Raw genomic sequence first — 55,763 nt, forward strand, 5'->3', positions numbered from 1 at the left:
GGGGATGACCTGCGCCTCCTGCGTGGGCCGGGTGGAAAAAGCCCTGCGCAAGGTCGAGGGCGTGCGCGAGGCCAGCGTGAACCTGGCCACCGAGACCGCTGCGGTCATCGCCCCCGGGGTGCCCGCCGCGCGGCTGCTGCAGGCGGTGGAGCAGGCCGGCTACCACGCCCGCGTGCACGCCGAAGCTGCGCCACCGCCGACGATGACGCCCGCCATCTCCCGCGAAACCCGTCATCTTTGGCTGGCGGCACTGCTGTCGCTGCCGCTGGCCGCGCCGATGCTGCTGATGCCGTTCGGCGTGCACTGGGCGCTGCCCGGCTGGGCGCAGTGGTTGCTGGCGACGCCGGTGCAGTTCTGGCTGGGCGGCCGCTTCTACCGCGCCGGGTTCGCCGCACTGCGCGCGCGCAGCGGCAACATGGACCAGCTGGTCGCGCTCGGCACCAGCGCGGCCTATGGCCTGAGCGTGTACCACCTGCTGGCCGCGATGCCGGGCCATCACCCGCCGCCGCTGTATTTCGAATCCTCGGCCGTCGTGGTGACCCTGATCCTGCTGGGCAAATGGCTGGAGGCGCGCGCCAAGCGCCAGGCCACCGACGCCATCCGTGCGCTGCAGGCGTTGCGGCCGGCCACCGCGCGGGTGCTGCGCGGCGGGATCGAAACGCAGGTGGCGGTGGACGCGGTGGCGGTGGGCGACGCGGTCGTGGTGCTGCCGGGCGAACGCATCCCGGTGGACGGCGTGGTGGTGGATGGCCGCAGCCACAGCGATGAGTCGCTGCTCAGTGGCGAGTCGCGGCCGGTGCCGAAGGCACCGGGTGACACCGTGACCGGCGGTGCGGTCAACGGCGAAGGGCGGCTGCAGCTGCGCACCACCGCGGTCGGCGCCGAAACCGCGCTGGCCCGCATCGTGCGCCTGGTGGAGGACGCGCAGGCGAAGAAGGCGCCGATCCAGCGCATCGTGGACAAGGTCAGCGCGGTGTTCGTGCCCGTGGTGATGGCGATTGCGCTGGCCACGCTGCTCGGCTGGGGCCTGGCCCGCGGCGACTGGACGCAGGCGCTGCTCAACGCGGTCGCGGTGCTGGTGATCGCCTGTCCCTGCGCGCTGGGGCTGGCCACGCCTGCGGCGGTGATGGCCGGCACCGGCGTGGCCGCGCGCGCCGGCATCCTGGTGCAGGACGTGGAGGCGCTGGAAACCACCCGCCGCCTGCGCACGGTGGCGTTCGACAAGACCGGCACGCTGACCGTCGGCAAGCCCACGCTGGTGCGGCTGCATGCGCCAAACGGTGATGAGTCGGAACTGCTGGCGCTGGCCGCCGGGCTGCAGCAGGGCAGCGAGCATCCGCTGGCGAAGGCGGTGTTGGAGGCGGCGCGCGCGCGCGGCATCGCGCCGGCCGCCGTCACGGGTATTTCTGCGGTGGCCGGGCGCGGCGTGCGCGGCACCCTGGCCGACGGCGGCGGCACGGCCGTCGGGCTGGCCCTCGGGCACGCGCGCTGGATGGCGGAGCTGGGCATCGACTTATCCGCGCTGCAGCCGCTGGCGGATGCTGCTGCGCAGGCCGGGCTGAGCGCATCCTGGCTGGCCGTGGCCACGCCCGACGGCTGGCAACCGCGCGGGCTGCTGGCGTTCGGGGATGCGCCGCGTCCGCAGTCGGCGGCGGCGATCGCCGCGCTGCGCGCGCTCGGCATCCGCCCGCTGCTGCTGACCGGCGACAGCCAGGGCGCCGCGCGCGCGCTGGCCGCGCAGGTCGGCCTGCAGGAAGACGAAGTGCGCGCGGAACTGCTGCCGCAGGACAAGCTGGAGGCGATCCGCGCGCTGGCGGCGCAGGGCCCGGTGGGGATGGTCGGCGATGGCCTCAACGATGCACCGGCGCTGGCCGCGGCGACGGTCGGCTTCGCGCTGGGCAGCGGCACGGATGTGGCCATGCACGCCGCCGGCATCACCCTGATGCGGCCGGATCCGCGGCTGGTGGCGGATGCCATCGACATCTCCCGGCGCAGCGTGCGCAAGATCCATCAGAACCTGTTCTGGGCCTTCGTCTACAACGTGGTGGGGCTTCCGTTGGCGGCGCTGGGCCTGCTCGACCCGATGCTGGCCGGGGCGGCGATGGCGGCCTCCAGCGTCAGCGTCGTCACCAACGCCCTGTTGCTGCGGCGCTGGACGCCGCGCGCCCGCGACTGACCGCACCCTCCAGGAGGACACCGCATGGCAACGCGCATTCCCCGCCCCGAACTGGCCGACGCGCTGGCGCAGGGGCTGCACAACATCGGCCAGGCCGCGGCGCTGACCGGCGTGTCGGCCAAGATGATCCGCCACTACGAGGCGATCGGCCTGCTCACGCCGGCCAGCCGCACGTTCGCGGGCTATCGTCTGTACGGCGAGGCCGAGCTGCACCGGCTGCGCTTCATCAAGCGCGCGCGTTCGCTGGGGTTTTCGATCCGGCAGATCCAGGCGCTGCTGGCGCTGTGGGACGACCCGCACCGCGCCAGCGCCGAGGTCAAGCAGCTGGCGCTGGCGCATGTCGCCGAACTGGAGGAGAAGATTCGCGAGCTGCAGGCGATGCAGCGCACGCTGGAGACGCTGGCGCGGCGCTGCCACGGCGATGAGCGCCCGACCTGTCCGATCCTCGAAGACCTCGCCGCTACCCAGTGACTCGGCATTTCCTGACGCGCCTGCGCGCCATGCACCGACGGCACTCACAGGCGCGGGGTGCGAGGCTGCAGGCCCGCTCCTAGGAACCCTGCCATGCGCCGTCCATATTTCCTGCTGCCGTATGCCTGCCTGCTGCTGGCCTGCGCGTCCCCGGCAGCCGCGGAGAGCCTGAACCGCTGCATCGCCCGCGACGGGGCGGTGAGCTACCAGGCGCTGCCCTGCGCGACGACGGCGCGGCTGGACCGGGTGGTGGAATACCGGCCGGATCCGGTGACGTCGATCTCCACAGCCCGGCAGGGGCCGCCGCGCGTCGCAGCGACTGCACCGATCCCCCGGTCCCGCCACCTGCGTATCCCGTGCGCGCAGCGTGCTGCTGCGACCGCGGCGCAGCGCTGCCGGGCCGCGCGCGAGCGGCGCGAGGCGGCGCTGCAGCGGCTGGGGCTCAAGCGCCGCTATGCCCAGCTCCAGCCCAGCTCGATGCCGACCTGCGCGCCGCCTGCCCGCGCTATTGAGCGGCGTGCGCCGCCACGTGCGGGATGCGCCGCCATTTGCCGAGGTCGTAGCCCCAGCCCTGCAGGCGACGGCGCGCGGTTTCCAGCTCGGCCTCGGGGACCGCCGGCGCGCGCGCGAACACCCAGGCGTAGTCGCGGGCGTCGCGCGCCACCAGCATCAGCCCGTAGTCCTCGCGCAGCCAGGCCACGATGTACTGCGCCTTGACCGGGCCGAACACGCGTACGTCCCAGACCGCGTTGCCGGTACCGGGGCGTACCCGCGCCGGCGCCTCGATGTGCTTGCGCGGGCCGTCGGCGGCGCCCTGATTGAAGGTGAGGGTGGTGAGAATGCTGCCGTCACGGCGCAGGGTGTAGGTCTCCACCGCGTTCCACGCCTCGCGCTCGAACGGGGTCGGGATGCCGCCCACCAGGTACCAGGTGCCCATGAAGCGCGGCAGGTCCACCTGCGGCACCGGCGGGATCGGCGGCCGGCTGGCGCCCGCGCCGGCGGCAAGCACCAGCAGCACGACCAGCGCCCGGTGCACGGCCCGGCGCGCCCGCATCAGGCGCGCTCGAACAGGTAGTGCGACACCAGCCATTCCTGCCCATCCGCATGGCCGAACAGCTCGGCGCAGGCCATCCAGAACATCCGCCAGCGCTGGAACCACAGCCCGGCGGCCTCGCCGTAGGCCTCGCGCAGCACCGCCATCACCTCCGCGCGGTGGGCGTCCTGCGCCTGCAGCCAGTGGTTGGCGGTCTTCGCGTAGTGGGTGCCGTCGATGAGCCACTGCCGGCGGATCTTCAGCGCCTGCTGGAAATGCAGCAGGGTGTCGGCGGATGGCATCAGCCCGCCGGTGAAGAAATGCCGGCCCATCCAGTTGTCGCTGCCTGCGGTCTCGAACGGGTAGAGCAGGGTGCGGTGGGCGAAGATGTGCACGAACAGCCGCCCGCCCGGGCGCAGCCAGTGGCCGATGCGCCCCAGCAGGCGTTCGTAGTTGCGCATGTGCTCGAACATCTCGATCGACACGCAGCGGTCGAACGCGGCCGCGGGCAGTTCCAGCGTGTTCACGTCGCGGGTGAGCACCCGCACGTTGCCGATCCCGCGCTCGCGGCAGCGTGCCTCGATGAAGCCGCGCTGGCCGTTGGAATTGGACACCGCGGTGATGCGCGCGTTCGGGAACCGCTCGGCCATCCACAGCGTGAGCGAGCCCCAGCCGCAGCCCAGTTCCAGGATGTCCTGGCCGTCGGCCAGCCCGGCGCGCTCGCCGTACAGCGCCAGCATCGCCTCCTCGGCCTGGCCCAGGGTCTCGTCGCCCCGCGGGTAGTAGCAGCAGGAATATTTCAGGCGCGGGCCCAGGCAGCGGGCGAAGAACGCCGGCGGCAGTTCGTAGTGCTGGGCGTTGGCGGCCTCGGTCTCGATCGCCAACGGGCTTTCGCGCAGTTCCTCCAGGCGCGCGCGCTGGCGTGCGGACTGCGCCTCCACCCCGCCGGCGAGCTCATCGCGCAGGCGCTGCGCGCACAGGCGGCGGATACCGAGGCGGATCAGCGCATCCGGCAGCCAGCCGCGTTCGGCCAACCCCAGCAGGCCCGGGGCGGGGCGGTCCTTCGACAGCACGGCGTGGTCGAGCGTGGCGGTGGTCATGACGGGCTCCGAATGGGATTTCAGTCTTTGGGAAACCAGGGGAACAGCATCGAGGTGCGCCGCTGGTAGTCGCGGTAGTCCTCGCCCCGCGTGCGCAGGGCCTGCTGCTCGGTGAAGGGAATGCCGCTGATGTAGCGCAGGAACAGGTACATCACCACCGGCCCGAGCCATCCCAGCCAGGCCAGCGGTGCACCGATCGCGGCGATCGCATAGCTGCACCAGTGCAGCCATTCGAAGAAATAGTTGGGATGGCGCGAATAGCGCCACAGCCCGCGGCGGCAGGTCTTGCCGCGGTTGGCGGGATCATTGCGGAAGCGTGCCAGCTGCGCATCCGCCAGCGCTTCGCCAGCCACCGCCACGATCCAGAGGGCGAGCGCCAGCCCCAGCTGCCATGCCGCCGGGGCCGGGTGCGCCACCACCGCCGCCAGCGGCAGCGAGAACAGCACGACCAGCAGCGTCTGGAACTGGAAGAAGGCGAAGAACTTGAGCTGGCTGCCCTGCCAGTGCGCGCGCAGCGCGCGGTAGCGGCCATCCTCGGGCTCGCTGCGCACGCGCCCCCACAGGTGCAGCGCCAGTCGCAGCGCCCAGGCGGTGGCCAGCACGCCCACCAGCAGGCGGGCGCCGACTGCCCCGCTGCCGGTGAACGCCAACAGCAAGGCCGCCATGGCCAGCCCGGTGGACCAGAGCACATCGACGATGCCGGCATTGTCACGGCGCCGCTGCCACTGCCAGCCCAGCACCATCAGCAGTGCGGCCAGCCCCCAGATCCAGACCAGCTGTTGCAGCAGACTCATGCGACACCTCCGTGCAGCGTGGATTCGGCCCGCAGCCCGCGGCGCGCCAGCCAGGCCAGCAGCGGCATCGCCAGCGCCCAGCCAGCCCCGAGCGCGAGCAGGCCGTGCCAGGCTGGGTCCGAGAAGTGCGCCGCGCCCCAGCCGCGCGCGGCGCCCCAGTACGCCAGCGGGCCGCCGATGGCGCCAAGCAGCGCGGCCAGCGGAAGATGCCGCCGCAGATAGCCCAGCAGCGGCAGCACCGTCAGCGCGAACGCCAGCTCATAGCGCCAGGATCCAGCCCGGCGCCGCCAGCCACGGCCAGGTGGCGCGGTATTCCAGCAGCCCACCGCTCACCCACAGGGTTTCCAGCCCCAGCCCCACCGCCAGCGCCACCAGCATCAAATGCAGTTCGAGCCGGCGATGGGCAGACACCGCCAGCCGCCACGCCGCGAACAGCGCGGCCGCGGCCACGCCCGGCCACCACAGGCCGCGGCCGGCGCCGATCACGGCCGCGAACCAGGTGGCCTGGTAGGCCAGCAGGGTCAGCCAGAAGCGCATGCGCCGTCCTCGCCCAGGCACGCCGCGCCCGGCGGACGCCAGCCCGGCCTGGCCAGCAGCAGGTGGGCAACGCCCAGGGCGCGCTCGCGGAAGCCGCCTTCGCAATAGGCGAGATAGAACTCCCACATGCGGATGAAGCGCGCGTCGAAGCCCTGCGCCCGAACCTCCGCCAGGCGCGCCAGGAAGCGCTCGCGCCAAGCCTCGAGGGTGCGCGCGTACGACAGGCCGAAATCCTCCAGCCCCACCAGCGCCAGGTCGCTGCTGCGGGTCTTGGCCTGAAGCATCGCGCTGATGGACGGGATGAAACAGCCGGGGAAGATGAAGCGCTTGATGAAATCCACCGATTTGAGCGCCTGCTCATAGCGGTGGTCCTCGATGGTGATCGCCTGGATCAGCGCCAGTCCCTCGCGTTTGAGCAGGCGCCCGATCTGGCCGAAGTAGGCCGGCTGGTACTCGGCGCCGATCGCCTCGATCATCTCGATCGATACCAGCTTGTCGTACTGGCCGGCAAGGTCGCGGTAATCCGACTGCAGCAGGGTGATGCGCTCCTGCAGCCCGGCCTCGCGCACGCGCGCAGCGGCCAGCTGGTACTGCTCGCGCGAGATGGTGGTGGTGGTGACCCGGCAGCCGTAGTGGCGGGCGGCGTGCAGGGCAAAGCCCCCAGCCGGTGCCGATTTCCAGCACGTGGTCGTCCGGGCCGAGGGCCAGCTTGCGGCAGATCAGGTCCAGCTTGCGGGTGGAGGCCGCCTCCAGGGTGTCATCCGCGCCGGCCCAGTAGGCCGAGGAATACATCAGGTCGGAGGACAAAAACAGGCGGAAGAAGTCGTTGCCGAGGTCGTAGTGGGCGGCGATGTTGCGCCGGCTGCCGCCGCGAGTGTTGCGGCGGAGCAGGTGCAGCGCCTTCATCGCCAGCCCGCCCAGGCGCGCGCTGCCGCCTTCCATGCCGTCCAGCAGCGCGCGGTTGCGCACCAGCAGGCGCACCAGGGCGACCAGGTCGCTGCAGCGCCACAGGCCGTCCATATAGGCCTCGCCCGCACCCACGCTGCCGTGGGTGGCGAGCAGGCGGTAGAACGCCGGGTCCAGCACCTCCAGCGTCACCTCGGGGCCCTCGCCGGCGCGTCCGAACGTGAGCGTGCCGAGCGCGTCGCGCACTTCCAGCCGGCCGTAGCCGAAGCCGGCCAGGCGCTGCAGCAGGCGGTCGCGCAGGAAGCGGTCGATGCTGCCGAAGCGAGGTGCGGTTTCGGAATGAGCGATGGCGTTCAAGATCGGCCTCCGGAGGTGCGGGGATGGTCGTGGAAGGGCGTGCGCTTCAGGTGCAGCCGCAGCGCCTGCCAGTAGATCGCGGCGACCACCTGCGCGGTCATCAGCGGATAGCGCCACAGCACCCGCGCCAGCGAGGCGGCGCCCAGCGGCAGGCGTTGCAGCGAAAGGTGGGCGTCGAACTCGCGGCCGTCGGCATCCAGCACGTCCATGTGCACCTGCAGATCGTCGCCGGGCACGCTGAGGCGCCAGTCGTAGCGGCGCGCCATGCCCACGAAGGGCGAGACGTGGAAGGTTTTGTCGAAACTCCAGCGCAGCATGCGGCCGTGACGCGCCGCGTTCGCCACCGGCAGCACGTAGGCATGGCGCTCCAGCCAGGGCGTGTTGGTGATCTCGGCGACGATGCTGTGCAGCGTCGCACCGTCGGCCTCGAAGCAGTAGTAGAAGCTCACCGGATTGAACACGATCCCGGCATAGCGCAGGTGCGTGAGCAGCCGCACCGGGCCTTGCGGGCGCTCGCCGGTGGCGGCCTGCACCCGGTCTTTCACCGCCTCTTTCAGCGGGCGGTCGGTGGGTCCGAGGAAATCGGCGCGGCGGAACTCGGCGAGGTTGCGGCGATCCACCGACCACAGCCAGCGGCCGCGGAACGCGGCTTCGACCTCGTCCAGATCGAGGTAGAGCTGCGCCATCCGGTAGGCGAAGGCATGCGCATGCGGCTTGTGCCGGCGATGCCGCACCCGGCCCTCGTACACCGCGCTGTTGGGTGCGGCTGTCATGCCGCGCCCCCGCCGTCCGGCCAGGCCACGCCGAGCGCGCGCGCCACTTCCACCGCGCTGCGCATGCCGTCCTCGTGGAAGCCCCAGCCCCAGTAGGCGCCGGCGAACCAGGTGCGGTTGACGCCCTGGATCTGCGCCCGCCGGCGCTGCGCCGCCACCGCCAGCGGGGTGTACACCGGATGGTGGTAGGTGAGCCGGCGCAGCACCTTGGCCGGGTCGATCGCCTCGCTGCGGTTGAGCGTCACCACGAACGGCTCGGGCGAGCGGAGGCCCTGCAGCAGGTTCATGCAGTAGCTGACCGTGCACGCCACCTCGGGCTCGGCCGGCACGTGCGCGTTCCACGCCGCCCAGGCCTTGCGCCGGGTCGGCAGCAGGCGCGCATCGGTGTGCAGCACCACCTCGTTGCGCTGGTAGGGGATGGCACCGAGGATGTCGCGCTCGCCCGCGCTGGCGTCCGCCAGCAGCGCCAGGGCCTGGTCGCTGTGGCAGGCCAGCACCACCTGGTCGAAACGCTCGCCGTTGGCGATCCGGCTGTCCATCTGCACGCCGCGGTCATCGCGGCGGATCGCCCGCACCGGGCAGCGCAGGCGTTCGTGCACCTGCCAGCGCGCGCGCAGCGCGGAGACGTAGGTGGACGAGCCGCCGCGTACCACCCGCCACTCGGGGCGGCCGCTGACCTGCAGCATCTGGTGGTTGGCCATGAACTGCACCAGATAGCGCACGGGGAACTGCAGGATCTGCTGCGGTGGCGAGGACCACAGCGCCGAGGCCATCGGCACCAGGTGCAGATCGCGGAAGGCCGCGCCGTAGCCGTTGTCCTCGAGCCAGTCGCCCAGGGTCGGCCCCGGGCCGTCGCCCTGCAGCAGCTGCGGCGCCTGCCGATAGAAGCGCAGGATGTCGCGCGCCATGCCCCAAAAGCGCGGCGAGACCAGGTTGCGGCGCTGGCAGAACAGGCCATCGAGGGAGGTGGCGTTGTATTCCAGCCCAGTGCGCGCATCGTGCACCGAGAAGCTCATGGTGGTGGGCTGGGTGGCCACCCCGAGGTCGTCGAACAGCCGCGTCAGCAGCGGGTAGTGCGCCGGGTTGTGGACGATGAAGCCGGTATCCACGCGGTAGCGCTGCCCGGCCTGCTCGACTTCGTGGGTGTGGGTGTGACCACCGAGATAATCCTCCGCCTCGAACAGCACCACCTCGTGCGCCTGCGACAGCATCCAGGCGCTGGCCAGCCCGGAGATGCCAGACCCGACGACGGCGATCCGCATGTCAGCGCTCCGCCTTGTCCAGCACCCAGGCGGGCACCGGCTTGAGGTCGCGCACCAGGCCCAGCGCGGCCAGCAGGCGCAGCCCGTACCAGGTCAGGTCGATCTCCCACCAACGAAAGCCCTGGCGGGCGCTGCTGGCATAGAAATGGTGGTTGTTGTGCCAGCCCTCGCCGAAGGTGAGCAGCGCCAGCCACAGGTTGTTGCGGCTGTCGTCGCGGGTGGGGAAGCGGCGACTGCCGAAGCGGTGCGCCAGCGAGTTGATGGTGACGGTGGCATGGAACAGCACCACGGTCGAGATGAAAAAGCCCCACACCAGCAGCTGCGGCCCGCTGGTACGAAGGTCCGGCCACACGGCCTGCAGCAGCGCGCCCAGCCCGAACAGGCCGCCTGCCAGCGCCAGCGGCACCGCCACGTCGAAGCGGTCCAGCCAGCGCAGCTCCGGGTAGCGGGCGAGGTCGGGGACCCGGCTGAGATCGGTGGCGAACGCGCCGCGGGTCAGGAACCAGCCCATGTGGCTGCGCCAGAAGCCGTGCCGCGGCGAATGCGGGTCCTGCGCGGTATCCGCGTGGCGGTGGTGGTGGCGGTGATGGGCGGCCCACCACAGCGGGCCGCGCTGTACGCAGGAAGCGCCCATGAGTGCGAACACGAACTGCACGGCGCGCGAGGTGCGAAAAGCACGGTGCGAGAAATAGCGGTGGTAAAAACCGGTGATCGCAAACATCCGGACCACGTACAGCAGGGCGGCGACCGCCACGGCGATGGGGGATACGCCCACCCAGATCACGCCCAGGCAGCCCAGATGCAGCAGGATGAAGGGCAGCACCCGCAGCCAGTCGATGCGGTCGGGATCGGCCCCTTGCGCCACCGCGCCGCTGTCGAACCATTGGCGCAGGCGGTGCCCCAGCCGGGGCGGCGGAGAGGGTGGAGCGGCGGTCGCCGGGTCCTGGAGCATTGCGCGCATCCTTGGGGAATGCCCGCTGTACGCCGCCCGCCGCCGATTGGATGCAGGCGCGCCGGCCCGCCGGCGATTCCGGGCGCGCTGCATCCGTTTGCCGCACGGGTGCGTAATGCAGGCCAGATTCCCCAACCGCGCGGCCTCCCGTACCATGCGACCCAACGTCCACCATGGAGACCTGTCGCCCTTCGAGGCGGCCAGAGCCATGTCGATTGCCGGCGCAAGCCCCGGTGAGCCGGGTTATTGGATCGGTCAGATGCAGGCGGTGGCGCTGCGCCGCGACCAGGCCTGCTTCATGCGCATCTACGACCACTTCGCCCCGCGCGTGCGGCTGTACCTGCGCGGACTGGGGGGCGCCGGAGGCGGTGGCCGAGGAACTGGCGCAGGAGGCCCTGCTGCGGCTGTGGCAGCGCGCCGACACCTACGATGCCGGGCGCAGCACGCTGTCCACCTGGCTGTTCCGGATCGCCCGCAACCTCCACATCGACCGCCTGCGCCGCGAAAACCACTGGATCGCGGTGGACATCGAGCCGGCGCTGGACTGCGAGGAGGAAACCGAAGCCCCCGGGTTCTCCTCGGCCGAGCGCTTTGCCGCGCACGCCGACCTCAACGAACGGATCGACCGCCTGTCGGCGATCCAGGCCCGCCTGATCCGCATGTCGTACTTCGAAGCCAAATCCCACCAGCAGATTGCCGACGAGCTCGGGATGCCGCTGGGCACCGTGAAATCCTCGATCCGGCGGGCGTTCCAGCGCCTGCAGGCCGGCGTGCAGGGGGACGCATGATCCCGCGCCACCACCTCGACCCGGCTACCCTGGTCAGCCATGCCGCCGGCGCGCTGTCGCCGGAGATGGCGGCGGTCGCCGACACCCACCTGGAAGGCTGCGCCTACTGCCGCCGCCAGCTGGCGGATGCCGAGCGCATCGGCGGCAGCCTGCTGGCGCAGCAGCAGCCGGGCGCGGAAGACCCCGCCCGCGACGAGCGTCTGCGCGCGGACATGCTGGCGCGCCTGCGTGAGCCGCTGCCGATCGTCGAACGCAAGGCTGAAGCCGCTCCTGCGCGCCTGCCGGCGGACGCCCTGCCGCGCCCGCTGCAACCTTACTTCGGCAAGACCTGGAAAGACCTGCGCTGGCGCTGGGTGGCGCCCGGGGTGCAGATGATCCGCGCGCCGAAGATGAGTGGCGATACCCTGATCCTGCTCAAGATCGCGCCGGGCAAGAGCATGCCGGTGCACAGCCACCGCGGCAGCGAGCTGACCCAGATCCTCAAAGGCGCCTATGACGACGAGCTGGGCCATTTCGGCCCCGGCGACATGGCCGACCTGGACAGCGACGTGGAGCACCAGCCGGTGACCTCGCCGGGCGTGCCCTGCATCTGCGTGGCCGCACTCGACGGCCCGCTGGAGTTCCGCGGCTGGCTGGCGCGCAAGCTGCAGCCGCTGGTGGGGCTGTAAGCCGCCGCGCGCCGCGCCCTCCTTGGCGCGGCCCTGGTTGCCCCGGGAACGCGAAAGGCCCGCGCACAGGCGGGCCTTCTCGTGTGCCGAATGGGCGGCCGCGGGTCAGTCGCCGCCGCGGCGCAGCGACAGAAATTCCTTGCGCAGCGACGGGTCGCTCAGGAAGCGGCCGCGCATCACGCTGTTGATCATCCTGGACCCATCGTCCTTCACCCCGCGCCAGTGCATGCAGTAGTGGTCAGCCTCCATCACCACCGCGATGCCGTCCGGCTTCAGGCGCTGCTCCAGCAGGTCGGCGATCTGGCTGACCGCTTCTTCCTGGATCTGCGGGCGCCGCATGATCCACTCGACCAGACGTGAATATTTGGACAGCCCGATCAGGTTGGAGTCGGCATTCGGCAGCACGCCCACCCAGACCCGCCCCATGATCGGGCACAGGTGGTGCGAGCAGGCGCTGCGCACGCGCAAGGGGCCGACGATCATCAGCTCGTTCAGGCGCTCGGCGTTGGGGAACTCGGTCACCGCCGGGGCGTGCTGGTAGCGGCCGGCGAATACTTCGCGCACATACATCTTCGCCAGTCGGCGCGCGGTGTCGCGGGTGTTGTGGTCGTGCTCCAAATCGATCACCAGCGCGCGCAGCAACTCCTGTGCGCGCGCGGCGACCTCGCGCTCGATCTCCTCCAGCTCGCCCGGCTGCAGGTAGCCGGCGATGTTGTCGTTGGCGTGGAAGCGCACGCCGGCCGCGCGCAGGCGCTCGCGCACGCGCTGCGATGCCGGCTGGGTGGACAGGCATTGGAGGGGAACGGGTTCGCGCAGGGGATGCGACATGGCCGGGCTCGCTGGAAAAAGGGGGAGGGAGACGGACGTGCAACGAAGGTGCTTACGCCGCAAACGGCGCCTTGGATGCGCGCCGGGTTCACACCTCGTCAAGTCGGCCCAGCAGCTGGTCGGCCCGCGCGGCGAGCGCCCGGCGGCGCTCGAGTGGCATCCGCGCCAGCTGGCGGTAGGGCATGGCCAGCCGCGGGTTGCCCGCCAGGTGCGCGTGGTGGCGGTCGAGGAAATCCCAGTACAGCGCATTGAACGGGCAGCCGTGCGGGCCGGTGGCCAGATCGCGGCGGTAATGGCAGTGCCGGCAGTGGTCGCCCATCCGGTGCAGGTAGGCCGCGGCCGACACGTAGGGCTTGGTCGCCAGCAGGCCGCCGTCGGCATACTGGCTCATGCCCAGCGTGTTCGGCAGTTCCACCCATTCGAACGCGTCGATGTAGATGCCGAGATACCAGCGGTGCAGTGCCTGCGGGTCGAGCCCGGCCAGCAGCGCGAAATTGCCGATCACCATCAGGCGCTGGATGTGGTGGGCGTGCGCGTGCGCCAGCGATTGCCCGATCGCGCTGCGCACGCAGGCCATGCGGGTGTCGCCGTCCCAGAACCAGCGCGGCAGCGGACGCGCGTGCCCGAACGCGTTGCTGGCGTCGTAGCCGGGCATGCGCGCCCAGTACACGCCGCGCACGTATTCGCGCCAGCCCAGGATCTGGCGGATGTAGCCCTCCACCGCCGCCAGCGGTGCGCGCCCGGCGCGGCCCTCGGCCTCGACCCGCGCGATCACCTCCGCCGGCGAGAGCATCTTCACGTTCAGCGCGAACGACAGCAGCGAGTGGAACAACCGCTGGGCGCGGCTGCTCAGGGCGTCCTGGTAGTCGCCGAAATGCGGCAGCGCGTGCTCGACGAAAGCGTCGAGCTGGGCCAGCGCCTCCTCGCGATCGACCGGCCAGCGGAAGCTGTCCGCCGAGGGAGCGCCGAAGCTGGCGACGCCGGCGGCTTCGATGCTGGCCCACAGCGCGCGGTGGTCGTGCACCGGCCGCAGGTCCGGCGGTTCCGGCGGGCGGCCGTGCCAGGGCTTGCGGTTCTCGGCATCGAAGTTCCAGCGCCCGCCCAGCGGGCTGCCATCGGGCTCCAGCAGCACGCCGTGGCGCTGCCGCATGTGGCGGTGGAACGGCTCCATCGTCCAGCGCTTGCGGCTGCCGAAGAAGCGCGCCACGGCAGAGCGCTCCGCGAGGAAGTGCTGGCTGTCCACGCCGTGCGCCGGGATCGGCAGGCGCGCGGCATACTCGCGCAGCTGCGCGTCCAGCCGCCATTCGTCCGGATCCTGGTATTCGAACGCGGTGGCGCCGTGCAGGGCGATCAGTCGGTCCAGGTTGGCGGTCAGCGAGGGCAGGTTGGCGGGATCGTCGATCCGCAGGTAGTCAACCCGGTGGCCGGCCGCGCGCAAGCGCTCGGCGAAGCGGCGCATCGCGGCGAAGATGGCGAGGATTTTCTGCGCGTGGTGCAGGACGTAATCGGTCTCCTGCCGCACTTCCATCAGCACGTACAGGACATCCTCGCGCACCGCGTCGAACCAGGGATGATGCGGGTTCAGCTGGTCGCCGAGTATCAGCCGCAGGCAGGTCATGCAGCGCCGCTCATGCTGTGGATCGTGGCCGCAGCGGCATGGCCGGCGGCAGGCGCGGGCTTACTCGCATTCACCGTGGAAGACGTCGCTGCCTTCGCCGCGTTCCGGCCAGCGCTGCGGCACGCGCTGGATGCGCGCCGGGTCGTAGCCCATCGCGCGGGCGCGCCCCAGCATCGCCTGCCAGTCGGCCTCGCTGACCTGCGGCGTGCGCGCCATGTACCACAGGTAATCGCGGGCATCGCGCACGACCAGCACCTGGCTGTAATCCGGCGCCAGCCAGCCCACCTTGTACTGCGCCTTGAACAGGCCGAAGAAGCGCACCTTCCACTCGGCATTGCCGGTACCGGGCACCACCAGCCCGGTGGATTGCAGCAGCTTCACCGGGGCGTCGAAGCGGTCCGGGCGGTAGCGGTACCAGGTGCAGACGTTGCCGTCGCGGTCGAGGCGGTAGGTTTCCACCGGGTTGTGGTTGCCGCGCTCGAGCCGGGTCGGGATGATGCCGACCACGTACCAGCGGCCCATGTAGCGCGGCAGGTCGACGTGGTCCACCGGCGTGATCGGGGCGGCGGCGCGGGCGCAGCCGGTGGCCGCGACGGCCAGCAGGAATGGAAGCAGCGAAGCGGCGAGCAGGCGCATGGGCGTGGCGAGGTGCGGAGGATGCCTTCGATTACGCAGCCGGCGCGGGGGTGGATGCAGCCGCGCCGCATCCGCCGCGCCGCGCCGCGCGTACTGCAGTCATCTCCAGATGACGGGGCGGCGAGGACGCGATGGACGCAGCGGGCACGAACGGGAAGATCCTGGTGTATGGCGCCACCGGCGGCGTCGGCGAATGCCTGACGCGGCAGCTGGCCGCGGCGGGGCATCCGCTGCATCTGGTGGCGCGCGACGCGCAGAGGCTGCAGGCGCTGGCCACGGCGCTGGGAGCCGGCTTCAGCGCGGTGGATGTCACCGTCGAGGGCGCCTTCGCGCAGGTGGCGGCCGAGGCCGGTACGCCGCTGTCCGGGCTTGCGTATGCAGTGGGCAGCATCAACCTCAAGCCCTTCACGCGCCTGACCGCGACGGATTTCCTGTGTGATTTCCAGCTCAACGCGGCGGCGGCCGCGCTGGCGGTGCAGGCGGCCTTGCCGGCCCTGCGCGCGGCGCCCGGCGGGCGCGCCTCGGTGGTGCTGTTCTCCTCGGTGGCCGCCGGCCGCGGGTTCGCACTGCACGCCTCCATCGCGATGGCCAAGGCGGCGGTGGAAGGCCTGACCCGGGCGCTGGCCGCCGAGCTGGCGCCAGCAATCCGGGTGAATGCGATTGCGCCTTCGCTGCTGGACACCCCGCTGGCGCAGGGCATCGCCGGCAACGTGCACCTGCGCGAGGCGGTGGCGGCCAGCCACCCGCTGGGGCGGATCGGGCAGGCGGACGATGCGGCGGCGCTGGCGGCGTTCCTGCTGTCCGCGCAGGCCGACTGGATCACCGGCCAGGTGCTGGGCGTGGACGGCGGCCGCGGCGCGGTCGCGGGCAAGTAAAGGGTGCGCCGATGCCGCGGATGCGCCGCAAGCACGAACTGCCGCAGAAGCCCTGCGCGGCCTGCGGGCGCCCATTTGCATGGCGGCGCAAATGGGCGCGCGACTGGGAATCCGTGCGCTACTGTTCCCGGCGCTGCCGGAGACGCGACCGGAGGAAATGAACGATGGGCAAGCAGGTGCTGCTGGTAGGCGCGACCGGGCTGGTGGGGCGGGGCGTCCTGAATGTGTTGCTGGAGGCGCCCGACATCGCGCGGGTGACGGCGCTGGTGCGGCGACCGCTGGCGATCACGCATCCCAAACTGCGCGTGCAGCAGATCGCGGAGTTCTCCGCCGCCGTGCTGGCCGGGCTCGACCTGCACGGCCTGGAGGCCTGCCTGTACTGCGCCGGCCCGCTGCCGCTGGGCATGGGCGAAGCGGCCTACCGCGAGGCCACGGTCGCCACCCTCGCGCGGGTGGTGCAGGCCTACGCCCGGGCGAACCCGGAGGGCTATGTGGCCTACGTCTCCGGCATGGGCGCCGACCCCGGCAGCCGGCTGGTGCCGCTGCGGGTGAAGGGCGAGGCCGAGGCCGTGCTGGCGCGCTGCGGGCTGCAACACACCAGCCTGCGCCCGGGCGTGGTGCGTCCGGTGGACGGCGTGCGCTCGCCGCACCGGCTGCGCGGCCTGGCCTACCGCCTCGGCGATCCGCTGCTGGCGCTGGCCGCGCACCTGGCGCCGGCCATCTTCACCACCACGGCCGCGATCGGTGCCTGCATGTTGCGCTTGGTACTGGCCGCCGGCCCGCGCCCCACCGTGATCGAGAACGCGGATATCACGCGGCTGGGCGGCGAGTGAGCGTCGGGCCTTCCGCCGCTCAGGCAGAGGGCAGGGATTCCCAGGCCGCCAGCGCAGCCTGGCGTGAGGCGGCCAGGTCCACCATCGGCGCGGGATAGCCGCAGGCGGCCAACGCGGACGGGTTCTTCCAGGCCTCGTGCAGGGTCCTGGCCGGCAGCGCCGCCAGCTCCGGCAGCCAGCGCTTGAGGTAGGCGGCGTCGGGGTCGAACTTGGCCGATTGCAGATAAGGGTTGAATACCCGGAAATAGGGCGCGGCATCCGCTCCGCAGCCGGCCACCCACTGCCAGCCCAAGGTGTTATTGGCCAGGTCGGCGTCCACCAGCGTGTCCCAGAACCAGCGCGCGCCGTGGTGCCAGTGCTGGCGCAGGTTCTTGGTCAGGAAGCTGGCCACCACCATGCGCACGCGGTTGTGCATCCAGCCGGTGTGCCAGAGTTCGCGCATGCCAGCATCCACCAGCGGGATGCCGGTGCGGCCGCGCTGCCAGCGGCTCGAGCAGGGCGGGGGCGTCCTGCGCCCAAGGGAAGGCATCGAAGCGCGGGTTGAAGTTCGCCTGCGGCGTGTCCGGGAAGTGGTAGAGCAGGTGGTGGGCGAATTCGCGCCAGCCGAGTTCGCGCAGATAGGACTCGAGGTCCGGACGCTGGCGCCCCCGGCCTGCTGCGCGCGCTGCTGCAGCAGGGCATGGATCTGGACCGGCGTGATCTCGCCGAAATGCAGGTGGGGCGACAGGCGCGAGGTGCCATGGCGGGCCGGCAGGTCGCGCGATTTCGCATAATCGTTCACGGCATCGTCCGCGAAGATCTCCAGCAGTTCCCGCGCCCCGGCTTCGCCCGGCGTCCACTGCGCCGCCATGCCGGCATCCCAGCGGATCGCCGGCAGCAACCCCAGCGCGGCCACCGGAAGGCCGCCGTCCGCCTGCAGCCACTGGCGCGCCCGCGCGATTGGCAGCGGCGTCGGTGCCGGCAGCTGCGCCCGCAGCCTGCGCCAGAACGGGGTGAACACGCGGTATGGCTGGCCGCCGTCGGTGGCCAGCGTCCAGGGCTCTCGCCAAAGGTTGCCCGAATGGCTGTGAACCTCTATCCCGTCGGCGCGCAGCGCGGCTTTCAATGCAGAATCGTGGGCAATCGCGGCCGGCTCGTAGCGCCGGCTCCAATACACCGCGCGGGCACCGCTGGCAGCACACAGCTGGCGAATGCAGGTCAGGGTATCGCCCGTTGCGATATGCAGGCGTCCGTCCTGACATGACAAGGTCTGGTCCAGCGCGCGCAGGCTGTGATGCAGCCACCAGCGGCTGGCCGCGCCCGGTGCCCAGTCGCCATCGGCGGCCGGATCGTGTACGTATACCGGCAGAATGCGGTCATGTGCGGAGCACGCCGCGTGCAGGGCGGGATTGTCGGCCAGGCGCAGGTCGCGCCGGAACAGCACCAGGGCGGTGGACATCAAGGCACCGGATAGGAGGTCGGTAGAGGTAGTGCCGGCTTATACGTGAACCTCGAGCGTCCCGATGCGGTAGTCTGGATTTTACATAATATGTATTATGCGAAATAAGATGAACCAAAATAACCCCGCTCCGGTGCCGCCGCCCCGCTGCAGGCGGCTGTTCATCGCAGAGATTTCCGCCTCTTCCAGGTAGAAACTCTACGATTCGAGGCAGACAACTTTGCCATCCGATGAACCTAGGCAGTCTTTATTGCCTTGAGGTTGGCGCATTGCAGAAATGTCTACCGAATCGATGCGCCGGACTCAGCGCCTGCATCGGTGCCGGAGCCGTCAGTGGGCTTGCTGGTTTGGCGGCGCACTCGTGGGCGTGCAGTTTTCCAGTCAAGGCACTACGTTCCATCGAGCAATGGTCCGCCCCGTTCGAGCTGGCTTCCACGCCGCTCTCACTGTACCCGCGCGGACCCCGGGACAAGTCGCTCACCGATGGCTCGTTCATAAAATGGGGCTACTACAGCGTCCACCAGCCAGTCTGGCACCTCGCCCGGCTCGAACGCAGTGAGATCCACCGACAGTTGGAGCTCATCGGCGTGTGTCTGTAACGCGGTGGTGGTGGCCCGTGCAACACGTTCCGCATCCTTAATCGGCACAGCAACGGCGATCAGTAGCCCACGTCCTGGCGTGTCTGAGTTGCCGATCTCGACGGCATACGCGGCCGAAACACAGGGCAAGGCTGCAAACAGCGGAAGCAGATGGTCGACCACCCACGCGGGAATTTCGTCAAGGGGATTAATCCGATACTGGTGTTCTCCGGCCTCGACGCGTTCCAGGACTGCGACTTCGCCGCGATCGAGCAATGCAGCCACTTCTTCGGGGTAAAGCGTGCAGCTGACGGTATTTGGATTGAGCATGAAGGTCGCACCCCGGGCCAGCTCAAACAGCTGTCGCCCGAGCAACACGACCACCGTTGCATTTGCGCCAGCGGCGGATTTGGCTTGCGTCTCGTCGCTGAAGAACGGCAGCACCGTCAGTCCGTCGGGCGTCGTGAACTGGATGAAACGCAGGCGGCCACTACGGTCATGGCGCGGGGCGTGAGCGTAGACCGTCGCCTCCAGCAAGGCACGGAAGAACGCTGGTTCCGCCGCCTTATCGGCGATCGCCAGCTGCATCAAACGACTGAGCTCGTCTTCGGAGATCACTTTGGTGACGCGGCACTTTTCCCTAAGTATTCCTTAGTCTACCGCGGACTTGCGTTTGGCGGTGCGTTTCGTGGTCGCCCTATCTCGGCTGATGGGCCGCTTGGTCATGTTCTGAGCCTGGGCCAGCGTTGCCTGCAATGTTGCCGGCAGATCACCCAACCGGTCCAGCTGTTGCTCAAGTGCCTCGGCCCGCCCTCGCTGCAACCCGGCCTCGCGCTGGGCCGCGACCGTCGCCGCCACAGCCTCCTCGCGCTGTTGCCGCAACAATTGCTCGCTGACCGTACGTTCTCGGGCCAGCGCGGTTAGTTGGGCACGGAGGTCCTTCGTCTCCTGCCGAGCTCGGTCAATTTCGCCGTGAGCGCGGTCTTCAGTGGCGCGCAGGTGCTGAGCGTGAGCCGCTTGTTCCGTCGCTGCGACAGCTTCCTGCTGCCGTAGCCGCTCCGTGAGTTCGAGCAACTCGGCTTCTTGCCGGTCGTAGCGGGCCTGCAGGGCGTCTCGTTGCTGGGCCAGATCGACCAGCTGCAGCGCTTGCTGCTCATTGAGTCGCTGGACGTCGTGGAGGCGGGTCTCGGCTAAGCCCTTGGTGATTGCCTCCGAGGAAACGCCCCGGCGCCAGCCGACAAACGCCCATTTACCGACCCACAATCGCCCGCGTTTCGTACCGCCTCCAAGAAAACGCCCGGACGAAGGAACAACCGCCGACAACACGCCCATTGTTCTCCGGCGACTGGCGGATCGCAACCGCTGAATTGGCGGCCTCGCACCTCGCTAGATCCTGGCAAGTGGGCGGCCGGCTGCTCGTGCCGGCTAACAACATGCCCTCTGGTTTCTTCAACGCTACGAGAAGATGACCTGATGTCGACCACGGTCGCTCAGCCGGCTCCTCGAGCTTGGTCAGCAACAGCAAGCGTGGCCCCAAGGCAATTGCCAACACCGCTCCAAGGACGCCATCAGAACTTCGACGGCCCCGGCCTTGTGCTGGCCACCGCACAGTTCAGTGCTCCGCGCCGGCGCTCTTCGTGTACACCCTACGCAGTCTGAGCTGTACACAGAAACCTTGGCGCAATATCGGGTGTACGCCTAATCTAGCTGAAGGCATCCAAAACTAGCCAACACCCGCGCCTTCTCCCTCAAACGGCGTGCTCTTTTGTCCTCACCCGCAAACGTACGCATACATCACTAACGACAGCATGCTCAGCGCAGAGTTGATTGAATAGGCCTTGCACTCCAGATGTGCCAAGCCTATCCAGATGGCGACGTCAACAACGCTTATCACATCATCAGTTCAATTGCGGCCCATAGAAGCGCTCGACACCACGTTGGAGCAGGTAGTCGGGCCTACCCTTTTGTGGGTTGAAGGTAGCCATATCCATGTAAATGCCAGCTTCTGCGCACAGTGTTTGGATAGCCGTAGTGCTCGCACGAACCGCCCGCTCCGCGTGTTCCGGGCCTACGCCGATGGCCACGAGGAATCTACTGGCTCCCTCAAGCTTTAGGAGGCGCGGGCTGTTTGCCAGATGAAAGGTGGGAACGCTTGGCGGCACGTTGAGGCTTCGGCTTGGGGTTTGCGTGCTCAAGAGCTTGATGGAGCGCAGAGGGCAGGTCCTGGAACCGCGCCAGTTGTGCATCGAGAGCTTCCGCTCGTGCACGTTGAGCTGCGGCATCACGACGAGCGTCCGCTGCTTCAGTCCGGGCGGCCTCGATCTCCTTGAGCTGAGCTTTACGCGCCGCATCGTGCTCGCGGGTCACTGACGCCAATCGTTGTTTCAGCTCCAGTACCTCCTGCCGGCCACGATCCACCTCAGCATGGGCCCGATCCTCAACAGCGCGGACATGTCGAATGAGGTCGTCTCGCTCTGAAGCTGCTTGATCCTGCTGTGTCTGCAGGCGTGCCTCTGCCACCTGGCGCTGGGTTTCGGCTTCCCTCACGCGAGCATGTGCAGCCTCGCACTGACGAGCAAGTTCCTCATTCTGCCCCTGCAGTTGATGAACAAGGCGCTCCAGCTCCACTGCTCGGCCTGGGCGAGTTCCCGCAGTTGGGCAGCATCCGCGGCCTGGTGGCGCAGGAGGGCTTCTTCGTCACGGAACGCTTCTTTGGCCGTGTTCAACGCGGCTTGTTCGGCCTGCAGGGCAGCACGTCTTTGAGAAATGGCGTCCTCTGCATTGGCGCGGGCATGTTCCATCGCCAGAGACCACCACTCTCCTGCCAGAAAGGCCAACGCATCTGGGGCCTGCGGCAATGCACGATGCGCTTGTTGCTTCTGCAATCGCTCACCCAACTGCTTCCACCAGGTATCCAGCCACCGTGTGACGGTATTGGGCGAACCGGTCCCCAAGTGCGCGCGGATCCGCTCGACGGTCGGGCGTTCTCCGGCGGTGATGATCTCGTCTGCGGCCGTGTGGACGTCGGTTTCGGTGATGCCCTTGGCCATGGCTTGTGCCTCCTACGCGGCCGCCCTACTCTGCTGATTTCGTACTAGCGATAAGTGATGATTATCGCTAGTAAGTACCCTCTTTCATAACGTACATTACATAGTATGAAGCGAAATAGCACATTGCCCGTCGCCCTAGCGACAGCCGCAAATCTGGTCCTGCCGGAACAGCTTGCCCAGCAGGCCGCCGATGCGGTGCGCGAACTGCTCGCCGAAGCGGCCGCGGCCAACACGACCCGCAGCTACGCCACTGCCCTGCGCTACTGGGCCGGCTGGCACCAAGCCCGCTACGGCATTGAGCTGGCCTTGCCGGCGAGCGAGGCTGTGGTGATCCAGTTCCTGGTCGACCACATCCAACGCAAGGCTAAGAGCGGCTTGGTCAGCGAGTTGCCGACGGCGATCGATGAGGCGCTGGTCTCCGCCGGACTTAAGGCCAAGGTCGGGCCACTGAAGCTATCGACGGTGGTCCAACGAGTCGCTGTGCTGTCTACGGCGCACAAGCTCAAGCGTCTGGCTAACCCCTGCGAGCTGCCGAGCGTCCGAACCCTGCTCAGCCGGGCGCGGCGCGCGGCGGTCAAGCGCGGGGAGCGCCCGACCAAGAAGACCGCGATTACCCGTGCCGAGCTCGAGGCCATGCTAGCCACCTGCGATGACAGCCTGGAAGGCCGGCGTGACCGTGCCCTGCTCTACTTTGGCTTCGCCAGCGGCGGGCGCCGGCGTAGTGAGATCGCCGCTGCCGACATGCGGGACCTGCGCAAAGTCGGCGAGGATGGCTACATCTATCGGCTGGAGTACTCCAAGACCCAGCAAGCAGGGGCGAAGGCAGATTCGACTCCGGACAAGCCGATCCTGGGGCGTAGCGCCGAAGCGCTCGCGGCGTGGCTTGAGGCCGCGGGGATCCATGAGGGGGCGATCTTCCGCCGTATCTGGAAGGAACGGGTCGGCCCTGCCCTGCTCCCGGGCTCCGTGGCTACGATCGTGAAACGGCGGGCCCGCCTGGCGGGGTTGGAGGGGGACTTTGGGGCGCACAGCCTAAGGTCGGGATTTGTCACCGAGGCCGGGAAGCAAGGCGTGCCGCTGCCGGCCGTGATGGCAATGACCGAGCACCGATCGGTGGCGAGTGTGATTGGGTATTTTCAAGCGGGTGCAGCCGAGGAAAATCCAGCGGCACGCTTGCTGAAGTAGTTTTGCTAACCGATGCGTGTCTTCCCATTTCTTATCGCCAGACTTGCGTCTGGCGATCGCATCAACTTTTGCCGTCACCGAGGCCACCACTTGCTCGTGCGGAATCAATGGTCGTGGATCACGGAGTGCGCGCAAAATCTTGGCTCTAAGCCACGCGTCGTACTCGTCCTGTGGCAGGCTGCTTTGATTGGTTTCGTCGTGGTGCATACCATCGCCCTCTCTTGAGAGCACGGTCGAGCAATAATCTGACAGCCGGCGTCAACCGCATACTCACGAGCCGAGAACGGAACTCCACCCGCGGCCGTGGCAGCGCTTGTATTTGTTGCCGCTCTCGCACAGACAGGCATCATGATCTCGCAGGCCCGAAGCGAGTGACACGCCAAGGAAGTCGCGTGCTTCCAGCAGCGGGAGTATTTCGTGCGCGGGGACACTAACGTGTCCGTACTGGGATATGCGCTCGCCCTTGTTCATGACCTGCACAATCAGCTCCGACACGCGGATGAAGTGGCGAATCACCTGGTCGTCCCTGAGGGGGGACCCGCACGTTATCCTTTGCTAGGCCCTGATAGCTCAGTCGTGGATCAGGCACAAACAGGATGTGCGTTTCATTCTGCGCTTTGGGAGTGATGTCGACTAACGCACCGGCCGGGCTTTTCCACACGGCGTGAAACTCGGCCTCTACTAGCACGTGCGGCCATTCCCACACCTGCCAACCACACAGCATCTGACCACCATCGCGTTCGAGCTTGGCTTGCACGTTGGGAAAGCATTCGTTGACGACGGCGCCCGCCTCGGGGTTCACGGGCAGGTAGATTCCGTTGCCTCCGGGCACCACCTTTTCGATCAGGCGCTTGATCGGCCGGGAAATCTCGCCAGGCGTGGTGGTGTGCATCAGCTCATCACCAAATTCCAGTCGATCTGATAACCCGCAGCATGTAACTCTTTGCCCAGCGCCAAGTGCCAACCGCCGGCCCCATCCATGTCGGTCCAGACAACTCCGGCGAAGTCACTGGGGATCGCCACCTGGCCTTTCCTCAGTGTGCATACGTTCTCTCGCCCTAGGCGGGCAATGAAGTAGCCCAGTTCCAGCAGCACGTTTTGACGGGCGCGGGGCTCCAAGGCGTCTGTGCCGTGCGCTCGACCCTCGTCATCGGGCGTGAGCAGCACGATCGCAAAGCCGACATCATCGTGGGCCTCGACTTTCTCGATGATGGTTCGCCCTCGGCTGGCCTGCTCGTGAAGGATGACCGGCACCAAGCCAAGCTTGGAGATGAAGCGAGCAGTTGTTTCGCGCGCCTCCCCATCGTGACCGTGGACGATGAAGATCTTGTTGGATTTTTCCTTGATCAAGGCTACTTTCACCGCGCCTCGCTTGCTGACATACGTCTTGTAGTCCCTCACGAAAGGAATGATCAGATCGCGCGTCATGGCCTGCAAGCCGGCCATGACGTGCGAACTGGAGTCGAAATACGTATGCGCAAAATCCAGTGCGTAGTCTGGCCGTGAGGTCACATCCTTTATCACCAACAGCATCATGCCAAGCTGCTTGATGGAATCCTCAGGCCAAACAAGCCGGTGGCTACCGACCATGCTGCCGCCGGTGGCATCGCTCTGGGCGAGAAATCGCGGGTAATCCAGCCCCTCGGTCAGGGTGCGATTGATGGTGCTGAGGTCTTCGTGGTTGAGCAGGCGACCCAACGTCCGCAACGGGCGTTCATAACTTTGGTAATTTGCGCCCTGAAGATCAAGAACGGCCGTCCTGATCTGGTCGAACAGGTCCACAGCGCTCATTCCAGATCACCCGCTAACCGCGCTTCTGCGGCGCGCTCGATGATTGCGTTGCGATACTGCTCTTTTAGCCCGTCCGCCAATTGAGCGACCAAAGGATTGTCTGCCCACGGTTGGACCTTGCCATCGATCAGGACTTTGGCCTGCTGTATGGCCGCCTCGATACTGGCCGGATCATGGGGATCGAAGCTTACGGTCCCCAAATCCCCATCGATTTCATCAATGGCCGCCTGCGCCTGGTCCAACTGCCGTGTTAGCTCATCAAGTCCGGTTATTTTGATCATGGTCGTGTCCCTGGTTGGGGCCTGCCTCAATAGGCGAGCATGCAGATGCTAAGCGCAGTCCGTCTCGGATGGCGAGACGCGCCGGGGCTTCTTGTGAGGGGTTCCAGCAGAGCCCAGTTTGACCAGAAGCGGCTCCAGGACCTTCAGGCGGGCGCCGGCACAAGGCGTCGGCTTCGGCCTGTTCTCGGCGCTCGCGCTCCTGGGCCGCCTGGGCCCGGTTTAGTATGAACGACGCCAACCCCTATCCGGCGGGGCTTCGGGCGCCAAGCCCGCGCTGCAGTCGTACAAGGATGAACATGCCGATTGAAAGAGTCGTCATCGAGAACTTCAAGGCTTTTGGCCACCTGGATTTGCCGCTCAACCCACATATGAATCTCATCGTGGGCAATAACGAGGTCGGCAAGTCCACGCTCCTGGAAGCGATTCATGCGGTCGTGACGGGCCAGCTGCACGGACGCGGCATCGCCTATGAGATCACGCCTTATCTTTTCCACCAGCCGGTGGTCGATGCGTACCTGACAGACCTCAGGCAAGGCCGGCCCGGTTCGCCGCCGCGCATCATGATCGAGGCCTACCTCGGGCGGGACGCAGCCCTGGCTTCGTTGCGGGGTACCAACAACTCCCTTGGTGCTGACATGGCCGGCATCCGGTTATTGGTCGAGCTCAATGAGGACTATCGCTCCGAGTTCGATGCTTATCTGCGTCAGCATCAGGGCGGCAGCTTGCCGGTGGAGTACTACACGGTGCGCTGGTATTCCTTCGCTAACAATGGCGTCACCGCCCGAAGCATCCCGTTTGACTCCACGATCATCGACACCACCAGTGCCAAGACCTTTTCAGGCACGGATCGCTACATCGGCAGCATCATCGACCAGGTGCTTTCACCCGCTCAGCGGGTGGCCCTGTCACTGAGCTACCGCCGGATGCGCCAGAGCTTCTCCCAAGAAACGGACGTAGCAGCCATCAATACCTTCCTGGCTGCGAATGCAGGCGATGTCAGCAGCAAGACCTTGACCGTTGGCGTGGACACCTCGGCGCGCTCGACGTGGGAGGCTAGTCTGTCTCCCTACCTGGACGATCTTCCTTTCACCCACGCCGGTAAAGGCGAACAGAGCGCGGTCAAAATGAAGTTGGCTATGCGGGCCGCTGGCGCCGCGCATGTGCTGCTGGTGGAAGAGCCTGAGAATCATCTGTCCTTTTCCAGCATGACCCAGTTGATCGATAAGGTCGCAGCCCTATCTACCGCCCAGCAAGTAATTATCGCCACACACAGCAGCTTCGTGTTGAACAAGCTTGGTGTGGATAACGTGATCCTCTTCGGTGCGCGAGGACACATCAAACTCGACCAGCTACCACCTGATACGCACGACTACTTCATGAAACTGCCGGGGCACGACACCCTGCGGCTGATCCTGGCCAAGCAAGCAATTCTGGTCGAGGGCCCCTCGGATGAGTTGATCGTCCAGCGCGCTTTCAAGGATCACCATGGTGTGCCTGCGCTGGCCCGGGGTGTGGATGTGATCTCGGTGAACTCCCTGGCCTTCAAGCGGTTCCTGCAGATCGCTGCACGTCTGGATATCCCAGCCCGTGTAGTGACCGACAACGACGGCGATGTGGCCGTCCTGCAGGAACGCTATAACGATTTCCTGAACTACATCTACTATGACTCCGATGAGGACGCTCCCTCGCTGGAACAACAGTTGATAAAGGCCAATACCCTGGCGCAGTTGAATCTGGTCCTGGATAAGACGTTCGCCGACGAGGCGGCGCTGTTGAAGTTCATGAAGGGCAACAAGACCGATACTGCTCTGGCCATCTTCAACAGCCCCCACTCGATCGTGTATCCGGACTATGTCCAGCGTGCCATCGCCTAATCAGGTACTGCTCTCGGCCGCCGGTTCCGGCAAGACGACGATGTTAGTGCGCCAGGCGCTGGCGCGCCCGCAACGCCGGATCGCCATCATCACCTACACTCTGGAAAATCTGGAGGAGATCCGTCAGGCTTTCGATCGCCACGCCGGCACGGTCCCCGTCCACGTCACGCTATACAGCTGGTATGGCTTTCTTCTGCGCGAGTGCATCCGGCCTTATCAACCCGCACTTTGCGCCCAACCAAGGGTTGAATCCTTCCTCTTCGTTGAGGGCAGGACCAACAACCGTGCCCCGCGCACCCAGGTGGCTCGCCACTATCTCGCCGGGGATAAGATGTACTCCGACCGCGCCGCTGACTTTGCCGTGCGATGTGATGAGCTCACGCGAGGTAAGGTCATCGAGCGCCTAACGGCCATGTACGATGAGCTCTACATAGATGAGATCCAGGATCTGGCTGGCTACGACTTGGACTTGGTCGAGCGCCTGCTCACCAGCGGAATTGAAATCACGCTGGTGGGTGATATCCGCCAGGCAACCTATGCCACGAACCACTCTCCCCGTCATCAGCAGTACCGGGGCGTAGCCATGGTGCAGCTGTTCCAGGATTGGCAGACACGCAACCTGTGCCAGATCCAGCATCGGGTGGTTAGCCACCGCTGCGCGCAGTCACTGTGTGATCTGGCAGATGCGCTGTATCCGAACCTGCCCCGGACCCAGTCAGGCAACACCGACGTGACTGGGCACGACGGTATTTATGTGGTGACACCGAACTTGGTGCAAAAGTATGTGCTGCAGTATGCCCCAACCGTCCTGCGGCATGACCGCCGCGAAACCTGCGATGGCTATTCTGCGGTCAATTTCGGTCAGGCTAAGGGGCGGACGTATTCGCGCGTGCTGATCTATCCCAATGGCCCCCTGACTCTGTTCCTGCGCACCGCCGACGCCTCCCGTATCACCTCACCGGCCAGGTACTACGTGGCCTTGACGCGGGCACGGCAGAGCGTGGCCTTTGTGATGGCCGGCGCCTGTGCCTGGCCGGGGCACCAGGTCTATGAATCCCCAGACTAGTGGGCGCGTCCGACGGCTTGGCACGGCCGTGAGGATTCCGTCATACGGATGCGTCAAGTCACCAGCCCGGGATTGCCCTTCATTGGTTCGTGATCACCTTGATGCTTGCAACGAGCACGCTCGCGCCGGCGCAGGCTCTTGCCGATGCGTTGGCAGCGCTGAAGGACGCCCACGCCGTGGCGACCGACAAATGGCGACGGATCAGCGTCGGCCTGTGGGGCTTGGCGGCGCTTAGCACGGGCCTAGGGAGGTGTGTTCGCCCTTGGCTTGACGAGCTGAAGCGTTCGGAGGGCGGCACTGCCGCTCTCCGTTCTACTTGAGGGTCGGCAGCCGCCACTCCCCTACCCCCGATAAATCTCCCTTATCTCGAATGCGTTGCCACCGGCGTTGGAACCCCACGATTGACCAGACCAAGCGCTACAGAAACCGGTGGAGCGCATAGTCAACGGTGGAATTCCTTCGCGAGCGCGATCGAGATTAATGCCTGCCCCATGTCGCCGAATAGCCAGAGGTAACGCTCTGGATCGAGCACAAAATCGGCCGGTGCTTGCGTGAGCGTGTTAGAAAGCTGGGTGACTACGTCCTCAAGTACGAGCCGGGCCGCGGCGTTCAGGCCGTCGGTGCTGACGGGGTTGGGCTGCGTCGCCTTAATGGCGCCCTCCCGCACCCATGCCCCCATCTGCGTGCCCGCGTTGCCATGCTCGGCAAACATGCTGATGTGGTTCACCAAGCGCTGCCGGCGCAGCGCGACGAAGTCTCGGATGGCCGCTTCCCTCGCCGGCGACGACAGTCCTCGGACCGCCTCGAATTCCTGTTGTGCCTGCTCGGCTTCGAGTCGGTCGCGCCGGTCAATCACGCGCCGCATGACGGCGGCAACCTGCTGCTGCATGCGGCCGCTTTGGAGCACCGCTTGCCCCAGGTAGTCCGGGCCGACCTGGTCGCCGATCAGCGCATGGTCGAATTCGTGGATCGTCCAGTCGTCGCCGTAGCGCGTCTTCAGCGGGTCGACGTGGACCACCACGGTGCGATCGGCCGTGTCAGGCGCGGCCTGTCCCAACCGGATGGTCCAGCACTGCAGGTCGAGCAGCGACAAGTAGGCCAGGACTTGCCCGGCACGAAGGCAGAGGACGATGGTGTGACCGAGCCCGGTTGAGGGTCGGCAGGGATTCATGCAAAAAACAGCCGTTCGGCGCCTAACCTTCTGATGTGAAGGGATTTTGGCTGCCAGGCGCAGTGGATTCATAGCGAAAGCTTGCGCTCCATCATGCCGGCCACAGGCTAGGTCTTTCGAGTCTGCCGGGATGGGACTGTCGATCGTTCCGGCGTTTCGGGCTTGTCTTCCTGTAAGCGCAATTGCGCGAGCAACTGCTCCAACGTCTCCAACCGGACGCCGGCGCGCAGCGCCTCCGCTTCAGCATGCTCGCGGCGCTCCCGTTCCTTCGCGGCGTCCGTGCGGGCGCCGGTCAGTTCGGTGTGTGCGGCTTCCAAGGCCTGGAGATCTTGCGCCCACCGTGCCTGCAGGGCCTGGTGCTCCACCGCTGTCTGTCGCAATGCGTCCAATTCCTGTTGCTGGGCTTGCGCCGCTTGGCGGGTTTGCGTCAATTCCCGTTCCAGGCGGCCGTGCCGTTCGAGCCACTGACTGTTGTCGCGGTTCAGTTGCAGCAGCTCGTGGTTCTTGGCGGTCAGGGCCTCATTGGCCTGACGCAGGGCGACCTGCAGTTCCTGGACCTGGTGTTCGTGCCGGCGCTGTTCCTGGTCACGCTGCTCCTTGACCGAGGTTCGGTAATGTTCCAGCGCCTCGCGGGCATGCTGGTGCCATGCGCCGCACTGGCCGTTGCCGTTGTGTTGGCTAGTCGCGCGTTATGAAATTGCGCCCGAACGGGCCTTACGTCGTGCCCGTCGTGCGTCGCGAGAATTCCCGCACCTCCCTGGATGACATCAGGGCGCCGATGACGATCTCGGCGCAATTCACATCACACCTCGCGCTAGACAACATCGATGTGGGCGATTTTCCGGAACCGTACGAAAACGAACTGATCTTGAGCTGCGTAGCGTGGTTAACCCGTGCTGTCACAGCAGGAACTGTTTTGCTGGATGGGCGGACACGGCACGGTGCCGTACGAGCAAAAAACACAACAGTCGCCCGGCTTGGGTTTCAGTAGCTCGCCGCAGCCCACGCACTCGTACAAGAACTGGCACGCCGTCGTCGGCATGGTTTCGACAGCCTGATGTCCACACTGCGGGCACGTCAGCGTGCTCTGCAACTGCAACTCAGCCACCCTTTGCCCTCACGCTGGCAGGAAAGCCGGCGTCCGTAATGGCACGCGTTACGACAGGCAAGCTTGTTCGCTCCGCGTCGAACGTCACGACCACTGTTCCCGCCTGGGTATTCACCTGCCTGCCCGTCACGCCCGGCACTTGGTCCAAGGCCTTCTCGATGGTGATGCTGCAAGCGGGACAGGTCATGTTCTTGACGTTGAGTACGACCTGCTTGGGTGTCGCCGCGATCGCCACGCCGACCCACGCCATCATCACCAAGCCCAATATGGATTTGCGCATCGATCAACTCCTACAGAAACCAGCCTACGTAATAGGGGAACAGCAGCAACAAGCCGATCAGCACCGTGGCGATCCACAGCCAACGCCTGCGGCGATACAGAACCCGAGGATCCACGCATTCTCCGTCGGTACGGCAGCGTGACGCCGGCCCATAGAGGGCCCAGAAAGCCAGACCCAAGCACCCCAGCGTGGCGGCACTGAACCAAGGTCGCCAGGCATCCAGCGCGGTGAGGTTGGCAATCCATGCGCCGCTGATGCCCAGCAGCACCAAAACCAGAGGCACCACGCAGCACACGGATGCCGCGAAGGCGGCAAGACTCGCCGCAATGATGGCGGAAGGGAGGATCTGGCAGGGAGTCTGGCCATGGGCGCATACTACGGTCCGTACCTTGGTACGGAGTCAAGTCATGGCCGCGAGCCCCCTCACTATCAGCAAACTGGCGGCTTCCGCCGGGGTGCACGTCGAAACCGTGCGCTACTACCAGCGCCGCCGACTGTTGCCGGAACCCCAGCGACCCCAAGGCGGTTTTCGCCACTATGGCTCGGCTGATGTCGCCCGCCTGCAGTTCATCCGGCGCGCCCAGGCGATGGGTTTTACCCTGGATGAAATTGCCGGGCTGTTGGAGATCAAAGGCAAGCGCGCTTGCGAACAAACGCGTCAACTGACCGCGCTCAAGCTGGTCGATGTTCGCCAACGACTCGATGCATTACACCGGTTGGAAGTCGATCTGATGAGCCTCATCGCCGAATGCAGTCAGGCGCCGGGCGGCGGTTCATGTCCGACACTCGAACTTCTCGATCGATCGTGATTTGGCGAATTCCCCCGCACTGGGACCGCGGCTCCAAGCAACGAAACAGCGCCGCGCAGTCGATCCCGGATAGTCAACGTGCGCTGTGGATCGCCCACTTGCCCACATCCATTGCAGCTTCCTTGAGTGCTTCCGGCAAGGTCGGGTGGGCATGACATGTACGCGCGAGGTCATCGGCAGCGCCGTGAAACTCCATGGCAACGACCGCCTCGTGGATCAGCGATCCGGCTTCGGGTCCCAAGATATGCACGCCCAAAATGCGGTCCGTCTCGGCATCGGCCAGTACCTTTGCCAATCCTTCGGTCTGGGCCTTGGCCCGGCGCGACTGTTGGCGTTGAACGGAAAACGCCCCACTTTGTAATTCACGCCAGCATCCTTCAGCGCTTCCTCGCTCAACCCGACCGATGCCGCCTCGGGCGCCGTGTAGACAATGGCGGGAATCGCGCCGTAGTTGACATGGCCAGGCAAACCGGCGAGTTGTTCGGCCAGGGCGATGCCTTCCTCGGTGGCCTTGTGCGCCAGCATCGGGCCGCCGATCACGTCCCCGATCGCGTAGATGCCTTCCACATTCGTGCGCCACTGCGCATCTACCGTGATGAACCCTTTGCGGTCGCGTGCGACGCCGATGGCATCCAGGCCCAGCCCGTCGGTGTATGGGCGCCGGCCGACGGATACCAGCACGCGATCGGCGCGTAGCTCCTCGCCAGCGCCTCCGTTTGAAGGTTCGACGGACAGAACCACGGCATCTCCGTCGATGCGTGCGGACGCCACCTTCTGGGAAAGCCGGAATTCAAAGCCCTGCTGTTGCAGCACCTTGTGCAACGCCCGCGCGAGTTCGGCATCCATGCCGGGTGTGATCCGGTCCAGATACTCAATCACGGTCACCTTGGAACCCAGCCGTTGCCAGACCGAGCCCAATTCCAGGCCGACATAGCCGGCGCCGATCACGACCAGGTGCTCGGGTACCTGCGCGAACGACAATGCGCCGGTGGAGGAGACGATCCGGTCTTCGTCGATCGGGACATTCGGCAAGGTGGCGCCCGCCGACCCCGTCGCAATCACGATCGCCTTGGCCTGGAGCGTCTGACTGGCGCCATCGGCGGCAGTCACGCTGACCTGGCCGGGGCCAGGAATCGATCCGGTTCCAAGCAGTCGCGTGATTTTGTGCTTGCGGAACAGGTAGTCGATGCCGTCGCCCAAGCCGGAGACCACCTTGTCCTTGTGATCCAGCAAATTCGCGAGATTCAATCGCAGGCCATCGAACTCGACGCCATGCGTGGCGAATTCGGTTTTGGCCGCCATGAAGCGTTCGGACGATTCCAGCAAGGCCTTCGAGGGAATGCAGCCGATGTTGAGGCAGGTACCACCCATGCGGGTGCGGGTTTCGACGCAGGCCACCTTCATCCCCAACTGCGCGGCACGTATGGCGGCCGGGTAGCCGCCCGGCCCGCCACCGATGATGACCAGATCGAACATCACATTTGCGTCCACTATTCGTTCTCCGTGAATGAGCCACGCGGCAAGCCGTTCTAGCCGCGCCGAAAGATGCCTTGCAACACCAGAATTGCGGCACCGGTGACGATGGCGACATCGGCCAGATTGAATGCGGGCCAGTACCAGTCGCGCCAATGCCACTGGATGAAATCCACCACATGCCCGCGCATGATGCGATCCACCGCATTGCCCAAGGCGCCTCCGATAAGCAAGGCGTAGGCAAGCGCCGGGGGCCATGCATGACGTGGCAGCTTGGTGAGCCAACGCGTCAACAGCGCGGCGATCGCCAGCGCAAGGAACGTCAGGACATGGCGTTGCCAGCCGCCGGCCGAGCTGAGGAAGCTGAAGGCAGCACCGGTGTTATAGGAGCGGTACCAGTTCCACCAGGAGTCGAACACGGGCACCGCCGTGTGCTCCGGCAATGCGGTCAGCACCCAGTATTTGGTGAGCTGATCGACGGCCAATACGGCGGCGGACACACCGAGCCACGGCAGCGCGCTTGGCATTCGCGGCACGCCACCCTGCGCGGTGCGTCTCTCACGCATGATTGCGCTCACGGGTCTGCCACGCCGCTCGCAGCAGCGCGGGAAGGCGCCGGGCGTCACGCGCCAGGAGCATGCCCGCCAGTGCCAGATAGAGCCAGGCGATGGCCGTCAGCACGAAGATTTCCTGCTCGGGGTTGGATTGATAGAAGAACGCCAGCATCAGCTGCCCGACGAACAGCACCGCCAACGCCACGGCGCCAACCAGGCTCAGCCGCATGCGCAGCAGCAATGCCAGTGCGAACATCGATTGCGCGGCGGTCAGGAAGAATTCCTCGTGCTGGCGTGCGTCCAATGGCAGCGAGGTCAACTCACCGGCACCAATGCTCATGGCAATCGGCAGCATGCCCACCAGCAGGGTCCATTGATTGATCTTGTCGCTGATCATCGTGGTCAGACCGGCGCGGGCGCGGCCATCCAGCACGAACAGGATCGCGATGGTGACCGCCGGCGCTTCGCTGGCCAGCGGTGCCAGCCACTGGATCAACAGGAACTCGTCCATCCCCAGGCGTCGACCCGAAGCCACCAGCGATTCGGCGAAGGGTTCGGCCGCCAGCAGGATCACGCCTGCGGCCGCCACACTCATCACTGCCATCACCGTCCAGCGCTTGCCGGGCGACAACTGCGCGATCACCGCGCCCGGGCCCGGCTCTTCGTCTTCTTCCTCTTCTTCGTTCTCGGCCTTTGATGTGCGCCACAGGTACAGGCAGAACAAGGCACCCAGCACGACGAAATCGAACAGGCCGATGCGGTTCTTGAGGATGATGACGAAGGCATACGCGCTCGCCAACGCAAGGAAGACGATTTCGACCGAATTTTCGACCTGCAACGCAATCCCGCGTTGCCGCGAGCGCCACCAGTGCAACCCCACCAGCAGCGGCCAGGCAAGCCCGATCAACAGGCGATTGGCACCGGTCATGTTGGCGGCGGCGTAGGCCACATACCCGGACGCCGGATCTTGGCCGGCGCGGTAGGCGTAGTAGAAGTCCACCGCGTATTCGGGCAGCACCGTGATAAGTGCGACCACCGCCAGCACGAAGCCGGTGGCGATGTACTTCTCGGCAGCCTCCGCGCCCCACGACAGCAGGAAGCCGGCGGCCAGAATCGCCATGCCGAACAGCACCATGTCGCCCAGGGCGCCGACGCTGCTCCCGGTCACACGCAGGTACAGCGCGGGCACGACGGCCAGCGCTGCCAACCCCACTGGAACCACGAATTCTCGGACTGCGCTGTGTGTTCGCATGACGTGCCAGCTCCCTTGGGTCCTACGCGGTGCCGTCGATGGGGAGTGCTTGCTCCACCGGGCTGACATAGACCCAGCCCGCGTCCGGTCGCCCCGTCCGCCCGACACGGCGGAAGATTTCCACAGCCCGGGCCACGTCTTCATCCTTGCAGAACAGCTCCATCTGCACCTCGTTGATCACCTGGTCGCCGAACTCGACCGAATACTCCTGCTCGCGTGCACTGAGTGCACGCAGCAGGCCCTTCACGTCGAACAGGCTCAGGCGCTGGAAGCCGGCGGCTTCCAGCGCGTGGATCAGGTCGGAGACCCGGTTGCGGTGCACGAACGCCTTGATCTGTTTCATCACACGGTCTCCTGCGGGTTGGATCCGGCCCCCTTGCGTTCGGCGCGGGTTTCAAGCCATTCGTACAGCACGGGCAACAGCACGAGCGTCAACAGCGTCGAACTGATCAGGCCACCCACCACCACCGTCGCCAACGGACGTTGCGTTTCCGCGCCGACACCGCTGGACAGCAGCATCGGCACCAGACCGAGGATCGCCACGCTCGCGGTCATCAGCACCGGTCGCAGACGCAGAGCCGTGCCCTGCACCACCGCTTCGCGCACCGACAGGCCTTTCTCACGCAGCTCGTTGAGGAAGCTCACCAGCACGATGCCGTTGAGCATCGCCACGCCGAATACCGCGATGAAGCCGATCGCTGAGGGCACCGACAGGTACTGGCCGGTGACAAACAAGGCCAACAATCCGCCAATGGTGGCGAACGGCACGTTGGCCAGAATCAGCGCCGCGTACTTGACCGAGTTGAAGGCGGTATAGAGCAACACGAAGATGAAAAAGATCGTGACTGGCACGATCAGCGCCAACTTGGCCAGCGCACGCTGCTGGTTCTCGAACGCCCCACCCCACTCGATCCAGTAGCCCGGCGGCAGCTTCACCTGCTGCTTAATCGCCGTCTCAGCGTCCTGGACGAAGCTATCGACGTCGCGGCCTCGGACGTCCATCTGGATCACCGCATAGCGTTGCAGTTGCTCGCGACGGACGAACGAGTAACCTTCGGCCACGTTGATGTCGGCTACCTCCGACAGCGGCACCAAGGCGCCGGTTGCCGTGCGGAGCGGGATGCGACGCAATGACTCGACCGAATCGCGTGTCGCGTCATCCAGCCGCACTGCGATATCGAAGCGTTTCACGCCATCGAGCAGTACGCTCACCGGTTCGCCGCCCAGGCCATTGCGGACGATGGTGAGCACCTCCTCAGCGTTCATGCCATGGCGGGCCAGTTCGTCGCGCTTGACCGCGATGCGAATCTGCGGCTTGCCGATGTTGGCTTCCAAAGCAAGGTCGGCCACGCCCGGCACCTTGTCCAGCACGCGCTTGATGCGGCCGCTCAGCTTGTCGAGTTCGCCCAGGTCTTCACCGTAAAGCTTCAGCGCCAAGGTGGCGCGCACGCCGGAGATCAGTTCCTCCACGCGCATCTGGATCGGTTGGGTGTAGCCGGGCACCACGTTCGGCACGACCTTCTCCAGCGTCTCCTGCATCGCCGCTTCGAGCTGCTTGATGTCGCGGCCCGACTTCCACTCTTCCTCGGGTTTGAGCGCGGTGTAGATCTCCATGTAATTGACGTCGGCGGTCTCGCCCTTCTCGGCACGGCCGATCATCGCCAGCGTGGTCTCGACCTCCGGGAATTGCTTGAAGGCCGCGGCGATGGTGTTGCTGGTCTTGATCGATTCGTTGAGCGAGGTCGACGGGATGCCCGTCACGCGCCACATGATCGAGCCTTCCTGCAGTTGCGGCATGAACTCCTTACCCAGGAAAGGGAACAGCGCCAGGCTCGCGACCAAGGCGACAAGCGCGCTGATCACGACCACTTTCTTGCGGCCCAGCGCCTTCGCCAACAGCGGCTGATAACCACGCTTGATCCTGGCCACCAACCACGTATCGCGCTCGGGCTTGGGCTTGAGAATCATCGACGCCAAGACCGGGATCAGCGTCAGGCTCAGGATCAGCGAACCGGCCATCGCGAAGGCGATGTTGAATGCCATCGGCTTGAACATCTTGCCTTCGAGGCCTTCCAGCGCGAACAGCGGCAGGAACACCACGATGATGATGCCGATCGCGAACGTGATTGGATTGGCCACTTCCTTAGCCGCGGCCAACACCGCAGAAGTCTTGTCGACCTTCTCTCCGTGTTCCAACCGCTCCGCCATGATCCGGAAGGCGTTCTCCACCATTACCACCGCGCCGTCGACCATCATGCCGATGCCGATCGCCAGGCCCGCGAGCGACATCAGATTGGCGGACAAGCCGACCTGCCCCATGCCGATGAAGGCAATCAGCATGGCCAGCGGCAGTGTGACGATCACGACCAGCGCTGAGCGGACCTCGCCCAGGAACAGGAACAGGATTACCGCGACCAGCAGCGAGCCTTCCACCAGCGCCCGCACCGCGGTTTCGACCGCCTTGTTGACGAGGTCAGTGCGCTCGTACATCGGCTTGAGCACCATGGTCTTCGGCAGTGCATCGCGCACCACGTCAAGCTTGCCCTTGACCGCCTCGACCACGTCCTTGGCGTTCTCGCCGATGCGGGCCAGCGCCTGGCCCATCACGACTTCCTGGCCGTCGCGGGTCACCGCACCGAAGCGCGGCGCGGGGGCTTCGACCACGGTTGCCACGTCACGCAGATACACCGGCACACCGTCCTCCGACTTGAGCACGATCGCGCCGATGTCCTCGGTCGACTTCAGCAAACCCAGACCGCGCACCAGGAACTGCTCGCGGCCCACGTCCATCACGTTACCGCCGACCTGGCCGTTGTTGGCGGGGAGCGCGTTGATGACATCGCCGAAGCCCAGCCCGCGGGCGTAGAGGCGTTGCGGATCGATCTGCACCTGGTACTGGCGTTCGCCACCGCCCCAGGAACTAACGTCGTCCACGCCCGGTGCCGTGCGCAGGATCAGCCGCACGGTCCATTCCTGCCAGGTGCGCAGGTCCATGTCGGTGACCTGATCCTTGCTGACGCCGGGCGCTCGTTCGACGGTGTACCAGTAGACCTGCCCCAGGCCCGACGTGTTCGGGCCCATGCTGGGTTTGCCGTAACCCTCTGGCAGGCGGTCGCCGATTTCCTGCAGGCGCTCGTTGACCAGTTGACGGGCGAAGTAGATGTTCATGTCGTCCTTGAAATAGACCGACACGTACGACAACCCGAACAGGCTGACCGAGCGGATTTCCTGCACCTTCGGCAAGCCGGCCAAGGCCGACTCGACTGGGGTGGTGAGCAGTTGCTCGACATCCTCGGCGGCCAAGCCGGGGGATTCGGTGTAGACATTGACCTGGACTGGAGTGACGTCCGGAAACGCATCGATCGGCACGTTGCGCACCGCGCTGATGCCGAGGAAGGCCACCACCGCGAACACGATCAGGACCAGGAACTTGTAACGCAGGGAGAGTTCGACCAGGCGATTCAGCATGGCGCACCTCCCGCGCGGGCGGGATTGGCGTCAGAGGTCATCACTCTTCTCCCAACTGCGACTTGAGCATCTGCGCCTTGACGGCAAAGGCGCCTTCGACCACGACGGCATCGCCGGGCTTGAGGCCTTCGCGGATGACGGTGCGATCACCGATGGCTTCACCGGTGCGAACCGGCGCCGGTTCCAGCGCACCTGCCGCATTGCGGCGGAACGCCACCGTGTCGCCTTCCAACTGCACCAACGCGTCGGTCGGCACCGACACCGTGGTCGCGGCGGCGTTGCCGTCCTTGGCGACATCGCTGGCCTCGAAGAACACATCGACGTAATCGCCGCTGTGCAGGCGGTCGTCCCGGTTCGGAACCTCGATCCGCACCACCGCATTGCGGGTCGTGTCCGACGTGCGATGCGCGGGATGCTGAACGGTACCCTTCAGGCGCCCGCCGTTGAACACCACCGTCGCTTCCGTGCCGGGTGTGATGCGCGGAACGATCCCCGATGGCAGCTTGGCGTCGACCCAAACCACCGATTCATCGACCAGGCGGAACAGCGTCTTGCCCGGTTCAATTTTCTCGCCGACGACCACGGCATCCTCGGTGATTCGCCCGGCATGCGGCGCGGTCAAGGTGAACTGGCCGTTGCTGCGCCCGGCCGCCGTGCCCGGCAAGCCATACGCCTGTGCCGTTGCGCGAGCGCGATCGAGCGCGACCTGTGCCTCGTTGATGCGGCGCCCGGACACGGCCTCACGACCGAGTGCAGAGACGCGGCGCCATTCCTGTTCGGCGATGCGCAACTCTGCCTGGGCATTGGCGACTTCGACGCTGGACAGCGTCACCAGCGGTGCGCCGGCGCGCACTTCGTCGCCGAGCTTGGCATGGCGACGCACGACCAGGGCTTCGACACTGGGCGTGATCAGCGCCGTGCCGTAGGCATTGTCGAGCACTTCACCGGGCGCACGCAGCTGTTCGCTCATCGAAGCGGGCTGCAACGCCTGCACGACGATGCCGGCAGCTTTCATCGCTGCGGCATCGAGCTTGACGGGCGCGATGCCGGCTTCGCTTTCGGTGGGCGCTTCAGCGCCTTCGGCTTCGGTCGGGGCCGACTCGGTCGAGGGGGACCTCGAACATGCGGCCATGGCAAGCAGTAACGCCGCGGCCAGCAACGGCGACATCAGACGGAACGGGGTCATCGAAAGTTCTCTCATGGGGTGCCCTCCAGGCCGGCCCAGCGTTCAAGCTGTCCGGTGGCGGCGAGGTAATCGGCGTAGCTGCGCCACAGGCGCGCTTCGAGTTCGGCGCCGGCGAGTTGCGTGTCGAGGGTCTGCTTGAGTTGCAGCAGGTAGTCAGCGGTGGACAGCTCGCCCTCGCGCCACAAGCGCTCAAGGAGAGTGGCGCGACGCTCCACATCCGTGCCGCGGCTCGCCTGCCAGCGCGACCAGGCCGATTGCGCTGCGGCGTAGCTGTCGATCGCACGGCGACGATCGGCATCGAGTTCGACGCGCACGCGCTCGGCCTCGGCGATCGCGACATCGGCATCGGCCTGAGCTGCCACTACCTCGGCGCGATAGGAATTGCGCACGAACAGCGGAATGCTGAGCGACACGCCGACCACGTTGTCCTGCACATTGCCGTAGTCGATGCGTCCGCCGCGCACGCCCACGGTGGGATCGGCCACCCGATTGCGGCGGGCAACGGTCACTTCGCGTTCGGCAGCCAGCGCAGCGGCTTGTGCGGCTTGCCAGTCGGGCAACTGTTCGATGCCGGTATGGGAGGGCATCGGCGGCGGCAATGCGTCGCTGGGCAGCGTCAGGCTCGCCAGGAGTTCCGGCGAGCCGCCGACCGCGCGGAAACGCGCTTCGGCCTCCGCCTGTTCGGCGACGAGTTGCGACTGCTGGGCTTGCGCTTCATCGCGGGCCAGCAGTGCCAAATCGCGCTCCAACCCGGAAATGTCGGCTGCAGCAAACTGCTTTTGTGCCAACTCGCCAAAGCGCGTGACCAACGCCAATCGACGTTCACCGGTGCGCACACGTTGCTGCGCCGTCTGTAGCTCAGCCCAACTGGCGAACCACTGCTTGGCGAAATCGCGGCGACGCAGCTTGGCTTCAGCGGTGGCTAGATCGACCCGCGCGGAGGCCGCGTCGCGACGCGCGCGACGCTTGCCGCTCAGATCGAGCGTGAGGTTGAGGCCAGCGGTTGTGGTGCGATCCGGGCCTTCATCGTCGCCGGCCAACTCGACTTCGGGGTTGTAGAGCGGTCGTCCGGCCGCATCGTACCGGGCACGGGCTGCGGCCAGTTGCGCTTCGGTGGCGCGATAACTCGGATGGTGTTGCCAGGCGGCCTGCAGCGCCTCGCGAAGTGCGACTGGGGCCTGTGTATCGGGGGTTTGGGCGGCCATGGCCAAGCCCGACAGCAAACTCGCTGCCAGAACCAGGACGGCCAGCCGCGCGACGCGACGTCGTCGCGGCGAACGAACAAGGTGCATTGGAAGATCCTCTGAGTCGGCGGTGTCCTCTGGCGCTCCGCGCCAAAGGGGCAAAACACCTGACTCAGGCGATCGGCGGCCTCAGTTCCAAGGGTTGCGACGCGCTGGGCGGCAACCCGGACGTACGCATAGGCAGCGCCTGCGGCACGAGCACAACCACGATCTGCGTATCCGGCACCATGGCGGCAGCATGATGGCAACCGCAGTGACTGCAAGCGGCATGCCCGAGCTTGAGCTTCGTGGAATCGTCATTACCGCTATCCAGCGGCGATGCCTTCACCGCCACGGCATGGCTGCCATCCGTGCCGAAGCCCATGTCCGCGAAATCGTGCTTCGCGCAGGCGACCGCCGCGCCGATCTTCAGAGCGAAGATCAGCAGCACCAGTACCGCCAGCCGCGTGGAAGCGCGCAGGCGGGCCAGCAGCAGGCAGGAGGAGGCGACCGGGTTCATCCTGCCATCCTAGCCGGTGCCACGGACGTTATAAAATCTCATCAGGCCGGTTCCCGGGAGCGGGTCATGCCGTTCCTCGCTCGTGGACACATGCGCGACGGTATCCACGTCACTTCCTCAGCAGGCGCATGCCGTTGCCCACCACCAACAGGCTGGCGCCCATGTCGGCGAACACCGCCGCCCACATCGTGGCTTGGCCTGCAAAGGTCAGCACTAGAAAAACCGCCTTGATCCCCAGGGCCAAGGTGATGTTCTGCATCAGCACGTGAGCGGTGGCGCGCGAGAGCCGGATGAAGGCCGGAATCTTGCGCAGATCGTCGTCCATCAAGGCCACATCGGCGGTTTCGATGGCGGTGTCGGACCCGGCCGCGCCCATCGCAAAGCCGATATCAGCCCGCGCCAACGCCGGGGCATCGTTGATGCCGTCGCCGACCATGCCGCTGGTGCCCTGTGCGGCGAGGGCTTCCATTTCCCGCAGCTTGTCTTCGGGTAGCAGGTTGCCTTGGGCGCGGTCGATACCGACCTCACCGGCGATGGCCTGCGCCGTGTGCGGGTTGTCCCCGGTCAGCATCAGGGTCTTGACCCCGAGCGCGTGCAAGTCGGCAATGGCCTGTCGGCTGCTGTCCTTGACCGTGTCGGCCACGGCGAAGATCGCCTGCACGCCATCGCTTGCCAGCAGCGCCACGACGCTCTTGCCTTGTGCTTCCAAGCTGCTGAAATGCGCTTCCAACGCTGCCGAGCTGGCACCCAGGTCCTGCACGAGCCGATGGTTTCCCAAGTGGTAATGCGCACCTGCCACCTGGCCGCGTACACCGCGGCCCGGCAAGGCGGCGAAGTCCTCGACTTCACGCACGGTCACCGCATCGTCCTGTCCCGCCACGGCAATGGCCTTGGAGACGGGATGGTCGGAGCGAGCGGCCAAGCTGACCGCGATCGCGCGAGCCAGGCCTGGGTCCGCCTCGCCCCATGCGGCGAAATCGGTCTGCTTGGGTTTGCCGTGGGTGATCGTCCCGGTCTTGTCGAGCGCCAGCCATCGCAGCTTGCGACCATTCTCCAGGTACACGCCGCCCTTGATCAGGATGCCGTGCCGTGCCGCCGCGGCCAGTCCGCTGACGATGCTCACCGGGGTGGAGATCACCAGTGCGCAAGGACAGGCGATTACCAGCAGCACCAATGCCCGGTAGGTCCATTCCAGCCACGCCGTCCCCATCAGCAGGGGTGGCACCACCGCGACGCCGATGGCGACGGCGAACACCAGCGGGGTGTACCAGCGCGCAAACTGGTCGACGAAGCGCTGGGTGGGCGCACGATTGCCCTGCGCCGCCTCCACCGCGTGGATGATGCGCGCGAGGGTGGAATCATTGGCCGTGGCCGTGACCCGATATTCGAGCGAACCGGCTTCGTTGATGGTGCCGGCGAACACCGGATCGCCCTCGGCCTTTTCGACAGGAAGGCTCTCGCCGGTGATCGGCGCCTGGTTAATCGTGGAGCGGCCCAGGACCACCACGCCGTCCAGCGCGATGCGCTCGCCCGGCTTGACCCGCACCCGGCTATCGAGCGCGACCGTCTTGGCATCCGCCTCGACCCATCGGTTGCCATCCTGCAGCACCGTGGCCCGCTCGGGCGCCAGGTCCATCAAGCCCCGGATCGCATTGCGCGCACGGTCCAGCGATTTGGCCTCGATCACCTCGGCCAGCGCGAACAGCACCATCACCATGGCCGCTTCCGGCCAATGGCCGATCAGCATCGCGCCGGTGACCGCGATCGACATCAGGGCGTTCATGTTGAGATTGCGGTTCTTCAGCGCAATCCAGCCCTTCTTGTAGGTGGACAGGCCGCCGGTACCGATCGCCACCAGCGCCAGTGCAATGACCAGCCACGCAGGGGCCCCGAGCCACGACACGACCTCGGCGAGCAGTGCCGCCGCACCGGAAACGATCAACGGCCACCAGGCTGTCCGGGTCCGCACCGGTGCAGTCAACTCTGCGCCGCCGGCCGTGGCGACCGCTTCGGCCTCGAAGCCCAGCGACTTCAAGGCGGCCAGCACATCCGGCAAGACGCCGGTCGCGTGGCGGACGGTCAGGGTGCGTTGCACGAGATTGAAGGCCAGCGCGTCCACCCCCGGCATGCCACTCAACTTGCCGCGGATCAGGCCTTCCTTGGTGCGGCAATCCATCTTCGCGATATGCAGCGCCGTTTCGACGGCAGACACAGCCGTATCCAAAGGCACCGCCTGCATGCCGATCGCCGCCAGCGCGTCTTCCACAGGGGCCAGCGCAGGCAACTGGTGAAGCACTGTCAGCGTGCGCTGCACCAGGTTGAACTGCAGGTCCGTCACGCCCGGCACTTGGCCGAGCTTGTTCCGGATCAGCGCCTCCTCGGTGGGGCAGTCCATGTTCTCGATGCGATAACGCATAGCCTGGGGTGAAGGCGCAGGAAGTTGCGCCGTGGTCACCGAGCCATCACAGCTGTTGCAAGACGTGCTCATTGCGCGCGGTCTCCCTTGACGGCTTGCGCGGGCACACGCGAGTTGCGCGCATTGAAATAAAAACCACCGATCGCAATCACCGCCACGGCCAACTGCGCCAGCAGGGATTGCCAGGAGGGGTACACGCCCAGCCAATCGATGCGCGGCGCGGCGACCAGCGCCTGACCGACCCAGCCGGCTTCCTGCAGCGCCGCGATGCCCTTGCCGACCAGCACGACGGCGAGCACGGCAATCAGGATCGAACTGATCGAGAAGAACTGGCCAATCGGCAGGCGCTTGCTCATGCGCAGCATCCAGTACGCCACCCCGGCCAACACGACGCTGCCGGCGACCAGCCCACCCAGAATCGCGGTGCTGTTTTCCTGGTTCCACATCGCGATGAAGAACAGGATCGTCTCGAACACTTCGCGGTAGACCGCGACAAAGGCCACCAGGAACAGGAAGACCGCCGAGCGCCGGGTCAGCGCGGCCGAGACCTTGGCATGCAGGTACTGCTGCCAGCGCCCGGCCAGGCTCTTCTGGTGCATCCAGATGCCCACGCTGAGCAGCACCACCGCGGCGAACAACGCCGACACGCCTTCGGTGACCTCACGGTTGGCGCCGCTCACATCGACCAGATGGGTCGCGATCGCCCAGGTCGCCACACCCGCCAGCAACGCCCCGACCCAACCGGCGTGTACCGCCGGCAGGACCTCGCGGCGTTCGGCCTTGCGCAGGAAGGCGATCATGCCGATCACGATCAACAACGCCTCGATCCCTTCGCGGAGCAGGATGGTGAAGCTGCCCAGGAACGCCGTGGTGCGATCGGTGTGCGCATCCTGCAAGACCGCCTCGGCGCGATCGAACAGCGCGCTCACCTGCCTCGCCTGCGCTGTCGCATCGGAGGCAGGAACGCGGCGGCCGATGGCATCGCGATAGCGCGCCATGGTGGTTTCGAGCTCACGCATCAGCGCGTTGTCCCGCGCGGCGAGTGTGGGCTCGACCGGTTCGACGCCATCCAGGTACGCCGACAAAGCCGCCGTCTTCGCCTGCCCGGCATCGCCCGCCTGATAGGCGCGGAGGCTCTCGGCCATCCGTTGCCGAGCCAGTGCGAGCGATTGGACTGCTGCCACGCCCGAGGCTGCGGTCTGGACGGCCTGCGGCTGCCCGCGCAGGTAAGCGATGATGGCCCGCGCCTGTGTGTCCTGGCTGCCGGCGCCGATCAGATCCGCCTCGCTGGTGCGGGTCAGCGCTTCCAGCGTGGGAATGCGCTGGTGCCAGGCCGGCGCGTCGCGCCACAGCGCTTCGCCCTCGGCCCGCATCTGCGGCGAATGCGACAAGCTGCCGACGTAGAACGCCAGCGCCCAGCGATCGGCTTCCGGCAGGGACGAGAAGCCGGTCATGGCCGTTCCCTGGATCCCTTGGGAAATCGCTTCGTACAAGGCGAAGGGACTGCGCTGGGCGGCGCGGGTGGCATCGGTGAAGGCAATGGGCGGCGGATCCAGGCTCGCCGCAGCCGGCCCATCGCCGTGGCCGGCCGGACCATGGCAGGCAGTGCATTGCGCGGCGTAGAGCTGTGCCCCCCGGGCCGGATCGGGCGGCGTCGCCGGCACGGCACCGACCGGATAGTTGGCCAGCAGGCCGTCGGCCAGCCGATGCGCCAGATCGGCGACGTGCCTGGCGTCGGCCTTGGACTCGACAGCGGTCACCAGCTGATCGGCTTGGGCGATCAGGCCGGCCTGGCCGGGCGTCGACGGCAGCGCGGCCAATTGGGTTCGCACCGCCCCCGCAAATTCGCGCATCTCCGCGTACTCGGCCTCGGACGCGACACTGCCGGATTTCACGGCCGCGCCATAGTCGACGGCCACGTAGTCCAGCAGTTGCCAGGTCTGGCGCGGGTTGACCGCGGACGGCGCGGCGGCGAAGGCCGGGAAGGACAGCCAAGCCAAAAACGCGATCAGCAGGCAACGACAGAGGGAGTTGGTCACGGGGAGCGCCTAGGTGAAGGGCAATAAACGGGAATGGGAACCAGTTGCAACAGCGAGCGTACACCCCGTACCTGCTACGGAGTCAAGGGCAGGACTCCACGACATGACAGCCCCTCCCTCTGTGTGCCATAGCCCCCGTAGGCCTCACAGGGTAAAGTCCGTAGCAGCTATAGGGTCAAGAGGCGTCGATGAAGATCAGCGAAGCGGCCGAATCCAGCGGCTGTCATCTGGAAACCATTCGCTACTACGAGCGCGTGGGGCTGATGCCCAAACCGCGCCGAACCGCCAGCGGTTACCGCGAGTACCGCGATGACGAAGTGGATCGGCTGCGTTTCATCACCCGCAGCCGCGACCTCGGCTTCAGCCTGGATGAGATCCGCAGCCTGCTACGGCTGGAAAGCGACCGCACGCTCTCCTGCGGCGAGATCGATGCGATTGCCCGCGAGCATCTGACAGATATCCGCAGCAAGCTCCGCGAGCTCAATCGCATTGCCCGGGAATTGGACCGCACGATCAATGCGTGCTCCGGAGGCGCACGGGGCCAGTGCTCGATTCTGGCCACCTTGCGGGAACCGATGCCTGCCTCGCGGGTCAAGACGACAGACGTGCGTCGGAAGCGGTCGGCATGAAGCGTCTGGCGATGCGATGCCTTGATGGGAACTGCCCGTGAGCCTGCGTATCGCGTTGGTCCAGGCGGACTTTCCCGTCGGGGACATCGACGGCAACGCAGGGCGCATTGCCGAGCGGATCGCCGAGGCGCGCGATCGCTATCACGCCGACCTGGTGCTGTTTCCGGAACTCAGCCGTACCGGACCAGTCACATCAATCGCTTTGGGGACTACACACTCGACTTGAGCCGGGAGATCGCGCCGCTCGATTATTCGAGCCGGATCCTGGCGAACTAGGTCGGAAGTGGGGACCTGCCGGCTTATGATTTTGGCGACTTTTTTGGGGTATCCGGATTTTAGTGTGGGAAGACCGCACTAGCCCTTCTTGTCTGACAGCTCTCGTTCGGTAGGTTTCTGGTATCGCAAGGCTTACGCGCTTTTAGCCTTCAGTGTGGGCTTTGTCTGGCGCATGTCGGTGCAAGGAAACAATCAGTGGCAGGTCACCTTGCCCCCGGCTCGAACTGGGGTTTGAGGCGCAGTGGAACGGAAAACCGGGTTAAGCCACGCGCCTAGCTCCCGTGCAGAGAATCGATCAGCGGGCACGACACAGTGCCTCGCTGCGCATGGCACTCGTTGACCAACCGTGACAGCACCGCTTCGATTCGCGTCAGGTCCGCCATCTTGGTGCGCACGTCGGTGAGCTGGAGCGCAGCCAGCTCGGCGGCTTCGCTGCAGTGAGTGCCGTCCTCAAGCTGTAGGAGTTGGCCGACTTCGTCCAGGTTGAACCCCAGCCGCTGGGCGGATTTCACGAAACGCACCCGCGCCACGTCCGCCGATCCGTAGCGGCGAATACTGCCGACGGGCCGACCTGGTTCTGGCAATAACCCCTTGCGCTGATAGAACCGGATGGTCTCCACGTTGACCCCAGCGGCCTTGGCGAAAGCCCCGATGGTCAGTGTTTGCGGATCGTTCACCATCGCGCTTGACTCCGTACTTGACTACGGAAGTAACCTTAGCGCATCACGCAACGTCTCGGAAGGAGATCCCTCACATGGCAGACCCCAGCAACGGCCGCGGTGCACTGGCCGCCGGTGGCCTCGCCGCCATCCTCGCCTCGACCTGCTGCCTCGGTCCGCTGGTGCTGATCACGCTGGGTTTCTCCGGCGCCTGGATCGGCAACTTGACCGCGCTGGAACCGTACCGGCCGATCTTCATTGGCGTGGCGCTCGTGGCGCTGTTCTTCGCGTGGCGTCGCATCTTCCGGCCGGCTCGCGCCTGCGCGCCGGACGACGCATGCGCCGTGCCCCAGGTGCGGACGGCCTACAAGGTGATCTTCTGGATCGTCACCGCCCTGGTGCTGATCGCGCTCGTGTTCCCCTACCTCATGTCCCTGTTCTACTGAAAGGAGATTGCCATGAAGAAAATCGTCGCATTGCTCGCTCTGACCGTTGCCCTCAGCGCTCCCGCCTGGGCCGCCACCAAAACCGTCACGCTGTCGGTGCCGAGCATGACCTGCGCCACCTGTCCGATCACAGTCAAGAAGGCGCTGACCAAGGTCGAAGGCGTCATCGAGGCCAAGGTGACCTGGGAGCCCAAGGAGGCGGTGGTAACCTACGACGATGCCAAGACCACTCCGGCCGCGTTGACCAAAGCCACCGAGAACGCCGGCTACCCGTCTACCGTCAAGAAGTGAGCACACGCTCATGACCGAGGCGATCACGCTGCACATCGATGGCATGACCTGCGGGTCGTGCGCCGAGCACGTCAAGCAGACCTTGGAAAAGGTGCCCGGCGTGCGTTCGGCCTCAGTGTCCTACCCACAGCGCCGGGCCGAGATTGAGGCCAGCGTAGGTACCGCCGTGGACGTGACCTCGCTGGTCGCGGCGGTATCCGCACTCGGTTACCGAGCGCAGCTTGCCGATGCGCCGGGGCAACCCAGCGACCTGCTGAACAATGCACAAGAGCGGCTGGGCGGCGAACCAAAGCGCGAGGACGATGAGGCTGCACTGCACGTGGCCGTGATCGGCAGCGGCGGCGCGGCGATGGCGGCGGCGTTGAAGGCCGTCGAGCAAGGGGCGCGTGTGACGCTGATCGAGCGCAGCACTCTCGGCGGCACCTGCGTCAACGTCGGATGTGTGCCGTCCAAGATCATGATCCGCGCTGCCCACATTGCGCATCTGCGTCGCAAGAGTCCGTTCGATGACGGCATTGCCGCCGCCTCGCCGAAGATTCTGCGTAAGCGCTTGCTGGCTCAGCAGCAGGGGCGCGTCGATGAACTGCGCCACGCCAAGTACGAAGGCATCCTGACGAGCACCCCGACCATCACCGTGCTGCGCGGCGATGCCCGATTCAAGGATGCGCACACGCTGACCGTGGCAACCGCTGACGACGGGATGCGCGAGGTGAGTTTCGACCGCTGCCTCATCGCCACCGGGGCCAGTCCGGCGATTCCACCGATCCCGGGCTTGAAAGACACGCCCTTCTGGACGTCGACCGAAGCGCTGGCCAGCGACACGATCCCCGATCGGCTGGCCGTGATCGGCTCGTCGGTGGTGGCCGTCGAACTCGCGCAGGCCTTTGCCCGGCTGGGCAGCAAGGTGACCATGCTGGCGCGCAGCACACTGTTCTTTCGCGAAGACCCCGCCATTGGCGAGGCCATCACGGCCGTGTTCCGCGCCGAAGGCATCGAAGTGCTGGACCACACCCAGGCCAGCCAGGTCGCCTATGAGGATGGGGAATTCGTGCTCACCACCGAACGCGGCGAACTGCATGCCGACCGGCTGTTGTTCGCCACCGGCCGCACCCCAAACACCCGCACGCTCAACCTCGACGCGGCCGGTGTGGTGGTCAATGCGCAAGGCGCCATCACCATCGACCACGCGATGCGCACTACCGTGCCGCACATCTATGCCGCCGGCGACTGCACTGACCAGCCGCAGTTCGTCTACGTCGCGGCGGCGGCCGGCACCCGCGCTGCAATCAACATGACGGGTGGCAACGCGACGCTGGATCTGACGGCGATGCCGGCGGTGGTGTTCACCGACCCGCAGGTCGCCACCGTGGGCTACAGCGAAGCCGAAGCGCACCACGACGGTATCGAGACCGACAGCCGCACGCTGACGCTCGACAACGTGCCCCGGGCGCTGGTCAACTTCGACACGCGCGGTTTCATCAAGCTGGTTTCGGAGGCCGGTTCGGGACGACTGATCGGCGTGCAAGCGGTAGCCCCGGAAGCAGGCGAGCTGATCCAAACCGCAGTACTGGCGATTCGCAACCGCATGACGGTGCGAGAGTTGGCCGACCAGTTATTCCCCTACCTGACGATGGTCGAGGGGCTGAAACTCGCGGCACAAACCTTCACCAAGGACGTAAAGCAACTGTCCTGTTGCGCGGGGTAGTGGCTGGGCCTCTTACCTATGCTTCATCGGCTGAATCACAAATTCAGGCTGAAGCGCCGCCTCTTGCACAATGGGCTGAGGACTATTCGAAATACCCCTCTTCGAGTAGCCGCGCCAGCGTCGGGAGATAGGGGCCGTACTCGACCACGCGCGTGATCTTCTTCTTGCGCGTTGCCGCCGTGGTCATCCGCTGGAACACGAAGTCCGTGGTCATTGGGTCGTCGTCATCGACCAACACGGTTTCGATAACCGAGCCATCCTTGCGCGCCTTCTTGTCGTAGAGTATGCGCGCCCGAAGCACCTCGAAGCTGTAACCCCTGCCCATGCGGTTCATGTCTTTGGCCACTCGGTTGACTGACTCAGTATAGGCATTGGTAATCGGCTGCTCGAAGTAGGCGAAGATTTCGTCGTGCCAGTTGTGCACGGCGGTGGTCAGGTCCTTGAACGTGGCCGCCAATTCGGTCGGAATATTGGCCTGCCACTTCGCGCAGGCGGCTTCTGCTGCTGGGCGGGTCTTCTGATCCCAGATCGACAGAAATCCTTCCTTGAGCGCGTGGGCTTCGCTTAGGAGCGGGAACTGTTGGAACCATTCCCGCATCCGGTCCATATCTCTCCCTGTCAGGTCGTGCTGCCGCTTGAGCAGCAGGAACCGCTCGTCCTTGAGTTTGAGGCGCTGCCGGGTGGACAAATCCTTGCGAATGCGCTTGCGCAGCTTCTCCAGCGCGTCGTTCGCCATGCGCTGGATATGGAATCGATCGACCACGATCCGGGCCTGTGGCAGCGTGGCGCGCACCACCTGCCGATAAACGTGGTACATGTCCATCGCCACCCACTCGACCGAGTCCTTGTCCCGCAGGTCGCGGAAATAGGGCATCAACTCGGCTTTGGCCCGGCTGGGGCGGATATCGAACACGGTCTTGCGCTCGACGTTGGTGATCATGGCCCGGTACTGGCCGATGATCTTGAGCTCGTCGATACCCAGCACCCGCGGCGTCCGGAACTGGGTCTTGGCCTCGACCTCCTCGATGAAATCGTCGAAGACGTGGCGGACCGTCTTTTCGTCCACGGCTACTTCCCGGGCAAGGGCCGCAAAGGTCTTGGAGAAGGACTGGTCGCGGATATAACGCACCAGACGCGCCGTGGCTTGGCGTTTTCCATCAAGGTCCGCCACAGGCTCAAACAAGGCCTTGGTGCAGCTTGTACAGCGATAGCGACGGCGCTGGATGAAGATCACGACGGGTTTGCCGTGCGTCGGTGTGTCCTGAAACGACTGTTCCTGTGAGCCGTGACCATGCAGGCGTCCGGTCTTGCACAGCGGGCAGGTCACCCACTGATTGACGCCTTCGGCCTTGACGACGTAACTGTCCTCGCTGGTCAGGATTTCAAGCGTCTTCAGGCTTCGCAGCTGGAGAAAGTCCGTCACTCAGCACCTTGGGCGAACCCACACTGAAATCCGACTTTTACTCTAGCACATCCGCTCAGCCGTCCAACACCAAAATCCATTCTTTGAAAGTGATAGCTACAAAGACCCAAGGAGCCAGAACCCACACCAGATTCCGGATACCCTTAAAAGGTGCCATGCGCGTATGAGCTTGCCAACTGACACACCCGTCACCTTGGCTCCCGATTTTGAATGTCGGAATCGACAAGGCGGGATCTCGCCTCCTTCCAAACGCTTTGCAATGTTCTAGGGGGTATACATGTCTGCCAAACAAGGGTTGCTGCGCTGGCTCAGCGCCTTCATCGCATTCGATCTGGTGGTGCTAGGCGCCTTGCTAGCCCCGCAACTGCATGCATCTGGAATCACCCCGGGCACGGTGACTGGCGCGCTGGCCAGCGTCCTCACGGCTCCGGCATTGCTACTGCTGACTAGCCTGCTGTCGGCCGACATCAAGGCGGCGCTTGTGTTCTGGCGTCCGCGACACGCCCTCCCCGGCCATCAGGCCTTCAGCAAGCATGTCCATAGCGACACACGAATCGACGTTGTCGCCTTGGAACAACGGGTTGGCCCGTTTCCAGTCGACCCGGCCGAACAACAGGCGAAGTGGTACAAGCTCTACCGCGCCCATAAAGATGACAACGCCGTCCTCGATGCGAATCGACGCTATTTGCTCTTCCGGGACCTTGCAACCGTTTCCGCATTCTCGGCGCTGGGCGTACCAGTGGCGCTGAAGCTAACGGGATTTGCAGTTGCAGCGGCGCCCGCAGGCGCCGTGTTCGCTCTTCAATACATATTGGCCGCAGTGGCGGCGCAACAGGCGGGCATTCGATTGATCAAGACGGTCTTGGCGATCGAAAGCACACAGCCGAATTCCTAACAAGAACGGCAAAAATCTACGCCATACAGGGGGCGCCATGTCACGGATAAAGAGCTTAGCGGTCGGGAATGGGGATATGTTTTACATCCGCCACGGAAGCGATAGCTTCACGATCATCGATTGCGACCTGAACGCCGAAAACGCAGATCGCATCATCGCAGAATTGAAAGCTGCATCTGCAGACAAGCAGATTTCCAGATTCATCTGTACGCATCCCGACGAAGACCATTTCGGCGGCATCCATCTGCTAGACGATGCGATGCCCATCGTGAACTTCTATGTGGTCGAGAACCAGGCCATCAAGGACGACGTCACCGAGTCCTTCAAACGCTACTGTGCTCTTCGCGACAGCGAGAAGACATTTTTTCTCAAGCAGGGCTGCACTCGCAAATGGCTGAATCAGAGTGACGATGCCCGCGGCGGAGCTGGGATCCACGTGCTCTGGCCGAACACGGAGAATGAGTATTTCAAGGATGCGCTGGCGAGCTGTAATGCCGGCGAGTCTTTCAACAATACCTCCGCGGTGATTCGGTACTCGCTGCAGGATGGTGCGAGTGTGATGTGGCACGGCGACCTGGAGACCGAGTTCATGGAAAGCATCGTCGACGATATCCAATTGACGAAAACGACGATCGTCTTTGCTGCCCATCATGGACGACAGTCGGGCAAGATTCCCGATTCGTGAGCTGGAAAAGTTGGACCCGCAAATCATCGTGATTGGTGAGGCGCCTTCCAGGCACCTCCACTATTACACCGGGTACCAGACGATCACCCAGAATCAAGCAGGTGACATCACCATGGATTGTGTAGGCGGCAACGTTCACTTTTACGTGTCCAACCCCAACTACGAAGGTCCAGACCTGGACGACCTCGGGATGGCGCTGGTTGACAACTACATCGGCAGCCTGACGGTGGAGACTGAGTACACGCTTTGAATCCTTACGGATCCCCGGAAAGCGTGGGCTAGGTGGGCCGCAATCCTGCGGCAAGCAAAGTGAGAGCCCCCCTTGCGCCGCCCTGAGCTGGTTGCTTTGCTGGCGCGCCGATGGTCGGGAACTTTCCGAGGCCAAGGCGTTTCCAAGTCACCGCCAGTAGTACACTCCCCCCTTGCATGCCCCAGATAGCTGCCCCTACCGATTTGTCCGGACCCGTGGTGCGACTGCACCTCGGTGCCCAGGTCTGCTCTGGAGGTGGCACGCCATGAACTTGATGAAAGTGCTGCGCCTCCGCCGTCCGCGGCTGCGTCTGGCCTGGCTGGGACTGCTGGCGTTGGTGTTCCAGCAACTGGCATTCGCCGCATATGCCTGCCCCGTCGCCGACGCGCCGCCCGAACCGCAAGCGGTCATGGCCGGTTGCGTGGGCATGGAAATGCCGGATCCGGATGCCCCGGCCCTGTGCGACCAGCACTGCGTACGCGACCACGTCACCACCCCGGACCTGAAGGCCCCAAAGGTCCCTGCATTGGCCCTGCCGCCGATGCATTTCGCCCTGTCCGAGGCCCTGCTGCCCCCGGTACGTGCGCAGCTCTACCGCGACGTGCCGATCTGCCAGTCCGATCCGCCACCCGCGCAGCGCTTCTGTAGCCTGCAGATCTAGACCCCGACCGCGACTCGTTTCCGCGCTGCCAATCCCGGCGGCGTGTTCGTCGTTGCGTTCGGAGGTCCCATGCCTATTCCTTTCTTGCTGCGCCTCAGGTGCAGAACTCGCCGTTGGGCGGCGCTGGCGCTCGCCCTCGGTTTTGTCGCCATGCCTGTCCGGTCGGCCCCTGCCGGCCTCTCGTTCGATGAGGCATTGCGCCTCGCGACCGAGCGAGCCCCGATGCTGCAGGCGCGCCAGTCGCAGGTCGCGGCCACCCGGGAAGAAGCCGCCCGTGCGGCGGCCTTACCCGATCCCAAATTTACGCTCGGCATCGCCAACCTGCCGGTCACCGGCGCCAACGCGTTCGATATTGGCGCCGACGACATGACCATGAAGCAGATCGGCTTGATGCAGGAGTTTCCTGCTCGCGCCAAGCGGCAGGCCCGACAGGCGGTGGCCGACCGCACTGTCGAGCAGGCGCAGGCAATGACCGCGGCCGAGCGACTCGGGGTGCGCCAGCAGGCAGCGCAGGCTTGGATCACCCTCTGGGCGGCGCAGCGAGAAGTCGAAGCGCTACGTGCCCTGCACGAACCGGCCGATGTGGCCGTCCGTGCCGCCAAGGCACGGCTTGCCGGCGGCACCGGTTCGGCGGTCGACGCAATGGCGACGCAAAACGCCGCATTGGATCTGGAAAACCGCATCGACGAAGCCGAGACCACGTTGGGGGCCGCGCAAGCCGGCCTGGCGCGCTGGCTGGGCATGGATCCGGCAGGTCTGCGCATCGAGGGCGATCCCCCTGCGTTGACGTCGCTGCCCCTCTCCCCTGCCGCGCTACAAGCTTCCGTCGATCGCCAGGCGCCGCTGCTGCCGTGGCGTTCGCGCGAGGCTGTTGCGCAAGCCGAAGTGGATGCCGCCATCGCCGAGAAGCGGCCGGACTGGAGTCTCGGAGTGACCTATGGCCAACGCGATCGCACGCCGGCCGGCCTGCCGCGCAGCGACATGCTGATGCTCGAATTCGCGATTGACCTGCCTTTGTTTCCGCGCAATCGACAGGACCGGGGCATCGCTGCCCGTCGTGCCGACTTGGAAGCCGTGACCGCCGAACGCGAAGACGCCCGCCGCATGCAAACCGAAACCGTGCGCCGGGCCCTCGCCGAGTGGGAGGGGCTCAAGCGTCGGATCTCGCGCCGGGAAAACGATTCCCTGCCGCTTGCCCGCGACCGCGCGAAGACGGCGCTGGCCGCTTATGCCGCCGGTGGCGACCTGCAACCGTGGTTGGAGGCCCGCCGCGACGAAATCGAACTGCACATCGAACACGCCCGCGACCTGGGCGAACTTGGCCGCGCCTGGGCCGCACTGGCCTACCTGCTGCCCGAAGAGGAATTCTCGCGATGACATACACAATGAACCGAGTGGCGACGATCGCCGCAGCGACCGCCCTGTTGATGGCCGGCCTCGCCGGTGGTTACTGGTGGGCGCAGCGCGGTAACGACCACAACAGCGCGATGTCCGCCGCGCCGGCGACGGTGGCTGGTGAGCGCAAGGTGCTGTACTGGTACGACCCGATGGTGCCGGACCAGCATTTCGACAAGCCGGGCAAGTCGCCCTTCATGGACATGCAGCTGGTGCCCAAGTACGCCGACGAAGTGACCGGCGGCGGCGTCAGCATAAACCCCGGCCTGCAACAGAGCGTCGGTATCCGCACCGCGCCAGTCAAGGCAGGCCGGTTGGCGTCCACGGTGCGCGTGCCGGGGACGCTGGCTTGGGATCTGCGACAGGAATCGGTGGTCAGTGCCTTTACCGAGGGTCTCGTGAGCCGGGTGCGGGTCAAGGCCCCGTACACGAAGGTGGCGCGTGGGCAGCCATTGGCTGCGGTGCTGGCGCCCGCCTGGAGCAGTGCCCTGGCCGAAGCGAAGGCGTTGCGCCACGCGCAGTCCGCATCGGCGCGGGAACTGCAATCGGCGGCGGAGCAACGCCTGCGCGTGCTCGGCGTGCCCAGCGGCAGGGGCCGCGATGGCAGCGTGACCTTGAGCGCGCCGCAGGACGGCGTCGTTACCGAGGTGCTTGTACGCGAAGGCCAGGCAGTGATGCCGGGCACGCCGCTGTTCCGCGTCAACGGCACAGCCACGCTGTGGTTGGAAGCGGCGATCCCGCAGGCCAGCGCCGCCACGCTGCGCCGTGGCACGCCAGTCGAAGCCGTGGTCAGCGCGGTGCCCGGTCAGACCTTCAGCGGTGAGGTCGAAGCCCTGCTGCCGCTGGTTGATGCAACCAGCCGCACCCAGCAGGCCCGCATCGTCCTGCGCAATCCCGATGGCGTGCTGGCGCCCGGCATGTACGCCGAAGTCAGCCTGCAACCCGATGCCGGCACGCCGATACCGCTGGTGCCGACCGAGGCGCTGATCGCCACCGGCAGCGACAGCCGCGTGATCGTGCAGGAGGCGGATGGCAGCTTCCGCCCGGTCCGCGTGCGCACAGGCCGTAGCGGTGGTGGA

56 protein-coding genes and 7 pseudogenes (2 of these 63 only partly in view) are annotated in these 55,763 nt (G+C 66.0%); 22 read left to right on the forward strand and 41 right to left on the reverse strand.

Annotated features, from left to right (window positions below; translation table 11 throughout):
• Both LJB71_RS08110 and cueR read left to right on the forward strand, forming a co-directional pair.
• Positions 1-2,176, forward strand: the 3' portion of a protein-coding gene (locus LJB71_RS08110) for a heavy metal translocating P-type ATPase (RefSeq protein WP_310649405.1). It extends 35 nt beyond the left edge of the window; only the last 2,176 of its 2,211 coding nucleotides appear in the window; its start codon lies off the left edge, out of view; the stop codon is at positions 2,174-2,176.
• Between the two features lie 24 nt (positions 2,177-2,200).
• Positions 2,201-2,647 (forward strand): Cu(I)-responsive transcriptional regulator, encoded by a 447-nt coding sequence (cueR, locus tag LJB71_RS08115; protein ID WP_259303798.1) that lies wholly within the window; start codon positions 2,201-2,203, stop codon positions 2,645-2,647.
• Positions 2,648-3,152: 505 nt separating this feature from the next.
• Here the strand turns inward: cueR and LJB71_RS08120 are convergent.
• The 9 genes and pseudogenes from LJB71_RS08120 to LJB71_RS08160 form a co-directional block, all read right to left on the reverse strand.
• Positions 3,153-3,701: a lipocalin family protein gene (locus LJB71_RS08120; protein WP_259303799.1), complete on the reverse strand. Its 549-nt coding sequence runs from the start codon at positions 3,699-3,701 to the stop codon at positions 3,153-3,155.
• Positions 3,701-4,780, reverse strand: a complete 1,080-nt coding sequence (locus LJB71_RS08125) for a cyclopropane-fatty-acyl-phospholipid synthase family protein (RefSeq protein ID WP_259303800.1) — start codon at positions 4,778-4,780, stop codon at positions 3,701-3,703. The genes LJB71_RS08120 and LJB71_RS08125 overlap by 1 nt, the downstream gene beginning before the upstream one ends.
• Before the next feature lie 20 nt (positions 4,781-4,800).
• The gene (locus tag LJB71_RS08130; RefSeq protein ID WP_259304769.1) at positions 4,801-5,565 is read right to left on the reverse strand and encodes a DUF1295 domain-containing protein; all 765 of its coding nucleotides are present in this window, start codon (positions 5,563-5,565) and stop codon (positions 4,801-4,803) included.
• 5 nt (positions 5,566-5,570) lie between these two features.
• The gene (locus LJB71_RS08135; RefSeq protein ID WP_259304770.1) at positions 5,571-5,813 is read right to left on the reverse strand and encodes a DUF2878 domain-containing protein; all 243 of its coding nucleotides are present in this window, start codon (positions 5,811-5,813) and stop codon (positions 5,571-5,573) included.
• Between the two features lie 19 nt (positions 5,814-5,832).
• Positions 5,833-6,111 carry a DUF2878 family protein gene (locus LJB71_RS08140; protein ID WP_310649406.1) on the reverse strand — a complete coding sequence of 93 codons (279 nt, stop codon included), beginning with the start codon at positions 6,109-6,111 and terminating at the stop codon, positions 5,833-5,835.
• Positions 6,096-7,374, reverse strand: a pseudogene (locus tag LJB71_RS08145) (cyclopropane-fatty-acyl-phospholipid synthase family protein). Before LJB71_RS08145 ends, LJB71_RS08140 begins: the two are co-directional and overlap by 16 nt.
• Complete coding sequence (locus tag LJB71_RS08150; protein ID WP_259303801.1) at positions 7,371-8,147, reverse strand: DUF1365 domain-containing protein; 777 nt, start codon at positions 8,145-8,147, stop codon at positions 7,371-7,373. Before LJB71_RS08150 ends, LJB71_RS08145 begins: the two are co-directional and overlap by 4 nt.
• On the reverse strand, positions 8,144-9,409 hold the full coding sequence (locus LJB71_RS08155) for an FAD-dependent oxidoreductase (protein WP_259303802.1): 1,266 nt from the start codon (positions 9,407-9,409) through the stop codon (positions 8,144-8,146). The genes LJB71_RS08150 and LJB71_RS08155 overlap by 4 nt, the downstream gene beginning before the upstream one ends.
• Position 9,410: 1 nt before the next feature.
• The gene (locus LJB71_RS08160) at positions 9,411-10,361 is read right to left on the reverse strand and encodes an acyl-CoA desaturase (protein WP_259303803.1); all 951 of its coding nucleotides are present in this window, start codon (positions 10,359-10,361) and stop codon (positions 9,411-9,413) included.
• 368 nt (positions 10,362-10,729) lie between these two features.
• Between LJB71_RS08160 and LJB71_RS08165 the strand changes: the two genes are divergently transcribed.
• Both LJB71_RS08165 and LJB71_RS08170 read left to right on the forward strand, forming a co-directional pair.
• Positions 10,730-11,149, forward strand: a complete 420-nt coding sequence (locus LJB71_RS08165; RefSeq protein WP_259303804.1) for a sigma-70 family RNA polymerase sigma factor — start codon at positions 10,730-10,732, stop codon at positions 11,147-11,149.
• A complete protein-coding gene (locus LJB71_RS08170) occupies positions 11,146-11,817 on the forward strand; it encodes a ChrR family anti-sigma-E factor (RefSeq protein ID WP_259303805.1) in 672 nt (223 codons plus the stop codon). Before LJB71_RS08165 ends, LJB71_RS08170 begins: the two co-directional genes overlap by 4 nt.
• Positions 11,818-11,922: 105 nt before the next feature.
• Here the strand turns inward: LJB71_RS08170 and folE are convergent, their stop codons facing one another.
• The 3 genes from folE to LJB71_RS08185 all read right to left on the reverse strand — a co-directional run bounded on the left by folE (position 11,923) and on the right by LJB71_RS08185 (position 14,899).
• Positions 11,923-12,645, reverse strand: coding sequence for a GTP cyclohydrolase I (gene folE / locus LJB71_RS08175; protein WP_259303806.1), 723 nt, complete (start codon positions 12,643-12,645; stop codon positions 11,923-11,925).
• Positions 12,646-12,733: 88 nt separating this feature from the next.
• Positions 12,734-14,263: a cryptochrome/photolyase family protein gene (locus LJB71_RS08180; protein WP_259303807.1), complete on the reverse strand. Its 1,530-nt coding sequence runs from the start codon at positions 14,261-14,263 to the stop codon at positions 12,734-12,736.
• Positions 14,264-14,323: 60 nt separating this feature from the next.
• Complete coding sequence (locus LJB71_RS08185; protein WP_259303808.1) at positions 14,324-14,899, reverse strand: lipocalin family protein; 576 nt, start codon at positions 14,897-14,899, stop codon at positions 14,324-14,326.
• Between the two features lie 131 nt (positions 14,900-15,030).
• Between LJB71_RS08185 and LJB71_RS08190 the strand changes: the two genes are divergently transcribed.
• The 3 genes from LJB71_RS08190 to LJB71_RS08200 are packed head-to-tail and all read left to right on the forward strand — an operon-like array spanning position 15,031 to position 16,607.
• The gene (locus LJB71_RS08190) at positions 15,031-15,774 is read left to right on the forward strand and encodes an SDR family oxidoreductase (protein WP_259303809.1); all 744 of its coding nucleotides are present in this window, start codon (positions 15,031-15,033) and stop codon (positions 15,772-15,774) included.
• Positions 15,775-15,794: 20 nt separating this feature from the next.
• Positions 15,795-15,935 (forward strand): DUF2256 domain-containing protein, encoded by a 141-nt coding sequence (locus LJB71_RS08195; RefSeq protein ID WP_259303810.1) that lies wholly within the window; start codon positions 15,795-15,797, stop codon positions 15,933-15,935.
• Positions 15,936-15,938: 3 nt separating this feature from the next.
• Entirely contained in the window at positions 15,939-16,607 is a 669-nt protein-coding gene (locus LJB71_RS08200) for an NAD(P)H-binding protein (protein WP_259303811.1), read from the forward strand.
• A 19-nt stretch (positions 16,608-16,626) separates the two neighbouring features.
• On the opposite strand, the gene LJB71_RS14640 is transcribed toward LJB71_RS08200, so the two are convergent.
• From LJB71_RS14640 to LJB71_RS08225, 7 genes and pseudogenes are all read right to left on the reverse strand, one after another.
• Entirely contained in the window at positions 16,627-17,136 is a 510-nt protein-coding gene (locus LJB71_RS14640; RefSeq protein ID WP_345779463.1) for an FAD-binding domain-containing protein, read from the reverse strand.
• A gap of 28 nt (positions 17,137-17,164) precedes the next feature.
• Positions 17,165-17,530, reverse strand: a pseudogene (locus tag LJB71_RS14645) (hypothetical protein); the annotation flags it as partial.
• 35 nt (positions 17,531-17,565) lie between these two features.
• Positions 17,566-18,045, reverse strand: a pseudogene (locus tag LJB71_RS14650) (deoxyribodipyrimidine photo-lyase); the annotation flags it as partial.
• A 443-nt stretch (positions 18,046-18,488) separates the two neighbouring features.
• Positions 18,489-19,241 carry an SseB family protein gene (locus tag LJB71_RS08210; RefSeq protein ID WP_259303813.1) on the reverse strand — a complete coding sequence of 251 codons (753 nt, stop codon included), beginning with the start codon at positions 19,239-19,241 and terminating at the stop codon, positions 18,489-18,491.
• 33 nt (positions 19,242-19,274) lie between these two features.
• On the reverse strand, positions 19,275-19,955 hold the full coding sequence (locus tag LJB71_RS08215) for a hypothetical protein (RefSeq protein WP_259303814.1): 681 nt from the start codon (positions 19,953-19,955) through the stop codon (positions 19,275-19,277).
• Between the two features lie 771 nt (positions 19,956-20,726).
• Positions 20,727-21,170: a hypothetical protein gene (locus tag LJB71_RS08220; RefSeq protein WP_259303815.1), complete on the reverse strand. Its 444-nt coding sequence runs from the start codon at positions 21,168-21,170 to the stop codon at positions 20,727-20,729.
• Complete coding sequence (locus LJB71_RS08225; RefSeq protein ID WP_259303816.1) at positions 21,167-21,673, reverse strand: DNA-binding protein; 507 nt, start codon at positions 21,671-21,673, stop codon at positions 21,167-21,169. The genes LJB71_RS08220 and LJB71_RS08225 overlap by 4 nt, the downstream gene beginning before the upstream one ends.
• A 105-nt stretch (positions 21,674-21,778) precedes the next feature.
• Between LJB71_RS08225 and LJB71_RS08230 the strand changes: the two genes are divergently transcribed.
• On the forward strand, positions 21,779-22,858 hold the full coding sequence (locus LJB71_RS08230; protein WP_259303817.1) for a site-specific integrase: 1,080 nt from the start codon (positions 21,779-21,781) through the stop codon (positions 22,856-22,858).
• Between the two features lie 93 nt (positions 22,859-22,951).
• Here LJB71_RS08230 and LJB71_RS14655 read toward each other — a convergent pair.
• The 4 genes and pseudogenes from LJB71_RS14655 to LJB71_RS08245 all read right to left on the reverse strand — a co-directional run.
• Positions 22,952-23,065 (reverse strand): annotated as a pseudogene (locus LJB71_RS14655) (hypothetical protein); the annotation flags it as partial.
• A gap of 223 nt (positions 23,066-23,288) precedes the next feature.
• Entirely contained in the window at positions 23,289-23,750 is a 462-nt protein-coding gene (locus tag LJB71_RS08235) for a hypothetical protein (RefSeq protein WP_259303818.1), read from the reverse strand.
• Positions 23,750-24,640, reverse strand: coding sequence for a nucleotide-binding protein (locus LJB71_RS08240; RefSeq protein ID WP_259303819.1), 891 nt, complete (start codon positions 24,638-24,640; stop codon positions 23,750-23,752). The genes LJB71_RS08235 and LJB71_RS08240 overlap by 1 nt, the downstream gene beginning before the upstream one ends.
• Positions 24,641-24,645: 5 nt before the next feature.
• The gene (locus tag LJB71_RS08245; protein WP_259303820.1) at positions 24,646-24,930 is read right to left on the reverse strand and encodes a hypothetical protein; all 285 of its coding nucleotides are present in this window, start codon (positions 24,928-24,930) and stop codon (positions 24,646-24,648) included.
• 296 nt (positions 24,931-25,226) lie between these two features.
• Between LJB71_RS08245 and LJB71_RS08250 the strand changes: the two genes are divergently transcribed.
• Entirely contained in the window at positions 25,227-26,804 is a 1,578-nt protein-coding gene (locus LJB71_RS08250) for an AAA family ATPase (RefSeq protein WP_259303821.1), read from the forward strand.
• Entirely contained in the window at positions 26,782-27,870 is a 1,089-nt protein-coding gene (locus tag LJB71_RS08255) for a UvrD-helicase domain-containing protein (protein ID WP_259303822.1), read from the forward strand. Before LJB71_RS08250 ends, LJB71_RS08255 begins: the two co-directional genes overlap by 23 nt.
• A gap of 442 nt (positions 27,871-28,312) precedes the next feature.
• Here LJB71_RS08255 and LJB71_RS08260 read toward each other — a convergent pair whose 3' ends face one another.
• The 5 genes and pseudogenes from LJB71_RS08260 to LJB71_RS08280 all read right to left on the reverse strand — a co-directional run bounded on the left by LJB71_RS08260 (position 28,313) and on the right by LJB71_RS08280 (position 30,724).
• A complete protein-coding gene (locus tag LJB71_RS08260; RefSeq protein WP_259303823.1) occupies positions 28,313-28,963 on the reverse strand; it encodes a hypothetical protein in 651 nt (216 codons plus the stop codon).
• 185 nt (positions 28,964-29,148) lie between these two features.
• Positions 29,149-29,685 (reverse strand): annotated as a pseudogene (locus tag LJB71_RS08265) (transposase); the annotation flags it as partial.
• Between the two features lie 242 nt (positions 29,686-29,927).
• Positions 29,928-30,149: a GDCCVxC domain-containing (seleno)protein gene (locus LJB71_RS08270; protein WP_114958865.1), complete on the reverse strand. Its 222-nt coding sequence runs from the start codon at positions 30,147-30,149 to the stop codon at positions 29,928-29,930.
• A complete protein-coding gene (locus LJB71_RS08275) occupies positions 30,142-30,429 on the reverse strand; it encodes a cation transporter (RefSeq protein WP_114958864.1) in 288 nt (95 codons plus the stop codon). Before LJB71_RS08275 ends, LJB71_RS08270 begins: the two co-directional genes overlap by 8 nt.
• A 10-nt stretch (positions 30,430-30,439) precedes the next feature.
• On the reverse strand, positions 30,440-30,724 hold the full coding sequence (locus LJB71_RS08280; RefSeq protein WP_310649407.1) for a mercuric transporter MerT family protein: 285 nt from the start codon (positions 30,722-30,724) through the stop codon (positions 30,440-30,442).
• A gap of 112 nt (positions 30,725-30,836) precedes the next feature.
• On the opposite strand from LJB71_RS08280, the gene LJB71_RS08285 reads away from it, so the two are divergent.
• Positions 30,837-31,238 (forward strand): MerR family transcriptional regulator, encoded by a 402-nt coding sequence (locus LJB71_RS08285; protein WP_114958862.1) that lies wholly within the window; start codon positions 30,837-30,839, stop codon positions 31,236-31,238.
• A 73-nt stretch (positions 31,239-31,311) separates the two neighbouring features.
• On the opposite strand, the gene LJB71_RS08290 is transcribed toward LJB71_RS08285, so the two are convergent.
• The 11 genes and pseudogenes from LJB71_RS08290 to LJB71_RS08340 all read right to left on the reverse strand — a co-directional run bounded on the left by LJB71_RS08290 (position 31,312) and on the right by LJB71_RS08340 (position 45,369).
• Positions 31,312-31,644, reverse strand: coding sequence for a hypothetical protein (locus LJB71_RS08290; protein WP_259304771.1), 333 nt, complete (start codon positions 31,642-31,644; stop codon positions 31,312-31,314).
• Positions 31,608-32,714, reverse strand: a pseudogene (gene lpdA / locus LJB71_RS08295) (dihydrolipoyl dehydrogenase); the annotation flags it as partial. The pseudogene lpdA and the gene LJB71_RS08290, both read right to left, overlap by 37 nt.
• 53 nt (positions 32,715-32,767) lie before the next feature.
• Positions 32,768-33,238 (reverse strand): signal peptidase II, encoded by a 471-nt coding sequence (gene lspA / locus LJB71_RS08300; protein ID WP_114958860.1) that lies wholly within the window; start codon positions 33,236-33,238, stop codon positions 32,768-32,770.
• A 31-nt stretch (positions 33,239-33,269) separates the two neighbouring features.
• Positions 33,270-34,478, reverse strand: coding sequence for a sodium:proton exchanger (locus LJB71_RS08305; protein ID WP_114958859.1), 1,209 nt, complete (start codon positions 34,476-34,478; stop codon positions 33,270-33,272).
• A 61-nt stretch (positions 34,479-34,539) separates the two neighbouring features.
• Complete coding sequence (locus LJB71_RS08310; protein ID WP_259303825.1) at positions 34,540-34,860, reverse strand: P-II family nitrogen regulator; 321 nt, start codon at positions 34,858-34,860, stop codon at positions 34,540-34,542.
• Complete coding sequence (locus LJB71_RS08315; RefSeq protein WP_114958857.1) at positions 34,860-37,985, reverse strand: CusA/CzcA family heavy metal efflux RND transporter; 3,126 nt, start codon at positions 37,983-37,985, stop codon at positions 34,860-34,862. The genes LJB71_RS08310 and LJB71_RS08315 overlap by 1 nt, the downstream gene beginning before the upstream one ends.
• A 40-nt stretch (positions 37,986-38,025) precedes the next feature.
• A complete protein-coding gene (locus LJB71_RS08320) occupies positions 38,026-39,186 on the reverse strand; it encodes an efflux RND transporter periplasmic adaptor subunit (protein ID WP_114958856.1) in 1,161 nt (386 codons plus the stop codon).
• Positions 39,183-40,463, reverse strand: coding sequence for a TolC family protein (locus LJB71_RS08325; RefSeq protein ID WP_130522598.1), 1,281 nt, complete (start codon positions 40,461-40,463; stop codon positions 39,183-39,185). The genes LJB71_RS08320 and LJB71_RS08325 overlap by 4 nt, the downstream gene beginning before the upstream one ends.
• Positions 40,464-40,527: 64 nt before the next feature.
• Positions 40,528-40,914 carry a hypothetical protein gene (locus LJB71_RS08330; protein WP_114958854.1) on the reverse strand — a complete coding sequence of 129 codons (387 nt, stop codon included), beginning with the start codon at positions 40,912-40,914 and terminating at the stop codon, positions 40,528-40,530.
• Between the two features lie 109 nt (positions 40,915-41,023).
• Positions 41,024-43,402 (reverse strand): heavy metal translocating P-type ATPase, encoded by a 2,379-nt coding sequence (locus LJB71_RS08335; protein ID WP_249038061.1) that lies wholly within the window; start codon positions 43,400-43,402, stop codon positions 41,024-41,026.
• Positions 43,399-45,369: a cytochrome c/FTR1 family iron permease gene (locus LJB71_RS08340; RefSeq protein WP_259303826.1), complete on the reverse strand. Its 1,971-nt coding sequence runs from the start codon at positions 45,367-45,369 to the stop codon at positions 43,399-43,401. Before LJB71_RS08340 ends, LJB71_RS08335 begins: the two co-directional genes overlap by 4 nt.
• A 188-nt stretch (positions 45,370-45,557) precedes the next feature.
• On the opposite strand from LJB71_RS08340, the gene LJB71_RS08345 reads away from it, so the two are divergent.
• Both LJB71_RS08345 and LJB71_RS08350 read left to right on the forward strand, forming a co-directional pair.
• Complete coding sequence (locus LJB71_RS08345) at positions 45,558-45,998, forward strand: helix-turn-helix domain-containing protein (protein ID WP_114958852.1); 441 nt, start codon at positions 45,558-45,560, stop codon at positions 45,996-45,998.
• A gap of 31 nt (positions 45,999-46,029) precedes the next feature.
• Positions 46,030-46,182: pseudogene (locus LJB71_RS08350) on the forward strand (nitrilase-related carbon-nitrogen hydrolase); the annotation flags it as partial.
• Positions 46,183-46,546: 364 nt separating this feature from the next.
• On the opposite strand, the gene merR reads toward LJB71_RS08350, so the two are convergent.
• Positions 46,547-46,954: an Hg(II)-responsive transcriptional regulator gene (gene merR, locus LJB71_RS08355; protein ID WP_012480188.1), complete on the reverse strand. Its 408-nt coding sequence runs from the start codon at positions 46,952-46,954 to the stop codon at positions 46,547-46,549.
• 74 nt (positions 46,955-47,028) lie between these two features.
• Between merR and merT the strand changes: the two genes are divergently transcribed.
• From merT to merA, 3 genes are read left to right on the forward strand one after another with little or no spacing between them, the layout of a single operon-like run.
• Complete coding sequence (gene merT / locus LJB71_RS08360) at positions 47,029-47,379, forward strand: mercuric ion transporter MerT (protein ID WP_259303827.1); 351 nt, start codon at positions 47,029-47,031, stop codon at positions 47,377-47,379.
• Positions 47,380-47,391: 12 nt separating this feature from the next.
• Positions 47,392-47,670, forward strand: coding sequence for a mercury resistance system periplasmic binding protein MerP (gene merP, locus LJB71_RS08365; RefSeq protein ID WP_259303829.1), 279 nt, complete (start codon positions 47,392-47,394; stop codon positions 47,668-47,670).
• Positions 47,671-47,680: 10 nt separating this feature from the next.
• Positions 47,681-49,375, forward strand: coding sequence for a mercury(II) reductase (gene merA, locus LJB71_RS08370; RefSeq protein ID WP_259303830.1), 1,695 nt, complete (start codon positions 47,681-47,683; stop codon positions 49,373-49,375).
• An 82-nt stretch (positions 49,376-49,457) separates the two neighbouring features.
• Here the strand turns inward: merA and LJB71_RS08375 are convergent, their stop codons facing one another.
• Positions 49,458-50,798 (reverse strand): ISL3-like element ISStma11 family transposase, encoded by a 1,341-nt coding sequence (locus LJB71_RS08375; protein WP_259303831.1) that lies wholly within the window; start codon positions 50,796-50,798, stop codon positions 49,458-49,460.
• Between the two features lie 277 nt (positions 50,799-51,075).
• Between LJB71_RS08375 and LJB71_RS08380 the strand changes: the two genes are divergently transcribed.
• From LJB71_RS08380 to LJB71_RS08405, 6 genes are all read left to right on the forward strand, one after another.
• Complete coding sequence (locus LJB71_RS08380; protein WP_259303832.1) at positions 51,076-51,693, forward strand: hypothetical protein; 618 nt, start codon at positions 51,076-51,078, stop codon at positions 51,691-51,693.
• 37 nt (positions 51,694-51,730) lie between these two features.
• On the forward strand, positions 51,731-52,378 hold the full coding sequence (locus tag LJB71_RS08385) for an MBL fold metallo-hydrolase (protein WP_259303833.1): 648 nt from the start codon (positions 51,731-51,733) through the stop codon (positions 52,376-52,378).
• On the forward strand, positions 52,344-52,628 hold the full coding sequence (locus LJB71_RS08390) for a hypothetical protein (protein WP_259303834.1): 285 nt from the start codon (positions 52,344-52,346) through the stop codon (positions 52,626-52,628). Before LJB71_RS08385 ends, LJB71_RS08390 begins: the two co-directional genes overlap by 35 nt.
• Positions 52,629-52,893: 265 nt before the next feature.
• Positions 52,894-53,289: a hypothetical protein gene (locus tag LJB71_RS08395; RefSeq protein WP_259303835.1), complete on the forward strand. Its 396-nt coding sequence runs from the start codon at positions 52,894-52,896 to the stop codon at positions 53,287-53,289.
• 69 nt (positions 53,290-53,358) lie between these two features.
• Positions 53,359-54,666, forward strand: coding sequence for a TolC family protein (locus tag LJB71_RS08400; protein WP_259303836.1), 1,308 nt, complete (start codon positions 53,359-53,361; stop codon positions 54,664-54,666).
• Between the two features lie 17 nt (positions 54,667-54,683).
• Positions 54,684-55,763, forward strand: partial view of an efflux RND transporter periplasmic adaptor subunit gene (locus tag LJB71_RS08405; protein WP_259303837.1) — the 5' portion only. It continues 144 nt past the right edge of the window; 1,080 of the gene's 1,224 nt are visible here — the first part of the coding sequence; its start codon is at positions 54,684-54,686; its stop codon lies off the right edge, out of view.

The organism is Thermomonas sp. S9, from assembly GCF_024704365.1.
Taxonomy (GTDB): Bacteria; Pseudomonadota; Gammaproteobacteria; order Xanthomonadales; family Xanthomonadaceae; genus Thermomonas.

Bases quoted from the DNA above. Each gene is read 5' to 3' on its own strand.
- LJB71_RS08230 (WP_259303817.1), top strand. From the start codon at position 21,779: ATGAAGCGAAATAGCACATTGCCCGTCGCCCTAGCGACAGCCGCAAAT.
- LJB71_RS08395 (WP_259303835.1), top strand. From the start codon at position 52,894: ATGAACTTGATGAAAGTGCTGCGCCTCCGCCGTCCGCGGCTGCGTCTG.
- LJB71_RS08225 (WP_259303816.1), bottom strand. From the start codon at position 21,673: ATGGCCAAGGGCATCACCGAAACCGACGTCCACACGGCCGCAGACGAG.
- LJB71_RS08150 (WP_259303801.1), bottom strand. From the start codon at position 8,147: ATGACAGCCGCACCCAACAGCGCGGTGTACGAGGGCCGGGTGCGGCAT.
- LJB71_RS08330 (WP_114958854.1), bottom strand. From the start codon at position 40,914: ATGAACCCGGTCGCCTCCTCCTGCCTGCTGCTGGCCCGCCTGCGCGCT.
- LJB71_RS08140 (WP_310649406.1), bottom strand. From the start codon at position 6,111: ATGCGCTTCTGGCTGACCCTGCTGGCCTACCAGGCCACCTGGTTCGCG.
- LJB71_RS08170 (WP_259303805.1), top strand. From the start codon at position 11,146: ATGATCCCGCGCCACCACCTCGACCCGGCTACCCTGGTCAGCCATGCC.
- lspA (WP_114958860.1), bottom strand. From the start codon at position 33,238: ATGCCAAGCGCGCTGCCGTGGCTCGGTGTGTCCGCCGCCGTATTGGCC.
- merA (WP_259303830.1), top strand. From the start codon at position 47,681: ATGACCGAGGCGATCACGCTGCACATCGATGGCATGACCTGCGGGTCG.
- LJB71_RS08315 (WP_114958857.1), bottom strand. From the start codon at position 37,985: ATGCTGAATCGCCTGGTCGAACTCTCCCTGCGTTACAAGTTCCTGGTC.
- LJB71_RS08190 (WP_259303809.1), top strand. From the start codon at position 15,031: ATGGACGCAGCGGGCACGAACGGGAAGATCCTGGTGTATGGCGCCACC.
- merT (WP_259303827.1), top strand. From the start codon at position 47,029: ATGGCAGACCCCAGCAACGGCCGCGGTGCACTGGCCGCCGGTGGCCTC.
- LJB71_RS08275 (WP_114958864.1), bottom strand. From the start codon at position 30,429: ATGCGCAAATCCATATTGGGCTTGGTGATGATGGCGTGGGTCGGCGTG.
- LJB71_RS08125 (WP_259303800.1), bottom strand. From the start codon at position 4,780: ATGACCACCGCCACGCTCGACCACGCCGTGCTGTCGAAGGACCGCCCC.
- LJB71_RS08245 (WP_259303820.1), bottom strand. From the start codon at position 24,930: ATGATCAAAATAACCGGACTTGATGAGCTAACACGGCAGTTGGACCAG.
- LJB71_RS08285 (WP_114958862.1), top strand. From the start codon at position 30,837: ATGGCCGCGAGCCCCCTCACTATCAGCAAACTGGCGGCTTCCGCCGGG.
- LJB71_RS08215 (WP_259303814.1), bottom strand. From the start codon at position 19,955: ATGGGCGTGTTGTCGGCGGTTGTTCCTTCGTCCGGGCGTTTTCTTGGA.
- LJB71_RS14640 (WP_345779463.1), bottom strand. From the start codon at position 17,136: ATGCCTTCCCTTGGGCGCAGGACGCCCCCGCCCTGCTCGAGCCGCTGG.
- LJB71_RS08335 (WP_249038061.1), bottom strand. From the start codon at position 43,402: ATGAGCACGTCTTGCAACAGCTGTGATGGCTCGGTGACCACGGCGCAA.
- LJB71_RS08200 (WP_259303811.1), top strand. From the start codon at position 15,939: ATGGGCAAGCAGGTGCTGCTGGTAGGCGCGACCGGGCTGGTGGGGCGG.
- LJB71_RS08160 (WP_259303803.1), bottom strand. From the start codon at position 10,361: ATGCTCCAGGACCCGGCGACCGCCGCTCCACCCTCTCCGCCGCCCCGG.
- LJB71_RS08390 (WP_259303834.1), top strand. From the start codon at position 52,344: ATGGACGACAGTCGGGCAAGATTCCCGATTCGTGAGCTGGAAAAGTTG.
- LJB71_RS08380 (WP_259303832.1), top strand. From the start codon at position 51,076: ATGTCTGCCAAACAAGGGTTGCTGCGCTGGCTCAGCGCCTTCATCGCA.
- LJB71_RS08325 (WP_130522598.1), bottom strand. From the start codon at position 40,463: ATGCACCTTGTTCGTTCGCCGCGACGACGTCGCGTCGCGCGGCTGGCC.
- LJB71_RS08310 (WP_259303825.1), bottom strand. From the start codon at position 34,860: ATGAAACAGATCAAGGCGTTCGTGCACCGCAACCGGGTCTCCGACCTG.
- cueR (WP_259303798.1), top strand. From the start codon at position 2,201: ATGGCAACGCGCATTCCCCGCCCCGAACTGGCCGACGCGCTGGCGCAG.
- merR (WP_012480188.1), bottom strand. From the start codon at position 46,954: ATGGTGAACGATCCGCAAACACTGACCATCGGGGCTTTCGCCAAGGCC.
- LJB71_RS08250 (WP_259303821.1), top strand. From the start codon at position 25,227: ATGCCGATTGAAAGAGTCGTCATCGAGAACTTCAAGGCTTTTGGCCAC.
- LJB71_RS08400 (WP_259303836.1), top strand. From the start codon at position 53,359: ATGCCTATTCCTTTCTTGCTGCGCCTCAGGTGCAGAACTCGCCGTTGG.
- LJB71_RS08385 (WP_259303833.1), top strand. From the start codon at position 51,731: ATGTCACGGATAAAGAGCTTAGCGGTCGGGAATGGGGATATGTTTTAC.
- folE (WP_259303806.1), bottom strand. From the start codon at position 12,645: ATGTCGCATCCCCTGCGCGAACCCGTTCCCCTCCAATGCCTGTCCACC.
- LJB71_RS08155 (WP_259303802.1), bottom strand. From the start codon at position 9,409: ATGCGGATCGCCGTCGTCGGGTCTGGCATCTCCGGGCTGGCCAGCGCC.
- LJB71_RS08320 (WP_114958856.1), bottom strand. From the start codon at position 39,186: ATGAGAGAACTTTCGATGACCCCGTTCCGTCTGATGTCGCCGTTGCTG.
- LJB71_RS08255 (WP_259303822.1), top strand. From the start codon at position 26,782: ATGTCCAGCGTGCCATCGCCTAATCAGGTACTGCTCTCGGCCGCCGGT.
- LJB71_RS08185 (WP_259303808.1), bottom strand. From the start codon at position 14,899: ATGCGCCTGCTCGCCGCTTCGCTGCTTCCATTCCTGCTGGCCGTCGCG.
- LJB71_RS08345 (WP_114958852.1), top strand. From the start codon at position 45,558: ATGAAGATCAGCGAAGCGGCCGAATCCAGCGGCTGTCATCTGGAAACC.
- LJB71_RS08180 (WP_259303807.1), bottom strand. From the start codon at position 14,263: ATGACCTGCCTGCGGCTGATACTCGGCGACCAGCTGAACCCGCATCAT.
- LJB71_RS08235 (WP_259303818.1), bottom strand. From the start codon at position 23,750: ATGCACACCACCACGCCTGGCGAGATTTCCCGGCCGATCAAGCGCCTG.
- LJB71_RS08195 (WP_259303810.1), top strand. From the start codon at position 15,795: ATGCGCCGCAAGCACGAACTGCCGCAGAAGCCCTGCGCGGCCTGCGGG.
- merP (WP_259303829.1), top strand. From the start codon at position 47,392: ATGAAGAAAATCGTCGCATTGCTCGCTCTGACCGTTGCCCTCAGCGCT.
- LJB71_RS08120 (WP_259303799.1), bottom strand. From the start codon at position 3,701: ATGCGGGCGCGCCGGGCCGTGCACCGGGCGCTGGTCGTGCTGCTGGTG.